A 57,093-nucleotide genomic window follows, 5' to 3' on the forward strand; every position below is an offset into this window, starting at 1 on the left:
GCGGTCGGCTGCCTGCCGGACGACGAAGCCCGCGTAGCTGTGTCCGACCAGCTTCACGTCCCGCAGGTCCTCGGCCTCGAGCACGCTCCGAACGTCCTCCGCGTGCATGGCGAGGCCCGTGTCGGGGCTCCGCAGGTACGCGCGCTCCCCGAGACCGGTCAGGGTCGGCGTGTACACCGTGTGTCCGGCCGTGCGGAGGCGGTGCGCGACGTCACGCCAGCACCAGCCGCCGTGCCAGGCTCCGTGGACCAGGACGTAGGTGGCCATCGCGTTCTCTCCGTTCGTGAGGGGCGCGCGGTGCGCGGTGCGCGGTGTTCGGTTCAAGGCACCCGATGCGGAGGCCCGGTCCGGGACGCTCGGTGCGGGTGCTTCGGGCCGCCTCGGAGGCCTTGATGGACAGTCGACACGATCATTCTCGTGAAGGGCCGGCCGCGCTCGTGACGGGGGCGGCACCGAGCGGCTCAGGACGGGCCCGGGGACGTCACGGCCGCGGACCCGCGACGGACGACGAGGACCGCCGTGAAGCCGACGGCCAGACCGACGGCGGTCTGCGCACCGAACGGTTCGCCGAACATGAGCGCGCCCCACAGCGCCGTGACCGGAGCCATCAGGAACATGAGCGTGTTCACCTGGGTCACGCCTGCCCGCTCCAGGGCCAGCCAGTAGAGCCCGTAGCCGCCGAAGGTGGCCAGCACCACGAGCCAGAGGGTGGCGATCCAGAACGACGGCGCGGCAGGCGGCGACGCCGCACCGGCACCCACGGCGAACGCGGTGAAGACGACGGCGCTGGTGGTGCAGTGGATCGTCAGCGACACGAGGGGAGGGACCCGTGTGCACGAGCGGCGTTCGAGGAAGGTCGCCGCGACGAGCGAGACCATCCCGAGGAAGGGCACGGCGTAGGCCCACCAGACCACGCCGCTGGTCGCCATGGCGTCCGCACTGGTGACGACTCCGACGCCGGCCACGCCGAGGCACAGCCCGAGCCACTGCCTGCGGGAGGCGTACTGCCGCAGCAGCGGACCGGCGAGGGCACCGACCACCAGGGGCTGCGTTCCGTCGATCAGGGCCACGGTGCCGCTGGAGACCCCCAGCTGGATCGCGTAGTACACGGTGAGCAGATAGCCGCTCTGCGAGAGGGCCCCGACGGCGATCTGACGTGCCGCGTCCCGCGGGGTGAGACCTCGCCAGGCCGCTCCGCAGCGGGTGGCCGTGACACCGACGAGGAGTACCGCCAGCGGAAGGAACCGCCACATCAGGACGGTCACCCCGGCGGCGCTCTCCGCCCCGAGCTTGGCCCCGATGAATCCGGAGCTCCAGCACAGTACGAACGCCACCGAGAGCGGGAAGTTCACTCGCATCCTCCAGCTATACCGATCGGTATACCTCTTACCCGGCACTATACAGATCGGTATACTTCAGTGCCATGGGCCAAGCAGCGAAGCCTCAGCGCGTCACCATGACGCCCGCCGCCCGGCGGGTGCTGGAGGCCGCCTCCCGGCTGTTCTACGAGCACGGGATCCACGCCGTGGGCGTGGAACTGATCGCCACCGAGGCGGGCGTGACGAAGAAGACGCTCTACGACCGGTTCGGGTCGAAGGAGCAGATCGTCGTGGAGTACCTCGCCGACCGCGACGCGCGGTGGCGTGCCCACCTCGCGGAGCACCTCGACCGTCACACGGATCCCGCCGAGCGCTGCCTGGCGACCTTCGACGCCTCCCGGACATGGATGCGGCAGAACGGCGCCAAGGGCTGCAGCATGATCAACGCACACGCGGAGATCAGCGACCCGGCGCATCCCGCGTACACCGTCATCAAGGAGCAGAAGGCCTGGATGCTGGCCCTTTTCACCGGCCTCGCACGGGAGATCGCGCCCCGCGGTGCCGCGTCGCTCGGGCGCACACTGATGCTGCTGCACGAAGGAGCCCTGGTCAGTCACGGCCTGGGCGTCTTCCCGGACCCGCTCAAGGCCGCCCGCGAGCAGGCGCGTCCCCTCCTCGCATCGCATGCCGCCATGTGAAGATCCCCGCGGTGACGGCCGGTTGCGACCGCGGAAGATGCCGATGCGCCGAGGCCGGGCGCGCACCCCACGCACCGGCGCCGAGGCCAGGGGCGCGCCCCTCTCCCGGACCCGCGCGCCGGAACACCGGATCCGTGCCGTTCCACCCGAGCCGCCGACTCAGGCCGCACCGCCCGGCGTTCCGCCCAGCGCCCTCTCGAAGAACGTCTCCAGGACGATCGTCGCCTGGGTGCCGCTCACACCCTCGATCGCGTACAACCGCCGCAGCACGTCCTGCAGTTCCTCCGTGGTCGACGTGCGCACCTTGACCAGCACCGACGCGCTGCCCGCGATGACGTGCGCCTCCTGGATCTCGGGCAGCGCCGCGAACGCCGCCGCGGACTCCCCCATCCAGGACTTCGAGTCGACCATGACGAAGGCCAGTACGCCCCGGCCCACGGCGGCCGGATCGACGTCGATCGTGGTCCTGCGGATCACACCGCGCTCGCGCAGCTTGCGGACGCGCTCGTGCGCCGCGGCCGGCGACAGCCCGACCGCCTGCCCCAGCGCCGCGTAGGACTGCGTGGCGTCCTCCTGGAGCAGGCCGAGCAGCTCACGGTCGATGTCATCTACACGTTTCATAGGTGAACCGTAATCCATCTGGTAGAGGTAGTGTCGCGACGATTCAGATTCGGTTCGAGCTTACAGGGGTGGAATCTTGTCCGGTCAGCCTTCGAATTCTGTGTATGAGATTCTGGACGAGCGCTTCTTCACCGGACGCTGCGCCTTCGGCGACGACCGGCTGGAGACGCTGTACGACGACTGCCGGTGGGCCGAAGGGCCGGTGTACCTTCCCGCCTGGCGGCAGTTGATCTGGAGCGACATCCCCAACGACCGGATGCTGCGCTGGGACGAGCAGACGGGGGCCGTCGGCACGTTCCGCTCCCCCGCCGGCCACAGCAACGGCAACACCCTCGACCGCGAAGGCCGGCTGATCAGCTGTGAGCAGGGCAATCGCCGCGTCACCCGCACCGAGCACGACGGCACCGTCACCGCGCTGGCCGAGCGGTTCGAGGGCAAGCGGCTGAACAGCCCCAACGACGCCGTGGTGCACTCCGACGGAACCATCTGGTTCTCCGACCCCGACTTCGGGATCACCTCCGACTACGAAGGGCACCAGGCGGAGAGCGAGATCGGCGCCTGTCACGTCTACCGCATCGACCCTTCCGACGGCCACATCGCCCTGGCCGCCGACGGTTTCGGGGGACCCAACGGCCTGGTCCTCTCCCTCGACGAGCAGCAGCTCTACGTCTCCGACACCCGCGCCGGTCACATCCGGGTCTTCGACGTACGGGACGACGGCTCCCTCTCGGACGGCAAGGTCTTCGCCGAGGCCACCGACGGCGACAGCCGGTTCGACAACATCCGCTTCGACAACCAGGGCCGCCTGTGGGCCGCCGCCATGAACGGCGGAGTGCACTGCTACGACCCCGACGGCACACTGATCGGCCGCCTGCGCGTCCCCGAGGCCGTCTCCAACATCGCCTTCGGCGGCAGGAAGAACAACCGCATGTTCATCACCGCCACGACGTCCTTGTACTCCCTGGTGATGTCGGTGACGGGCGCACCCCGCATACGCCGACGCTGACGCCACGACGCCGGCCGTGCCACAGCTCGTCCACGCCTCCTGGACAGTCACGTCGGCGGCCGGCCCACACCGCCCGTCAACGCTCCGGGTCAGTGTGACTCGGAGCGCCCGTGCGGGAGTCGGTGTCGGGCGGCCATGGCGTGGAAGACCTTCTTCGGTTCCCAGCGGGTGTCGTCGAGCATGCGGACGACACCGTAGGAGGCGATGTCGCGGTCGCGGGGCTTGTCGTAGTTGGCGAACGAGAACCACAGCGCGGTGTCCACGCCCTCGTCCTCGAAGACGTCGAGCAGTTCGGTGAGGTAGCGCACCTGCTCGTCCTCGTCGGGGACCGCTCCCTGCGGTGGCTGCCAGGCCATGCCGCCGAGGTCACCCGCGCCGAGGTAGGCACAGGTGCCGTACTCGGTGACGGCCAGCGGCTTGCCGTGGGCGAGGGACTCGCGCAGGTGGGCCCGGAACGTGTCGGCGTTCTCGGCGGACCGGTAGGCGTCGATGCCCACCAGGTCGAACGGCTCCCAGTCGACGGGCTCCCAGGGGCCCGAGGCGTAGGTGATCCTGCCGCCGAAGTGCGCGCGGACCGTCGCCGCGGCTCGGGCGAGGAAGGCATTGAGTCTTTCGGGCACCGCGTCGAGGGACAGCCACCACTGCATGTCGGCGGTGGCCATGGCGTGCAGACGGTCGAGGTGGGTGTCGCCCGGAAGGAAGCCGTGGGCGAAGGCGCTGAGTTCGCAGCCGGTGACGAAGACGACCTGTGCGCCGTCCTGGCGCAGCGCCTCGGCGCGCCGCGCGCAGTCGGCGAGGAACGCCAGGACGTCCTCGGGGGAAAGGTCCACGGGGAACGGCGAGAACCACACTTCGAGCCCGGCGTCCGCCGCGTGCCGGGCGGCGATGCCCAGCCGCTCGCCGTCCCGGCCGGAGACGCGCACGGCGTCGCAGTACAGCTCACCCGCGATCACCGCCATCTCGCGGCGCACGGCCTCGGAGTCGAAGCTCTTCCGGGTGAGCCGGTCTCCCGGGAACGTCCCGGTGTCGTAGTTGATGCCGCGTGCGCGCACGTCAGGGGCCTTTCACATGGTCGAGTCCGTGTTCCAGCAGGTCGAAGGCCAGCTCGACGTCCTGGGCCAGAGCACGGCCGGTGGCCTCGGGGGACGCGCCGTCCAGCAGTCGCCGGAAGTACGCCTCCTGGAGGGTGAGCAGGGACGCCGCGACCTGGGCCGCCATGAGCGCCGCCGCCGTGTCGCCGTACTCGTCGGCCAGGACCTGCGCCAGCGCCTGGCGCTGCTGGTACAGCAGTCCGTTCGCCGCGTTCTGCAGTGCGGGGCTCTCCTGGACGACGCGCACGCGGGCGATCAGCGCTTCCATGTCCGATTCCGGAATGCGTCCGGCGGCGAGCGCGCGGTGATGAGCGCGCAGCGCCTCCAGGAACGTCTGGCCGGCCGGACGACGGGCGACGATCCCTGCCAGGTCGTCGCCGCCCACGCCCTGCAGGGCGAGCGATTCCTTGGTCGGGAAGTACGCGAAGAGTGTCGCCTTGGCCACGTCCGCGGCCTCGGCGATCTCGTTGACCGTCACGGCGTCGAATCCGCGCTCGATGAACAGCCGCATGGCCACCGCGGCGATGCGTTGTCTGGTCTGTTCCTTCTTGCGCTCACGAAGCCCTGTCACACGACGACAATAACCATACCCGGTTCAAAAACAAACTCGGTCTGGATTCCCCGACGCACCGCGGTGTGCCTCGCTCCCGTCGGATCGCGGGCGAGGAGGAGCCAGGGTGTTCCCGCCCGACCCGGCCGGCAGGGCGCCTCGGCCGACGCGGCACCGGTTCTCGCCCCCGCCGCACGGATGGTGGAAGGCGGTGATGGTGCCGGTCCACTCACCTTCGGGATGGTCCATCGCGCAGCCGCCGCCGTAATGCAGCCAGGCGGACTTGTACCCCGGCGCGGCTCTGGTCACCTTGATGCGCGACCGAGTCGGCCTGTTCGGCGTGTGGTGTCGAGGTCAGCGAGAAGGGGCCCGCGGGGCGAGGGCGAGGAGGCGCTCGGCGTGGCGCGCCCCGCTCTCCGCCGCGATCTCGTCGAGCGTCTGCGCGTCGCGTACGGGGGCGAACCGTACGTCCGCTCCGTCGACGGTGTAGCCGTGCACGGCGGGTCGGGGCAGGCTGTTGTAGGCCCAGGGGGTGGAGAAGTAGTACGCGCCCGTGTCGTACAGGACGACGAGGTCGTCCTCGTCCAGGGCGGGCAGTTCGCGGTTCTCCGCCACGACGTCCCCGGCGAAGCAGCAGGGCCCCGCGACGTCCTGGGCCACCGGCTCCCCGGTCCTCGGCCGCCCCTGCGCGTCGAAGGCGCCGACCCGCAGCGGCCAGGAGCCGGGCATCAGGACGGTCCGGGTCGCGGTCTGCGCGCCCGCATGGGTCACGGCGATACGGCGGCCCCCCGACTGCTTGGTGTACTCGACGCGGGCGGCGATGAACCCGTTCTTGGCCAGCAGCGACCGGCCGAACTCGGTGACCAGCGCGTACCGTCCCCCGAACAGGCCGGGCACCGCGGACCTCAGGGCGCGCGTGTAGTCGTCGAACGTCGGACGCACCTCGTCGTCGGCGAAGTTGACCGGCAGGCCGCCGCCGATGTCCAGGCTGGTGATCTGCTGCCGGCCGAGCGTCGCGTTGATGTCCTCCGCCAGACGGTACGCCTCGCCGATCCCCTCGGCGATCAACTCCAGCGAGCAGCCCTGCGAGCCGACGTGCGCGTGCAGCCGGGTCAGCCAGGGATGCCGGGCGAAGGCCCGGACCACGCTGTCGCGCCCTCCCGCGTCGCGCAGGGCGACCCCGAACTTGGAGGTGGCCGTCGCGGTGCTCATCGCGCCGATGGCGCCGCCGCCGACCTGGGGGTTGACGCGCAGACCGACGACGGACACGGTTCCGGCGGGTCGCAGCGCGTCGATGCGGTCGAGTTCGTCGAGGTTGTCGGCGTTGAGGGAGACGCCCAGGGCGAGCGCCTCGGCGATCTCCTCGCGGGTCTTGGCGGGCGAGTCGAGGACGATGCGGTCCGGCGCGAATCCGGCGTCCCGGGCCAGCCGCAGCTCTCCGGGGCTCGCCACTTCGCAGCCCATGCCCTGGTCCGCGAGCAGCCGCAGAACCGGTACGAGGGAGGAGGCCTTGGCGGCGAAGGTGTGCAACACCTCGGGCACGGTCTCGAAGGCGCTGTGCAGGGCGGCCACCGACGCCCGGATGCCGTCCGTGTCGAGGAAGCCGGCGACGGGCTGGGCCGCGCCGATGAGTCCTCGCTCGACCGCGTGGCGCAGGACGGTGCCGGCCCGCTCGGCGGAGCGTGGGGCGGCGGTGGGCTGTGCGGACGGGTGGTCCGGACGGACGTCGCTGTTCAGAGTCACGGAGGGGGCCTTCGTCACGGTGGAGGGGGGTGACAAGAGCGTGGCCCCCGGGGCCCGTCGCGGTCTTCGTGGTCCCGTACAAAGGATCGCGGATTGTTCGTCCGCCGCTCCGAAAACGGCGGCGCAGCCCAACCCCCTAGACCTCAGGGCCCCCTTCGGTCGCGGCGAGGCGCAGCGCGAGCGTGACGACGAGCCGTGTGTCGGGGTCGTCGAGGTCGATGCCGAAGCGCTCGCGGACCCGGCGCATCCGGTAGCGCAAGGTGTTGGGGTGCAGGACGAGATGATGGGCCGCTCGGGACATGTCGCCCGCCGCGTCGAGATAGGCGCGCAGCGAGCGCACCAGTTCGCCTCCGGCGGCGAGATCCGCCGCCACCATGTCGTGGACGGGGCCCCCGTGGCGTTCCCACAGGGGACGTATCGCGTCGAGGACCCGCAGGACGGCCACCGTGTGCCCGACGTCGCCCGGCCCCGCGTGCCGCACCGGCGAGCGCGGCCCCGCTCCCCCGTCCGCGGCCGTGGCAGGGCCGGCAGGCACGGCGCGGGCCTCGCGTTCGCGCAGGGCCCGGACGATCAGGAGGGCTTCCTCGTAGGACTCGGCGGCACCCGCCGGCGTGTCCGCCGGTGTTCCTGCACCGACCCGGACGACGGGGGCGTCCGGCATGGCGGCCGCCAGTGAGTCGAGTTCGCGGGCGAGGCCCAGGGCGTCGCGCGGGTCGCCGTCCGGGAGCGGCAGCAGGACGGTCAGGCGGTGGTCCTCGCGCCAGACGCGTGCCGTGGCGCGGTGCGCGACGGCCTGCAACGCGAGGGCCTGGAGGCTGCGTTCCGCGGCGGGGCCGACCGCGCGGTCCCGTTCGGCGACCACGACGGCACAGGGCACGTCCGGCGCGAGTTCCAGCGACCACATGTGGGAGCGGCGGTCGCCCTCGCCGAGCAGCAGGCCGCGCAGGGCGTGTTCCTGGCGCCGCCGGCCGGCGCTGCCCCGCAGCCGGTGCTGGAGCAGGTACGGCACGGCGACCTCCGAGGCACGGCGCAGCGTGTCCGGCGCGTCCGGCGACAGCTGTCCCCCGTCGGCCGCCGCCCACATCGAGCCGAGGACCTCACCGCCGCTGCGGATGGCGACGACCAGGCGTTCGGGGTCGGTGCCGTCGGCCGGGCGGTGGATGACGTCGCGCGAGGTCCACAGGGCGTGCAGCAGTCCGCTGCGGCGCAGTTCGGCGACGCGCCAGTCCGGGACCCTGCCGCCCAGGATCGTCGACTGCCGCAGTCCGTCCGCGTCGGCGCTGGTCGCCGAGTGCGCGACGACCCTGAACTGGGTGTCCTCCACCGTGATCGAGGCACGGCAGTAGCGGGCGACGACCGAGGCGAGCACGGCGAGGCCGCCACCCGCGGCGGCCTGGGCCAGGCGGTCCCCGCTGCCCACCGCGCCGAACGCCAGCGCGGACCGGACCAGTTCGAGGGTGTCGCCCCACTCGGCCCACTCGGCCCGGGTGAGCAGCGCGACCCCGGTCTCCCGCGCGGCGCCGAGGACCGTGGCGGGCAGGGCGTCCTCGCCTCCGCTGCGCAGGACGACCGCGACGGCGCCGCGACGGGCGGCCTCCCGTACGGCGTCCGGGGCGGAGCCGGTGCCCGGCCGCAGGCCTGTCGCGAGCACGATGTGGCCGCCGTGCGGGCGCGGCGCGTCCTCCTCGCCGATGACGACGCAGTGCACCGCCGTGTCCGGGCCGGACGGCGCGAGGACGAGGTGGAGGATGCCGTCCTCGTCGTGGGCGAGGACCTGCCGCAGGGTGACGTCGGGCGGCGTACCGCCGCCCGGTGCTGCTCCGGTCATGGCCGACGGGCGCGGCGGCTGGTACCTGCGTGCATGGGTCAAGGATACGAGCAGGCGCGATGGGGGAATCAGTCCGGCAGCACGAGGTGACAGCTCTCGCCCGGTTCGACGGAGACCGCGCGGTCCGGGAGCCGGATGTCGATGGGCGAACGGCCGGACGACGGGACCGCGATCTCCAGCCGCCCGCTCTCCAGGCGCAGCCGCACGCCCCAGTGCCCGTGGTAGCGCAGGGAGATCCCGTAGGAGGACAGTTCCGGCAACGGCACCGGGTCGAGCCAGAGCGCGCCGGCCCGGGTCTCCAGTCCGGTCAGCCCGCGCTGGATCAGGTCGAGCGTGCCCGCCATGGCGCCCAGGTGGATTCCCTCTCCCGTGGTGCCGCCCTGGACGTCGGCGATGTCTCCGCGCAAGGCCTCCTGACAGAACCACCATGCCTCCGCGCGCCGGGCGCGGGCCAGGATCCAGCCGTGCACCAGACCGCTGAGAGTGGATCCGTGGCTGGTGCGGCGCAGGTAGTACTCGACCGTGCGCAGCCAGGTCGCCTCGTCCAGGTGATGGCCCAAGCGGCCGAAGAGCGACTGGAGTTCGGAGGGTGAGAAGAGGTAGCCGAGCATCAGCACATCGGCCTGTTTGGACGCCTGGTAGCGGTTGACGCTGTCGCCCTCCGCCTCCAGGATCCGGTCCAGCCGCCGGATGTCGTCGTACTTCTCGCGGTAGCCCTCCCAGTCGAGTTCGGCGAGATCGCCGTAGCCCTCGAACTGGCTGATGACGTCGTCGTGGAAGGGCACGTGCAGCGTGCGGGACACCTCCTCCCACTGCTCCAGCTCGGCGCCGTCCAGCCCGGTGCGCTCGGCGAGTTCACGGCGGCGCGGCTCGGGCAGGGCGCGCAGCAGTTCGAGGGTCTTGGCCAGTACCCAGGCGGCGGTGACGTTGGTGTAGGCGTTGTCGTCGAGGCCCGGCCGCTCGGCGTCCGGATAGGCGTCGTGGTACTCGTCGGGGCCCACCACGCCCTTGATGCGGTACCGGCCCAAGTGGTCGTCGTAGGTGGCCGAGTCGGTCCAGAAGCGGGCGATCTGCAGCAGCATCTCGGCGCCCTTGGTGTGCAGGAACTCGGCGTCCCCGCTGGCCTCGTGGTACTGCAGTACGTTGTAGGCCACCGCCGAGCCGACGTGCCACTGGAGTCGTGAGTTGTCCGGCAGCCAGCGGCCCGAGTGCGGGTTCAGATGCAGTTGCTGTGTCTCCTCCCGCCCGTCGCTGCCGCTCTGCCACGGGTAGAGGGCGCCGCGCCTGCCGATGGCGCGGGCGGCGGCACAGGCGCGGTCGAGCCGCCGGTGGCGGTAGCGCAGCAGGGCTCTGGAGACCTCGGGGAAGTGGAGGTTGAGATAGGGCAGGACGAACAGCTCGTCCCAGAAGACATGGCCGCGGTACGCCTCGCCGTGCAGGCCTCTGGCGGGCACCCCGACGTCCAGGTCGGCGGTGTGCGGGGAGAGGGTCTGCAGCACGTGGAAGAGGTGCAGGCGCAGGATGCTGCCCGCCTCTCCGGGGACGTCGAGTTCGCCACGGCGCCACATCTGGTTCCAGGCGATCCGGTGCGGCTCCAGGAGTTCGTCGAACCCGGGGGCGTCACGGACCCGGTCGACGGCGGCGTCCCACGGGTCGCTGATCGCGGGATCACGAGAGGTGTGCACGGCGACGGTCTTGTCGACTCCGACGGTGCGGCCGGGTGTGAGGTACAGACGCACCCGCTGGACCGCGCGCGGGAAGTCGTGGTGCTGCGTCACCGGGACGTCCGCGGTGAGCCGGGACGCCATGCCGATCCTGATGTCCGAGGTCCGGGTCCGGCAGCGCAGCCAGACCGTGTCGGGACCGGCGGTGTCGGTGTGTACGTGCGTCAGGTGGCGGCCGTCGAGGTCCGCGTAGCGCGGCACTCCCGCGTTGGTGACACCTCCGTCGAGCGCGGCCTCGACCTCCAGTTCCCCGGCGAACTCCTCGGCCGTGAACTCGGTTCGCAGGGCGACCAGATGCGGGTCGGCCATGTGCACGAGACGCTGCTGCCGCACGTACAGGACACGGCCGTCGCCGAGGCCGTAGCGGGTGCGGCGTTCCAGCAGGCCGGTGGAGAGGCGCAGGATCAGACGGTGGTCCAGCACCGGTGCGGTCTCCGGTGTCAGCCAGTGCTGTCCGGGCAGCCGGAAGCGGAGCGGCAGCCAGTTCGGGAGGTTGACGATGTCCTCGTTCTCGACCCGGCGGCCCGCGACGTCCGAGGTGAGCCGGTTGTAGCAGCCGGCGGCATAGGTGCCCGGGTAGTGCACGCCGTCCGCGGCGCACTCGGGCAGTGCGCCGCGGGTCGCGAGGTAGCCGTTGCCCAGTGTGCAGAGCGCTTCCCTGAGACACTCCTCGGCGGGGTCGAACCCTTCGTACTCCCACGTCCAGCCGGTCATCGCGGCGCTGCCCCGTGGGACGCGACCTCCGTGGCACGGCGCGGCGCGGAACCGATCACGTCGTGGGACCGCACGGCCATGTCTGCTCCCCTCGTGGACCGGCCCTTCGTGGACCGACCCTTCAAACGATCACACCAGCTGCGGCACGACGGCCACCGGGCAGTACGCGTGATGGAGCAGGGTGTGGCTCACCCGGCCGAGCTGGAGACCGAAGTGGCCCGCCCTCCGGCGCGCGCCGACGATCACCAGATCGGCGGCGGCCGAACGCCGCACGAGGATCCGGCGGGCCGGCCCTTCGGCGGTCACGCCACGCACCCGTACGCCGGGGTGGTCGGCCGCGGCGTCGTGCAGCAGGGCGTGGAGCAGGGCCGCGGCCCGCTCCTCGTAGACGCGCCCGGGAGCTTCGTCCGGCTCGGGCCGTCCGGTGACCTCGTGCGCGGGGCGGCGCCAGGCCCGCACGACGTCGAGGACGCACCCGCGGGTCTCGGCCTCGCGGAAGGCGAACCGCACGGCCTCGCCACCGCTGACGGGATCCCCGGCACCGAGCAGGATCCGCTCGTGGCTGCCGGCCAGACCGGCGCTGTCGCCGCGGACCACGATCACCGGGCAGTGGGCACGGGCCGCGACGGCCAGCCCGACCGAACCGAGCATCAGTCCTGGCAGCCCGCCCCGGCCACGCGACCCCGTGACCAGCGCGGAGGCGTTGTTGCCCTCGCGCAGGAGGGTTTCCACGGCGTCCTCGGGGATCACATCGGTGAACACCTTCACGTCCGGGTCGCGTCGCGCGGCCCGCTCCGCCGCGGACGCCACGATGTGCTCGGTCAGCACGCGCTCGGAAGGACGGTCCAGGCCACTCGACGAAACGGCTCCCTCGTAGCGCTCCCAGAGCGAGGCGTGCACCAGTCGCAACGACAGCCCGTGACGGGCGGCTTCGTCCACCGCCCAGTCGACCGCCTGGAGGCTCGAGTCCGAACCGTCGACGCCCACGACCAGGGGAAGCGTCGTCATCGTCCCCACCGCCTTTCGTCGGACCGCCACGCCGGCAGTACGGGGCTTCAACCTCACCGTGCCAGCCACGGCCGTCCGGTACGAGGGGCACGTCGGCTCTCCTCGGGGACGTTCGGCCCAGGCGGGGAGCCCTGATGCCCGCCGGCCCTGGTGGCCGGGCCGATCCCGTGGTGTCCTGTAGGTGACGGGGAGGACCCGACCGAGACGCGGGGAAGCGGCCGACAGCCGTGCACCGCGCAATCAGGATCCGCGAGAAGCGGATGGCGTCCTTCCCGTCCTGTCATGACGTCGCCTTCACGGCGGCGCCCTCCCGAGACACGGCCGCGCGGAGCCCCACCGGGGCCGAACGCCCCCGTGCCAGGTCCGAGCGGCCCGTGGCGGGCGGCTCCGTCGGCGCCCACGCTGGAATCGAGGACTCCACGGCAAGGACGGCCGCGGGACCGCCGCATCGGACCGGAACAGGTTCGCTCCTGGTCGGCACACCGGGCGCGCGGGACCGAAGAGTCGTCGGCCCTGCTGTCGACCGCACTTCGACCTTCCGAGGAGGAGATCATGCACGGCAGCCCGCACATCGTGAGCGACGTGATGACACCCACCGTCGTCGCGGTAGGCCGCGACGCGCCGTTCAAGGACATCGTCACGCTGATGGAGCAGTGGAAGGTCAGCGCCCTGCCCGTCCTGGAGGGCGAGGGGCGCGTGGTCGGAGTGGTCTCCGAGGCCGACCTGCTGCCCAAGGAGGAGTTCCGGGACAGCGACCCGGAGCGGTTCACGCGGCAACGCCGGCTGGCGGACCTGGCAAAGGCGAGCGGGCTCACGGCCTGGGACCTGATGAGCACCCCGGCCGTGACCGTGCACGCCGACGCGGCCCTGGCGGAGGCCGCGCGCATCATGGCGCAGCGCAAGATCAAGCGACTTCCCGTCGTCAACGACGTCGGCCTCCTCGAAGGGATCGTCAGTCGCGCGGACCTGCTCAAGGTGTTCCTGCGCGAGGACGAGGAACTCGCCGAGGAAGTGCGCCACGAGGTCGTCGACCGGCTGTTCCCGCTGTCCGCCGACCACATACAGGTGGAGGCCTCGGACGGCGTGGTCACCCTCGCCGGCTGGGTGGAGAGCACCGGGCTGGTCCCCGTGGCGGAACGCCTGGCCCGCGCCGTGGAGGGTGTCGTCGACGTCCGCTGCCACCTCGCCCACGCGTCCGCTCGGGCCGAGGAGTGGTCCGAGCAGCGGTGACGGGGGCCTCGCGGTCCGCGGGGAACCGGTCGAGGTCGGGCCCTGTCGAGCTGTCGAGTTCGGTCCCGGTCGGCCTGTCGAGTTCGTGGCTCGGCCTGCGGGCGGAGCCGCGCCATCGTACGCGTACGGACGCCGGCGTACACGTACGTACGGACGCCGTCGTGCACGTACGGGCGGGACGACACCTGCGTGAGCGACACCTTCTCCGCGTAAGGACGGAGCGACACGGAGCGACACCGCGGGGGAACGGTGCCGCTCCTGACTCCACTGTCCTCCCGTCCGGGCCGCGGCGCACGTGCCGATGGTCCCGGGCCCGGGACCGGTCGGCTTCGGTCCCGGGCCCGGGCGTTCGGCTCGGTTCGGGGCGCACGGCCGACGCGTCGGTTCGGGGCGCACGGCCGACGCGTGCTGCCCACCCGGCGTACGACCCCGGCGGGCGTTCTCGGTCAGACCGTGATCCGTCGGCCGGTCACGGTGTGGACGTCGATGCGCACCCACAGCTCACGCCGGCCACCGGCCCACGGCTCGCTGCGTGCCAGGCCGGTGAGCCGACGCGCCTCCTCCTCGTCCGTCACGGCCCGCCCGTGCCCACGCACGAGAACGCTCCAGCCCTCGCTGAAGGCGTCGTCGATGCGATCGACCTCGAAGGCCACCTCGGAGCCCGCGGCAAGAGCCGGCGTGGCGCCGGGAGAGGTGCGGAAGACGATCGCGTCGTCGACGACGCCGTAGTTGACGGGTACGACGGCGGGGCCCGTGGCCGTGAGGACCGCCACCCTCCCCACGCCGTGGTCCGACAGCAGGGTCCGGCACTCGGACGGACTCAGTTCGGTGAGGTCGGGGCTCCGTCCGGCCTGCCCCGGGCCGGGCGGCCGGTCGCTGTCGCCTCCGGTGAGGTGGGACATCGTGGTGCGCAGTGCTTCGGCGAGCCTGAGCAGGGTGCCCGCGCCAGGTGCGGCTGCCGGCTTCTCCTCCAGGTAGCGCAGATAGTTGGGCGCGACGCCGGCACGCGCGGCCGCCTCCTCGCACGTCAGGCCGAGTTCCGCCCGGCGTGCGACCAGCCGTCGGCCGAGATCGCCGAGCGGTGGCGCCTCCACCGTGTTCGCCCGTACCTGTCCGGTCATGACTCGCCACCTCCTCTCGTCATGCCTCGCGCCACGGGCGCGCGTCGTCGGCGACGGCGCCGCCCGGCGCGTCTTCCGGAACCGGGATCGTCCCGCGGCTCCAGCCTCTCCGAAAAGGAGGGAGACCGCTTGGGCCGTCCGGCCCACACCGGCGGCCCGAGGGACCATGGCGGGGGACCGACGACAGGCAGGCCACAAAACCGTCCGCCGCCCACGGCACTGCGCGGTCGCGAGGAGGTTTCCGTGAGCCACGTGGAGGCTCACGTGACGCCCCGGCTCCGGGAGGGAGCCACGTCCGAGGGCACGCTCGCGCGGGCTGCGGACGGGCGTGGACCGAGCTGCGCCGTGACCGCCGCTCCCCCGGCCGGAGTCGACAGGTCAACCTCCTTCGCCCACAGTCGAGTTGGGCAGGTTCGAGCAATCGGCCGCGACGATCACGGCATCCTCTCGTCGCGGTCCGGAGGACGATCCCCCATCCGGGCGCCGTGCCACCCGCGCCCGGCATGGCTCCGGGACCTGCGACGCCGCACGGCGGAAGCTGATGCCTCCCGCCTGCAGGAGAGGCCCGTGACCGACCACATCCCGCAAGGACCCCGACCGCCGGCCACCACGGACACGGGCGCCGACGCCGGCAGTCAGGCCGGGGTCATCGGCATCGGGCTCGCGGCCGTGCTGACGTTCGCTCTCGCGCAGGGTTCGTGGCAGTGGTTCGCGACATTCATCGGGGTGACGCTCCTCTCGGTGATCTTCGCCTTTCAGCGTCGGCCGCCGTGGACGTCCGACCTGCGGTCCGCGTACATGCGCGGTCTGATCGCGTACGCGCTGGTCGTCGGCCTGTGCGTGGCGATCGCACTGGCCCCCATGATGCAGCGCTGGGCCTGGGTGTTCCCGATGCCGGGCACCCGCATCGACTGCACCTGGCTGGGCAGGTACGAGGCCGTCCGGTCCCGGGCCACACTGGCCGGCCTGACCGGTCTCGACCGCACCGCCGCGGCGTACGCGGCGCAGTCCAAGAGCCGTGAGGCCGTCGCCGGCTGCCTGGCGGCGACGACGACCCTGTGGCTGCCGCTGTACGGGGCCGCGGCGGCCGTGCTGGTGGGTGTCAGCGCGTGGTTCCGCGACCGGGCGCGTGCGCGGATGGAATCCCGGCCGGATCCCTCCCCCGCGGAGCCGCTGCATGCGGGAACCCGGCAGGACGGCACGAGGTAGCCGCCGGGTCCCCACGGGGTAGGAGCAGGGCGTGCTGACCATCGGATCCGTAGTGCTGGGTGTGTCGAACGTGCCGCGTGCGGCGGCGTTCTGGACGGAGGCGCTGGGCTACGTCCCGCGCGAGGAGATGGAGGACGACTGGGTGGTCCTCGTGCCGGCCGAAGGGACCGGCGCCCGGCTCTCGCTGGGGCTCAGCGAGACACCCGTGCAGGAGCATCCCCGGATCCATCTGGACCTGTACGCGGGAGACGCCGCCGATCAGGCCGCGGAGGTCGAACGCTTGGTCGCTCTCGGCGCCCGGCGGGTCGACTGGGACCGCTATCCTCCGGACGCCGACTTCGTGGTCCTGGCCGATCCCGACGGGAACCGCTTCTGCGTCATCGACACACACCACGGCTGACCGCAGGGAGGCCGCGAGCAACATCCCGTGCGCGAGGGGACGTTGTCACCCGTGACGCGGATCCTCGAGACAGAACTCGGCATGACACCGGCCGCCCGCATCGAGTCGGCCCGCGTCGAGACGGCGCGCAACCGGCTCGCAACCAGCGACGACACCCTCGAACGCGGGGCGTCCGCCCGTGGGTTCCACACGATCGACACCCTGATCCGCTCGTTCCGGCGGAGGCTCGACACGACGCCCAGGGAGTACCGCTGCCGATTCCGGCACGCCGGTCGCCGCGGCTGAGACGCGCGCCCTCCCGGTCCCCCTGAGCAAGCGCTTGATGTGCTCGCTGCGCGTGACGCGAAGTGCGCAGCACACGGACCGGAGAGCAAATTCGACCAATGGGTGTAGAAGGGTTGTATGAGACGAAAGCATGCTGGGTGGCCTGCAATACGAGATCGTCTCGCACGGCCATGGCGTGAGGGCTGGCTGACCAACCGCAGCGTCGCAGGTCAGGTGTTCGCACTGGAATGCGTGATCATCGCGCTGCTCGTGGTGGGAGGAGCGGTGGCGCTGGTCCTGCAGACCCGCGCCGCGAACCTGCACCGCGCGGAAGACCGGTCCATGGCCAGTGCCGTCGCAGTCGCCCAGCTGCCGGACACTGCGAAGGGTCTGCTGTCACCGGACCCGACATCGGCTCTCCAGCCCGCGGCCGAGCGCATGAGGAAGTCCGTGGGAGTCGACTTCATCGCCGTGCTGAACAGGGACGGGATCAGGTACACGGACGCCGTCCCCGGCCTCATCGGTCAGCGGGCGGTGGGCGACTTCGGCCGAGCGCTCCAGGGCCAGTCCTACACGGAGCACTTCAACGGAGCACCCCAGGACGCAGTGCGTGCGGTCGTACCCGTGCGGGGGCCGGACGGCAAGGTGGTGGGGCTCGTCACCGCAGGTGTGGAGGTCACGACCGTCTCGGCGACGTTGAACAGCGAACTGCCGCTCCTGCTGGCAGGGGTGGCGGGGGCTTTCGTCCTGGCCACGGCCGCGGCGGGCGGGGTGGGCAGGCGGCTGAGCCGGCAGACGGGCGGCCTCGGGCCGGTCGAGGTGACGCGCATGTACGAGCACCACGACGCGGTGCTGCACACGGTGCGCGAGGGCGTGCTCGTCACCGACCGCGATCGGCGCCTGGTCCTCGCGAATGACGAGGCCAGACGGCTCCTGGCCCTCCCCGAAGGGTTGGAGGGCCGCCACATCGACGAACTGGATCTCGAACACAGCATCCGGAACCTGCTGGCCTCGGACCTCGAAGCCGTGGACGAGGTGCATCCGGCGGGCGGCCGGCTGCTGAGCGTCAATCATCGTCACACCAGCCGTGACGGCGGGCCCCCCGGAGCCGTCACCACGTTCCGGGACGCCACCGAACTGCGCGCCCTGGCCGGCAGGGTCGAGGCCACGTCCCAGCGACTGGAGATGATCTACGACGCCAGTGCCCGGATCGGGAACACCCTCGACGTGACGCGTACCGCCGAGGAGCTGGCCGAGGTCGCCGTGCCACGGTTCGCGGACGTGGTCAGCGTCGACCTGCTCGACCCGGTCGTCGCAGGTGAGGAACCCCCTGCGGGCATCCCCCGTATCCTGCGCCGCGCCGCCTTCCGTGGCGCGGCGCAGGAGCGGGCCGTGCACCCGGTCGGTTCCGCGGTGCCGGTGGACCCCACCGCACTCCAGGCACAGGGACTGCGCGACGGCAAGGCCGTCCTCGTGCCCGATCTGACCGCCGCCTCGGAGTGGCGCGGCATGAACCCCGTCTTCGCCGAACGCGTGCTGGGAGACGGGCTCGGGTCGCTGATCGCCGTGCCCATGCGAGCACGCGGCACCGTGCTGGGCATCGCCAGCTTCTGGCGGCGCGGGGAGTTCCACCACGACGACGTGAGCTCCGCCGAGGAACTGGTCGCGCGGGCGGCGGTGTGCGTCGACAACGCCCGCCGTTACACCCGCGAGCACGCCCTGGCCGTCGCGTTGCAGCACAGTCTGCTGCCCGCCGAACTCCCCGAGCAGAACGCCGTGCACGCCGCGTACCGCTATCTGCCCGCCGAGGCGGGCGTGGGCGGAGACTGGTTCGACGTCATCGCGCTGCCCGGCGCACGCGTCGCCCTCGTCGTCGGCGATGTGGTCGGCCATGGTCTCCAGGCCGCCGCCACCATGGGACGGCTGCGCACCGCCGTCCACAACTTCGCCGCGCTGGACCTGCCTCCCGACGAGCTGATCACGTACCTGGACGAGCTCGTCACCCGTCTCGACCAGGACGGTCCGGCGGCCTCCGAGACCGCGCCCGTCACCGGCGCCACCATGCTGTACGCCGTCTACGACCCCGCCGCGGGCCGTTGCCACATGGCGTGCGCGGGGCATCCGCCGCCGGCCCGGGTCCATCCCGACGGCACGGTGGACCTGATACCCGTCCCTCCCAACCTCCCCCTCGGACTGGGCCATTCGCCCTTCGAGACGTACACCGCCGACCTGGCCGGCGGGACCCGGCTGGTCCTCTACACCGACGGCCTCGTCGAGAGCCGGGACCAGTCCATCGACACCGGGCTGGACCGGCTCACCGCGGTCCTCGCCGCCGCCGGCCGCAGCTGTGAGCAGACATGCACCGATGTGCTCGACGCTCTCCTGCCCTCGCCCCAGCACGACGACATCGCACTGCTGGTGGCCGAGACCCGCAGGCTGGCACCGGACCGTGTCGCGCAGTGGGACATCACCGACGACCCCGCGGCCGTCGCGCCCGCCCGCGCCGTCTGCGTGCGGCAGATGACCGCGTGGGGCATCGGCGACGACCTGTTCGCCGCGGAACTCATCCTCAGCGAACTGATCACCAACGCCATCCGCTACGGTGACCCGCCGATCACCGTGCGCCTCCTGTACGACCGTTACCTGACCTGCGAAGTCTCCGACACCAGCCACAACGCACCGCACCTGCGCCATGCGGCCACGCTCGACGAGGGCGGCCGGGGCCTGTTCCTCATCGCCCAGCTCGCCGACCGCTGGGGAACCCGCTACACACCCGACGGCAAGACCGTCTGGGCGGAACAGTTGCTCGGCGCGGACCGCCACCCCTCACCGTGAGGCGCGGCAGCGGCCGGGGCGAGGGCTCCCGCACGGGTCGGTGCGCGGCCGGCCGCCCGGCGAGACGGCCCCGGCGATCGCCGCGAGGGCCGGCGTCAACCCGACCAGCGGCCGAGGCGCGTGGAGAAGACTCCCGCGGCCACGGCCGGCAGCCCGAAGGCGAGGTGGCTGATCAGGAACAGTCCGGCGAAGGCCATGGCCCGCTCCTCCGGTGCCGCCTGCGCGGCCACCGTGCGCATGGCTCCGAGCGGTGAGCGACGGCCCGAGTGAGAGGTAGAACCCGCCCACGGCCCAGAGCGCGACGAGACTGGGCGTCGTGAGCACGATGTGCGGCCGCATCCTGGGCGGCAACGACACCCTCGGCATCAGTGACCCCAGTGCGCCCGGGCGCCTTTCGGCGCCTTCGGGCATGAACAGCGTGCCTGCGAGGGTGATCGAGAACGCGACGACGAGCACGAGGTAGACCTGCCCGTGGCCCTCCGTGACGGATCACTGCCGCACGGAGGCGGCCGTACGGCTCCCGGACACCGTCAGGCCGCAGCGCGGGCCGCCTCGACCAGTGCGTCGGCCGCGAGCAGTCCGAGCCTGTGGGAGGCGAGGGGGCTGTCGCCGGTGAGGAGCTTGCGGTCCTGGTGGGTCCGGCCGGTCATGTCGTCGTTCAGGACGTTCAGCCCTTGCTTGCTCAACAGATCGGCGACCAGCCACCGCAGACGACCGGGAAGGTAGCCGATCTCGAGGTTCGGGCCCTCGTCGAGAGCGTCGGGGAAGACGCAGACGGAATAGCCCTTGAACGGCGATTCGTCCTTGCCCGACGCGGCCGCCAGCAGGGCGGCCGGCCCGTGGCACAGCGTGACGACGAACTTGTCGTTGTCCAGGGCCCAGTTGAGCGTCTCCCCCACCGCCTCACTGCCCGGCAGACCGACCACGGCGCCGTGTCCGCCGGGGATGAAGACGGCGATGTAGTCCGAGTCGTCACCGAGGTCGTCGGTGACCACGTCGGACAGCTTCTTGGGCTGCTTGAGCTTCTCCTTGACGGCTTCGTACGTACGGACGACCGCTTCGTCCTCCCGGGGCATGGCCCACAGTTCGAGCTTCACCGGGTATCCGGCGATCGTGGCGACGTCGACGTCGAAGCCGGCCTCCATCATGTGGTGCAACGGAAGGAGCATCTCGACGGGGTGATTTCCGGTGGAGAACATCTTTCCGTTCTCCAGCAGGACATATCTCTCCTCCGCCCCGATCATGAGCACCTTCCACTTTCCCTGGGTGTAGGCACCCTTGTGCTGCACTCCGTCGAAATCCGTCGTGGACGAGGTGTACTGGCTGAGCGAATACGGTGAAGGGAAGAACGCGTTGTCCTCGGCCGCATCCGGAGTGGGTTCCCTGCTCAGATCTTCTGCAGACATGGCGACCTGCTTCCATCGCCGCCTGAACGTCTCGAAAGCCTTGCGCGCGGGGAACGGCCGGGCGAGCACGAGCAGGCCGGCGGTTCGAGGGTTCCCGGCCAGCCTATCGCCAACGGATGCGGGCGGCAGGTCGGCTCGGCACGATCCGTACGTCGCGCGGGAAACGTGCCGATTGACGGTCCGTCAGGCGTACATGGGCGGTCGGCCGCCCATGACCTCCGCGAAAAGCAGTCCGACATTCCCAGGGATCCGCACGCGCAGACCGTCCAGCCGGCTCGTCACGTCCCGCGCGATCGCTGCCCCGCCGCCCCGCCGCCCCGCCACCTACGGCGGAGGCATGCACTGCGTCGCCCTTCATGGACACCGTCTCCCGTCCATGCTCGAAGCACCGAAGCCGCGAAACGTGTGCGCCGGTCGCTCGTCCGCTCATCCGCCGCGGTCGATTTCCCGTCGCCGACCAGTCTTCGCCGCACGCCCGTGCGGCACAACCGCAGGGCTCGCGAGTGCGCGAGGGTGCTCACCGCGGAGCGCGCCGATGCGCACACCGCACCCGGGCGACGCGGGCGCCTACGGCCCTTCGGTCACCCTTCAGCCCGCCGAGGGGATCCGATGAACGCGCCCACCTTCTCGTTGATTTCGTGCGCGGCCCGGTGTTGCAGGCCGTGATGACCGGCGCCGGACAGGACGCTCAGCTCGGCGTGGAGCAGGAGTCGTGCGACGGCGGTCGCCACTCGGGACGTGTCGTGCGCCCGGCTGTCGCCCGCGAGCAGGAGCAGCACGGGCGCACGCAGGTCTCGTACGGCCTCGGCGTCGGGGCGTGGGCCGGTGACCGGACGGGCCTTCGCGAACCCGGCCGCCGCCTCCTGGAGCGCCAGCCACGCCGGATCGAAGTGTGCACCACGGCTCTCCCAGTCAAGGAAGGAGCGGACGCGCGCGGGGGTCGGCGCGAGCAGCATCGGCAGCGCGTGCAGCAGGTACCCGGGCCGGTATCCGGTGAAGCAGCTCGTCGGGTCGAGGAGCGCGAGGCGTTCGACGCGGGAGGAGGCGAGGGCGTGGTGCAGTGCGATCCAGGCGCCGTAGGAATGGCCCGCCAGGGTGGTCCGTTCGAGTCCGAGCTCCTCGATCAGCGTGTCCAGCCAGCGGTTGAGGTCGGCGACGCTGCCGATCCGACGGCCCTGCGCCACGGTGCTTCGGCCCACGTCGCCGATCAGATCGACGGCCAGAACACGGTGCGTGCGGGCCCACACGGGGGCGTTGGCGAACCAGGAGGCCGCGCTGTCCCCGCCGCCCGGCAGCAGGAGCAGCGGCGGGGCTCCTTGCGGGCCGAGACAGTTGACTCGGGTGGTGCCGTAGGGAGTCGGGACGTCCAGGCGCTCGACGCCGGGGCCCCATCGGGCCAGGAGCCCGTCGTACGCGTCGAAGAACGTCTCGGACATCAGGTCTCCCCCGTCGTACGCGGTTCCCTCGTTCGGCGTTATTCTCGCTCAGCGAGATAATAAGGGAGGACACGGGTATGGGCGAGGGTGGGACCGGGATGGGAATCGTGCACCTGCTGCGCGAAGTCACCGTCGAACTGGCTCTGCTCCAGGGTGATTTCGCGCGAACCAATGGCCTCCACACGACGGACGTACGCGCTCTGATCTGTCTGCTGGACGCGGAACGTGCGGGCGCCCCTCTCACACCGGGTGAGCTCGGTGCGCGGCTCGGCCTCCACTCGGCCGGCACCACCTCGGCGATCGACCGTCTGGAACGCGCCGGTCACGTGGAACGCGTGCGGGACGCCCACGACCGGCGTCGGGTGCGCCTCCAGGTCAGCGAGCAGGCCGTCGCCCTGGGCGAGCGGCACTTCGGTCCGCTGATCGCACAGACCCTGGACCTGCTCGGCACCTTCGACGACGGCGAAGTCGCCGCGGTCGGCCGGTTCCTGACCGGGGTGCGCGACGCGGCGAAGAGCCGGCACGCGTAGGACGCGTTCCGTCGAGCGGCTTCCCCGACGGACGCGGGCCTCTACAGGGCTGCTCGACTCGTCACAGGGTCCGCCGAATTGGGTTGTGTCGATCGGCCGCTCGGGGGCATTCGGACTTCACTCGTTCTTCACACACTCGAATCGGAGATCCCCATGCTCGCGATAGGTGCGGCGGTCCTGTTCTTCATCTCGTTCCTCATCAATGCCGCAGACATCTCCACGAACGACACGTTCACGTCGACGAACATCATGCTCATCGGGCTCACGGTGCTCGCGCTGCACCTGGCCGGCGTCGGCACCGGCTGGTCCTCCCGCCGCCGACGCTGACCGGCGTCGCCGCCCCGCCCGCCGGTTCGTGCCGGACCGGGCGGCGTCGGCGTCCCGTTTCCTCCGACGAGTGCCGGCCAGGAGAGGCAATGACCAACACCGCCATGACCAACACGGACGAACGCACGGACACGCCCTCTCCCGAGCCGGGCGCGCACACCGCCCCGGACGACTTCGAGGAGCGCGCCGCACGGATACGACGGCGCCTGGAGCGGCTGATCGGCATCGCCGCGACCGAGGGCAACGCGCTGCGCCCCTTGCGCAACGGCGACGAGATCTTCGCGGCCATGCTCGACCGCATCCGTTCCGCCGAGCACACGCTGGACATGATGACCTTCGTGTACTGGAAGGGCGACATCGCCCGGGAGTTCGCGATGGCCCTCGCGGAACGGGCCGAGGCGGGCCTGCGGGTACGCCTGCTGCTGGACGGCTTCGGCAGCAGGCTCATCGACGAGGACCTGCTGGAGGCCATGCGGCGGGCCGGAGTGCAGGTCTCCTGGTTCCGCAAGCCCTTGTACCTCTCGCCGCTGAAGCAGAACCACCGCTGCCACCGCAAGGTCCTCGTCGTCGACGAGCAGGTGGCCTTCACCGGCGGCGTCGGGATCGCCGAGGAGTGGTGTGGTGACGCCCGCAACGAGAACGAGTGGCGTGACACCCATGTCGAGGTGCGGGGCCCCGCGGTGGACGGTCTCGCCGCCGCGTTCGCGCAGAACTGGGCCGAATGCCACGACGAACTCTTCGACGAGCGCGACCGGTTCGTCGAGCACCGTCCGCACGGTGACGCCGTGGTGCAGGTGGTGCGCGGCTCGGCCAGTTTCGGCTGGCAGGACATGCAGACCCTGATCCGCGTGATGCTCCAGTCCGCGGAGGAGCGCTTCCGGCTGACCACCGCCTACTTCTCACCGGACGCCTACTTCGTCGAACTGCTCTGCGCCGCCGCACGACGCGGGGTGGAGGTGGAGATCGTGCTGCCCGGGCCCCACACCGACAAGCGGGTGTGCCAGTTGGCCGGTCAGAACTTCTACACCGACCTCACCGACAGCGGGGTGAAGCTCTACCACTACCAGCCGACGATGATGCACACCAAGGTCATCACCGTCGACCGCACCGCGGCGCTGATCGGATCGACCAACTTCAACCGCCGCTCCTTCGATCACGACGAAGAGGTCATGCTCGCCGTCCTGGACCGGGAGTTCACGGCGACCCTCGACGCACAGTTCGAAGAGGACCGGGAGGCCAGTGAGCTGATCCGCGCCGACCGGTGGAAACGGCGCTCGCTCGTGCAGCGGGCCCGTGAGGCGGCCGTCGTACCCATCCGCCGCTTCCTGTGATCCACCACCCCGGTGGACCGGCGCTCGGCCGGGCCACCGGGCACGACCTCGATGCCGACCCGCCGCACGTCCGGCCACCGGCACGGCCTTCGGGCCGACCCGCCACACGCCCGTCCACCGGCGCGGCCTCCAAGCCGACCCGCCGCACGCACGCCGAGGCCGACCCGGGTCGCACCGGTCGGCCCTGCGCGACATTAGTGTCGTCGGCATGACCGACAACACCCTGCGCTCGGTCGCCGTCGAGCGCACCAGCACCGGCCACTACACGGCGACGAACGCCCGCGGCGGCACGATCAGCTTCGGCACCGGCTCCGACGGGCAGAGCGACACCGAATTCACCCCGGTCGAGCTGCTGCTCGCCGCGCTCGGAGGCTGCACGGCGGCGGATGTCGATGTCGCCACCAGCCGCCACGCGGAACCCGACCGGTTCGACATCACCGTGACCGGCCACAAGATCACTGACGAGCTGGGCAACCGGATGACCGACCTGCGCGTCACCTTCTCGGTCGCGTTCCCCGACGGCGAGCCCGGCGACCGGGCGCGCGCCATCCTGCCCCGCGCCGTGAAGACCTCCCACGAACGGCTCTGCACGGTCAGCCGCACGATCGAGACGGGCACACCGGTCACCACGACAGTGACGGACGTCTGACCGTCTGACCTGCCCCCGACCGGGCCTCCCCCGCGTCGGACGGCCGAAAGCGGTGCGGTTCCGCGAGGAGCCGCATCCGCTCCCGGTGAAAGTCCGGAAGTTCCTTGGCCAGGGATGCCCAAAGGAAGGCCCGCCCGTGGTCCGGGAGGGTTCGGTCACAAGGGAGTTGGCTCGTCGTGAGGGGAGAGCCGGGGAGGGAGCCCCGCGCCGTGAACGACGCGCGGGCCGGCCGGGAACCGCACCTGACCACCGGCGCGGAACGAGACCTCGCCGTGGAGCACTGGCTGCTGTCCGCGGCGGAGGACGTGCGGCTCGCTCGCGCGCAGTGGCAGGAGTCGGGCGTCGCCCTGCTGCGGTGCAGCACGCTCTTCGGTGCCGTCCGCGTCGCGGGCGAGGTGGTGCACTCCGCCGCCGGCACGAGCGACCCCGTCGAGGTGTCCGCCTTCCTGGCGCGGGTGTTGGAGGGCGGACCCGTGGTGTTCGACAGAACCTCCCAGCTCTACTCCGTGCTGGTCGGACCCAGCGTCGGCCGGCTCCGCGAGTGGGCGACGCTCCGTCACGACGATGCGGAGTACCTCGGGCGTGGTCGCTGCCTCGCCGTGCCTCCGGTGACCGCGAAGCGCCCGGACGGTTCTCGTGTCTACTGGTCCGTCCCCATGTCCAGCCCGGGCGAGCTCGCCCCCGCGGACGTCGTGTCCCGCCTCCTGGCCACCGGCTGGTGCCCCGGGAGCGGCCCGGCCTCGAATGACCGGCGATCACCGGCAGGCGGCGGAGCGCTGACGAGCCGCCCAGGTCACCCGCCGGCCGGTGCCCCGTCCGCGGCGTCCGGGGGCGGCGCCGCTGCGCAGCCGGGCCCGCCCGTTTCGTCACCGTCCAGTACCGCGTCGACGGCGGCTCACCGCGGAACCGCTTCCTCAGCCGTGACAGCGCGGACGACCGCTGGGAACTGCCGGTGTCCGTACCGTCGGGGGCCACGGTCACCTACGCGTTCGTCTACCGGCCGACGACGCAGACGAGCCAGATCACCACACCCCCCTACACCTGGCACGCCTCCTGATCGAACCCGCTTCCCACGGGTGCCGCGTGCCATCGGCACGCGGCACCCCGGTGGCCTCGACGATGCCGCGGCCGTCAGGTCACCACCAACTGACCACCGCGTTCTGGTACTCCGGCGAGGCGACGAAGCCGGTCTCCGCGTCCTGATGGTTCAGTCCCGCCTTCAGACGACCCGTCCACCCGTCCCAGCCGGCCTGCTCCGGCTCACGGCGCAGATGGTTCCGGTACAGGCCGCGGGCGTACGCGCGGCAGTACTCGTCGCTCAGCACGAAGGCACGGGCGACCTCGTAGCGGGACATGCCGCCCTTCATCATGTCCTTCCAGTACTGGTAGCCGCCCGCGTCCGGCGGACGACGCAGCAGGCGCCGGTACAGCGAATCGATGAAGGCGTCGTCCGCCGGGTACTTGCCGCGGTACTCGGCGCTGTCCAGGAAGGCGACGATCGCGGACTGCCGGCCCAGACCGCCGGCCAGCTGCGTACGCCAGTGGTCGAGGCCGGCCGGCTCCGGCGCCCGGTCGAGGAGGGTGAAGTACAGGTCGGTGGCGATGCGGCCGGAGTTCTCCAGCGAGTACAGGAACCCGCGGGCCACTTGCTCCGGGCTGCTGTTGGAGAACAGCTTGCGCACCCAGAAGTCCAGGCCTCCGTCGTCGAACCGGCGGCCGAGTACGTCCCGGTACAGGGAGGCGGCCCAGATGTGGCGACGGTAGATCTGCCGCACACCCTCGCGGTCGTCCGCGGCGGGGGTGCTCGGCACCGGGTAGAAGGGGTTCATCGTGGAGTTCGGCACCGAGGTGTGGTTCAGGCCGAGCGAGTGACCGAACTCGTGGACGGCGACGTTGAACAGGTCGAAGCCGCCGGGACGGACGCCGTCCTGCCACTGCTCGTCCTCGTCGAAGTGCGCGTCCCCCGCGAGACTTCCGCCGTTGGGCGGCGGGAAGAACGCGTGGGCCAGAATGTTGCCGGGACCGTCGAACGGGGAGCCGTCGCCGTGACTGCCCCGGGCGAAGCGGATCTCGATGTCGGGCGCGCCGGTGGTCTCCTGGAACACGAGGGGGACGACGGCCGCCCAGCGCTCCCAGGCGGCACGGATGAGTGCCCGCTGCCGGTCCTGGTCGAAGTCCGGGCTCAGGTTGTTGATCCGGTAGGTGATCACCGCGTGGTCCCACACCGTGCCGAAGGCGACGAACTCGGCGACGCTCGTGAGGGACTTCCCGCTGCGGGGATCCTCGACGCCCTGCCGGTCGGGGAAGCCGCACCGGGGCTGCTCGAAGACCGTGCGGGTGGCCTCGTCGACGTCTCCGGTGGTCGGAAGCAGCGCCATCGCCTGGGAGGCCCGTACCGCGGCACGCCCGCTGTCACTCTGCAACGGGACGTCCTCGGGCAGGTAGCCGAAGGCACGCAGGTAGTTCTCGGCGAGTTCGGCGTCACTCGCGGACGCGGCTACGAGTGAGCTGTTCGGGTCTGGTCCACTCCGTGCGGTCACAGCACTCCTCGGGACGGTCCGGGCAAAGGCCCGGAAGCCGGCGGACAGCGAGGCCGGCCGGTGTTGGGGAGGCTCGAGCGGTGAGGCCGGTGCTCGTCAGCCCGTGGGTGCTGGGATGTTCCGCCCGGCCGGGGACGCCGTCCATGGCGGCCGTGAGCAAGGCGCCCCTCCGCTTGGGGCCGACGCGGCTGGTGAGCCGGGCGGGCACGGCGACCTGCGGAAAAGGGAGTTGGGGCGACGAGGCCGAGTGTGTCCTGGATACGCAGTCTGGCGGCGCGCGTTCACCTGACGGTGACGCAGGCGTGCAGGCCACAGCCTCTGACACGGCCTCCCCCAGCGGTCCGAGGCGCACGCCTGCCGGCGCATCCAGGGGTGTGTCCACGGCCGGACGGGCGACCGAGGGACGGCTCCGACCGCGCCGCCGGCCCACCGAACCGTCACACAGCGGCGCGCGAAGACTACTATCAGTTGCCACAACGGTCGTGGAAGGAAGTCGCGATGAACCTCGGAGATCTGCCGACGGACCACAGATTCGTCATCGAACTGGGCCGGTTCCCAGTGGAGACGGTGCAGCACGTGACGGGTGCGGACTTCGACCAGGACGTCGTGGCGGGCAGGTGCGCGACACCGGCGGGGCTCGGCGTGGCGCGCGAGCAGCCCGGTCCGCCCCACGGCGAAGTGACCGTCGTCCGGGGTTCGGACAAGAGCCCGGCGTTCACCGACTGGGTCGACAAGACCCTCGTCGACCAGTCTCTCGGATCGGCGCGGCAGGACGTCACGCTCGTCGAGCTGGACGCCGACAGGAACCCCGTCCGACGCATCAAATTGTCCAACGCCTGGGCTGCGCAGTGGACCACTCCGTCGTTCCAGTCGGGTGGCGGCCCGGCGATGGAACAGGTGACGATCGCGTTCGAGCAGGCCAGCGTGGAGTAGCGCCGGCCGGTCACTGCGACTCGACACTCACGCCGACCGGTCGGTCACGGACCCGACGGCCGGCCGTCGGTACGGACCCGGACTCCCCCGCTTGCTCCGGTGTCTCCCTCGTCCCCGCGGGGGGCCGCCCTCTGCATCACGTCGGAGGGCGCGGGCCTCCGGACGTGCGGTCGGCCACCTCGGCGGCCAGCGCCTCGGCCGCGTCGAGCGTCGCGGAGAGCGTGTCCGTGTCCGTGCCCAGGGCGGCGAACAGCCTGTGGGCACGCTCCGTGAAGTCCGCGGGGGCGGCCGGGAGTTCGCCCGCGGCCCGGACCGCGCCCTTCTCGTTGAGCACCCAGCGGCCCGCGTGCGCGTGCAGGGCGTGCACGAGCACTCCGACCGCGCGGAAGAGACATCCCGCGACGTGGAAGACGTCGCCGCGGGCCGCTCCCTTGCGGGCGTTCTCCAGGATGAACGGCGCCTCCCATACCGCGGGGGCGATCAGCGCCGCGCGCAGCGCCTCCGGGTAGCGGCTGGTCTCGCCCTGCAGGGCGCGCAGTTCGCCGGCGGGGTCCACGAGGACGCGGCCGAGGGCCAACTCGCCGACGTAGGCGTGGGAGTAGAAGCCCAGCGGATGACCGGGCTGAGTGCCCACCTCGACCTGCCCCTGCCGACACAGGTCCCAGATCTTGTGCACCCGGTCCAGGTCACGGTAGATCCAGTCGACACGGTGGCCGTCCACGGTCAGCCATGCTCCGCCGTCCACCCACGGCCCCCAGCCGCCCGGCTCGGTCACGTCGACCGCCTCGCCGGTCAGCTCGGACGCGAGGCGGCGCAGGGCCCCGGTGTCCAGGGGCGGCCGGTAGTAGAGGCCGAGGTCGTAGTCGGAGTCGGGGTGGTGCGTCCCCCTCGCCCGGCTGCCACCCAGGGCCACGCCGACGACACCTCCGACGCCGGCCAGCCGGTCGGCGATCTCCTGCAGACGTTCCACACCCCGGAGTGTGCCGAATCGCGGCACCGGCTGCGACCGGATTCCCGGCGCCCTCCTCCGCACGCGTCCGCGCAGGGACACGCGGATCCGTGGACGGACCCGTCCTGCGGCGCCGGGTGCCGCAGGACCCCTGCGCGTCACTGGCGACTCGATGGGCGAGAGGCACTCGGCTACGGGTGTGGCCGCCGCGTCACCGGACCGTCGGGCTGGGCGCCGGGGAGCGCGTGTTGACGTTCAGGTCGGGCCGGGGGGTGAGGACGACGACGGGCGAGCCGGGCGGCGGCGGGGGCGGCGTGACCTGGCTGGCGGGCAGCTTCGGCGGCGAGGACTGCTGGAAGTTGACCTGGTCGAAGTTGACCATGCCGGTCTTCTCGAGCACGGTGATGTGGTCGAGGACCGTGTCGTTGGCCAGGTCGGCGAGCTCGCGCACCAGGCTGTTCTGCGTACTGGCACGGATCTTGGCGATGGCCGGGAAGATCTGACCGTGGGTGACACGCATGATGTTGGCGGCCGTGGTGTCGAACTGCTTGCCCGACTGGGCCGCCGAGGTCTGCACGAACTGTTGCTGCTGAGGCGTCGCCTGGTTGGGCAGAGTGATGTTCAGTTCGGGTGCGATCTTGCGGCACAGGGCGTCGAGTCCCGCATGGCCCACGATGAGATGCTTGCCCGCTTCCCTCATCTCCGGTGTCGAGCCCTTCTTCAGGGCGATCTCCCCGAGGGGGTACTCCCAGAGGCCGGCCGAGCGCACCTTGACGACGAAGTCGCGGTCGGCCTCGGTGAGCGGGCCGTAGCGGGTGTTGGCGATGACCCGGGTCTGCGAGGTCGTCGTGTTCTGCACCCCCAGCATGGCGGGATAGGCAAGTGCCGAGACGGTAAGACCCAGCGCACCGACGATGAACACGGTTCCGGCTTTGCGGGGCAAGGGCACGGGGCCTCCAGGCGTGAGCGACTCGTATGCCAGGAGATACGGACGCATCGGCCGCCCTGATCATCACGTCGGGTAAAACTTGCACCCGTCATGGGGTGACGTGCGTCACACGACGCCATGTCTTTCGGTGTACATGCCCTGGCAGGGGCTCGCGCACCGCCCCGAGACCGGACGGTCGGCGTGCCGCACGGGCGGTCACGGGTCCGCAGGGCGGTTTCCCGGAGCCCGTTCCGGGGGAGGCTGACGCGATCCCGGTATCCGTACGACTGCCTCGGTCCCCACGGCGCCCGCGGAGCGCAGCTCGACGGTTCCCCCGGACCGTCGCACGGTCTGCGAGACGATCGCGAGTCCGAGGCCACTGCCCGGCAGGCCTCGTGCGGTCGGCGACCGCCAGAAGCGGTCGAAGACGTGCGGGAGTTCGTCAGCGGGGATACCCGCTCCCTCGTCCCGCACCGTGAGCCGGCCGGACCCGAGCGAGACACTGACCTTTCCTCCCTCCGGTGAGAACTTGACGGCGTTGTCGAGCAGGTTCACCACGGCGCGTTCCAGGGAGGCCGGTTCGGCCAGGACGTACCAGTCGTCCATGGCGCTCTCGAACTCCAGATGCTTGCCGCGGGGCCTGGCCCGCTCCAGGGCTCGCTCCGCGACGTGGTGGAGCGCCACCACCTCCAGCGGTCCGTTCCCCCGGGCGGAATCGGGGCGGGAGAGCTCCTGCAGATCGCCGACGAGGCCGGCCAGCTCACCGATCTGGGATCCGATGGACGTGAGCAGGTCCAGCCTGGCCTCCGCCGGTATCCGACGCCCCGTCCTCTCGCTGCGGATGAGCAGCTCTATGTTCGTGCGCAGCGACGTCAGCGGGGTGCGCAACTCGTGGCCGGCGTCGGCGATCAACTGCTGCTGACGCGTGCGGGACGTGGCCAGGGCCTCCGTCATCGAGTTGAACGCCTCCGACAGGCGGGCGATCTCGTCGTCTCCTTCTGCGAGGATACGCACCGTCAGATCGTCGGTGTGCGCGATGTGTTCGGCGGTCGCGGTGAGTGCCTTGACGGGGCGCAGCCCGGTGCGGGCGACACCGGCGCCCGCCGTGGCCGCGCCGACGATGCCCACGCCGGCCACGCCCAGCAGGATCAGGGCGAGCTTGCCCAAGGGTTCGTTCACCGTGTCCAGGGGCTGGGCGATGGACACGGCGAAGTCCCCCGTCGCGCGGGGTATGTCGGGACGCGAGGTCGCGACGCGCATCGGCTCCCCCTTCTCCGACACGGCGTCGTGGAGCACCGGCCCTCGCAGGCCGCGGACCACGGCCAGGTCCTCGTCGGTGACTTCGATCGGTGTGCTGCCGGGCGCGGCGCAGACGGAACCGTCCGCGGTGATCACCTGCACCGTGTACGACGTCGGCGTCTGGTCGCTTGTGCCTGCGGACGGCTGCTCGACTCCGCAGGTGCCGAGCAGGGCTTGAACGTACCGGGGCGATGCCTGGACGCTGCGCAGGTTCGAGTCGAGCTGGTCGGTGAGCTGCTGACGGGTGACGAGCCAGGCGGAGACGGCCGCCGTGCTGACGGCCACGGCGACCGCGGCGGCGGCGAGCAGGCCGAGTCGGGCGCGCAGCGAGAAGTACCCATGCCGCCTGGTCAACGACGTCCCCCCAGCAGTCGTGTCACCCGGAGCGGCCGGAACAGGCCGCTGTCCGGAGCCGGCCGGCGCGTCGGCGCGGCAGGCCGCGACAGGGGTCCGGGAAACCCGCCCCGGCCCCCCCTGTGCGCCGGGCCGGAAGTATGCATCGGGAAGATGAGAGCCGTCTGAACGGAACGGGTGCACCGCGACGCGGCGCCCTGACGCCCTGTTCGGTCGGGTTGCACGGGGGCGCCGGACGTATTTCGGTGGTCACTCCCCCGAGCGCTCCCTACGCTGAGGCCATGGCTCACGCGAAGACGTCGTACGTCTGCCTTCCGTGCCGGGCGTCGTACAAGCAGCCCTACGACCGGGAGCGGCCGCGGCTCTGCCCGCGCTGTGCCGGGCCGTTGATCCACGCCGGGTCGGCGTTCGCCGCTCCCCGGCGGCGTGACACCGCCGCGTGGCGCACGCTCTCCGTCCTGCTGAACGCGGGCGTCGGCTTCCACAAGAGCTGCTGCGGCGGCCCCGGTTACCGGCCCCGGACACTCCGCGAGGTCCGCGCGCGGCTGACGTATGCCGAACGCACCGGCGAGCCCGCTTCCAGGGCACTCGTGCGGTACGAACTGCCGTGACCGTCGGCCCCCGGGCATCAGCAGGGGGAATCGACGGACGTGCGCACCGAAGCCGGAACCGGCAGGGGCAGTGGGCAGGGGGCGTCAAACTCCGTTGAGATGCGCCCCTTCCTCGGGGAGAGTCAGCGGTCATGGAGTACTTCTGCTATCACCGCGACCGGCCGGGCTCCCTGGCGCTCCGCGACGAGCTGCTCGAAGCGCACTGGTCCTACATGGACCAGTACGCGAAGGAGATGATCGCCCGCGGTCCGACACTCGCCGACGACGGTGACACGCCCACCGGCAGCGTGCACATCCTCGACCTGCCGGACTCCGCCGCCGCCCGCGCGTTCGCCCTGGACGAGCCCAACTACCAGGCCGGCGCCTACCGGGACGTACTGCTGCGCAGATGGCGCAACATGCTGGGGCGCACCATGTGGGAGTTTCCCGGCGGCCCCACCGAGGGGAACCGGTACCTGGTCATCGGCCTCGGCCTCGCCCCTGGGCAGGTCGCCGACCTGACCGTCCCGGACGACCGGGACGAACTGATCGCGTACGGGCCGCTGCTGGCTGACGACGGGACCACCTGGCTCGGTACGGCGGCGCTGGTCCGCGCGCCGGACCCGGGTACGGCACGCGCAGTCCTGACCCCGGACCGGTACGCCGACATCGAGGTCCACAACTGGGTCTTCGGCGGACGGCCGACCACCGAGGACTGACGGCCTGTCAGGTGTGTCCCTCCGGACCTGCCCTGTGGGCAGGGTGGTTGCGCGCATCGCGGCTCAGGGGATCAGCCATGAGGGCGTCCCCTGGGCCCGCGTCCGACGCACGGCGGACGGTCCCGTGCCGAGAAAGCGGCGTCGCCGAAGCTCCGCACGAAAGTGCTTCTCCGGCGGCTCGGCCATTCTGACGCGACATCACGAGTGGTGAAAGGCACCGTTGTTGAAGACACGGCCGGGGTGAAGAATTCGGCCCTCTTGACATGTTTCGAGGCGTTTCCGCATGCGGTGCGAGCCCTTGTCATGGACGAACGCGGCCGCGTATAACGTTGGAAAATCCGGCGTGAAGCCGTCCGGGCGCGCCGGGATCCCGCTTGCGGACGCGCATGCGGCTCGTGAACCGGGCCGCTGCCCGGATGCGGAGGGAGCATCGTGCGGGTGAGCCTCAAGGACGTCGCGCTGCACGCGGGCGTCTCCATCAAGACGGTCTCCAACGTGGTCAACGAGCATCCGCACGTAACCCCCGCCATGCGGACACGCGTGCAGAGATCCATCGACGAACTCGGCTACCGCCCCAACCTCACCGCCCGGCACCTGCGCAAGGGCCGCACGGGGATCATGGCCCTCGCCCTGCCCGAACTGGGCAACCCCTACTTCGCGGAGTTGGCCACCGAGATCATCGACGCGGCGGCCGAACACGAGTACACGGTGCTGCTGGACCACACCCGCGGCCGGCGTGACCAGGAGATCCTGGTCAGTCAGGGCTTTCGCACCCGGGTCATCGACGGACTCGTCCTCAGTCCCATCGAGCTGGAGGCGGAGGATCTCAGCGAGCGGGCCGAGGCGGTCCCCCTGGTGCTGCTCGGGGAGCGGGAGTACGGACTGCCGTACGACCACATCGCGATCGACAACGTGGCCGCCGCCCGTCAGGCGATGCGGCACCTGATCTCGCTCGGCCGGCGCGACATCGCCTTCCTCGGGGCACGCCGCGGACGCAGTCAGCCGGCCCACCTCAGACTGCGGGGCTGGCGCGAGGAGTTGGACGCCGCAGGGCTCGTCGCCGACCCCCGGCTGGTGGGCGCCACGGACGGCTGGGGGCACGCCGACGGCGCCGCGGCCATGGCCCGCATCCTGGACACCGGTCTCCAGCCGGACGCGGTGTTCGCCTACAACGACCTCATCGCGCTCGGCGCCATGCGGGTCCTGTCCGAGCGGGGGCTGCGCGTTCCGGAGGACGTCGCCGTCGTCGGTTTCGACAACGTGGTCGAGGGTCGGTACGGGGCGATCACCCTGACCTCCGTCTCGCCCGACAAGGCGGCCATCGCCAGAATGGCCGTGGAAGCCGTACTGGCCCGGCTGAGCGGAGAGCAGCACGAGGCACGGCGGATCCACGCCGGGTACTCGCTGGTGTGCCGCGAAAGCACCCTCGGCCGCCGCTGAGCCAGTGCCCTGCCGACGCACCCGGACCTGCGCGGCGCGCCTTCCGACGATGCAAGCGGGCCGGTCGCCGCCCTGAGCACCCGCACCCGGCGGGCGCCCCGGGATCACCCACACTCCGGCCAATTGCCCGGTGGGAAAGCCGAGTTCTGCCCATCGGGCCGCACAGGGCGTCTGATCTGCCCGTTCTGCGGACCGGGCGGACACCCGCCCTTCCGCGGCGGAAACGCTGTGGCGCACCGACCCTTTACACGCATCTTCCAACGATGTAAAACCCTGGTGCAGACCAGGCCGCGCCTCAGCCGGCCCGCCCCACCACGCACCAGGCATCTCACCGAGGCCCCGACTCACGGGTGATCACCCTCACCCGCTCGACCGCCACTCCTGTCATGCAACCGTCATCAAGTTCAGCCGGAACGGGGTTCCCCATGACGCACCGCTCCCGCACCAGCCGCCGGATCCGCACCCGCCCCGTACTCGCCCTGTGTACGGCCGCACTCGTCCTCTCCGCAGCCGCATGCGCCAAGTCCGAGGACGACAACTCCTCGAAGAACGACGGCGCTTCCGCCTCGGCCGACGACGGCGGACAACAGGTCGCCTCTCCCGCGGCGGACTCGCAGACCTGCACCGCCGCCGACTACGGCGGGAAGAAGCTGGACCTCAAGAACGCCACCGTCGGCTTCTCCCAGTCGGAGAAGGAAGCGAACCCCTTCCGTATCGCCGAGACGCGGTCCATCAAGGACGAGGCCAAGAAGCGGGGCGTCAAGCTGCTGACGGCCAACGCCCAGTCGCAGTTCTCCAAGCAGATCAGCGACGTCCAGGACCTGCTGGCCAAGGGCGCCGACCTCCTGGTCATCGCCCCGCTCAACTCCGACGGCTGGGAGCCGGTGTTCAAGGCCGCCGCGGCCAAGAAGGTCCCCATCGTCACCATCGACCGCAAGATCAACGCCGCGGCCTGCAAGGACTACGTGTCCTTCATCGCCTCCGACTTCGTCGAGCAGGGCAAGCGTGCCGCCGACCAGATGATCAAGGCGACGGGCGGCAAGGGCGAGGTCGCCATCCTGCTCGGCGCGGCCGGCAACAACGTCACCACCGAGCGCACCAAGGGCTTCAAGGACCGCATCGCCGAGAAGGCACCCGGCCTGAAGGTCGTCTTCGAGCAGACCGGCGACTTCACCCGCGAGAAGGGCCAGCAGGTCACCGAGCAGCTCATCCAGTCCAAGCCCGGCATCAAGGGAATCTACGCCGAGAACGACGAGATGGGTCTCGGCGCGGTGGGTGCGCTGAAGGGCGCGGGCAAGAAGGCCGGGCAGATCAAGATCGTCACCGTCGACGGCACCCGCAACGCCGTCCGGGCGATCAAGGACGGATGGATCCAGGGCGTCATCGAGTCCAACCCGCGCTTCGGTCCGCTGGCCTTCAAGACCCTGGACGAGTTCACCCAGGGCAAGCCGGTCGCCCAGGACGTCATCATCCAGGACAAGGCCTACGACACCGCGAACGCGGCGCAGAACATCGGCCTGGCGTACTGACGACGGCGGGAGGGCCGCGACACCGCGACCTCCCTCCGCCCCCGCCGAACTGCCCGCACCACCGGGACCACGTGGACGACCGAGCACAAGGCCCCAAGCACCCAGCACCCAGCACCCAGCACCCAGCACCCAGCACCCAGCACCAACGGCACGACACCGCACCGTGGTTCGCACCGGTCGGCCGCGGGCGTTCACCAGCCCGCGGCCGGTCTCCTCCCCCACCCACGGAAGGCCCCCCATGCCCCTCGACAGACGCCGGTTCATCGGTCTGGCCTCGCTCACCGTCCTCGCCGCCACCGGACCCGCGGCGGTCGCGGCGGCCTCCGGCCGCCCCTCGCCGTCGGCCCTGACACCGGCATCCGGCGGCCTCCATCATCCCAACGCCGCTCCCCTGCACCCCTCGGCACTGCTCCGGCTGCCGGTGACCGCCGTGCGGCCGCACGGCTGGCTGGCGGGTCAGCTGCGGCTCCAGCTGGACGGCCTGTGCGGCCGGTACGACGAGATCTCCCACTTCCTCGACCGGTCGGCGTCAGGGTGGACGCACCCCGACCGTGACGGCTGGGAGGAAGTGCCCTACTGGCTGCGCGGGTTCGTCGACCTCGCGATCGTGACCGGTGACGCCGCCGCCCTCGCCCGGGCCCGCCGCTGGATCGAGGCGATCGTCGCCACCGCCCGCTCCGACGGCTTCTTCGGCCCCGAGCCGCTGCGGACCTCACTGGACGGCGGCCCCGACTTCTGGCCGTTCCTGCCCCTCCTCCAAGCGCTGCGCTCCTGGCAGGAGTACACGGGCGACGACCGCATCGTCCCCTTCCTCACGGCCTTTCTGCGGTACATGCACGCACAGGGGACCTCCGCCTTCGACCGCAGCTGGGTGTCGTACCGCTGGGGCGACGGCATCGACACGGCGGTGTGGCTCCACAACCGCACAGGGGACGCGTTCCTGCTCGACCTGATCGACACCATGCACGAACGCGGAGCCGACTGGACCGGCCCGCTGCCCAGCGGCCACAACGTCAACATCGCCCAGGGATTCCGCGAACCCGCGCAGTACGCGGCCCGCTCCGGGTCCGCCGACGACGTCCGCGCCGCCTACCGCACATACGACTCGGTCATGGGGCTCTACGGACAGTTCCCCGGCGGCGGATTCGCCGGCGACGAGAACGTCCGCCCCGGATTCACCGACCCCCGCCAGGGTTTCGAGACCTGCGGGATCGTCGAGTTGATGGCCAGTCACGAACTGCTCACCCGGCTCACCGGAGACCCCGTGTGGGCCGACCGCTGCGAGGACCTGGCGTTCAACGCGCTGCCGGCCGCGCTCGACCCGCAGGGCCGGGCCGTCCACTACGTCACCAGCGCCAACTGCGTCGACCTCGACAACCGGCCCAAGACGCACGCCCAGTTCCAGAACGGCTTCGCGATGCAGTCGTACCGTCCTGGCGTCGACCAGTACCGGTGCTGTCCGCACAACTACGGCATGGGCTGGCCCTGGTTCACCCAGGAACTGTGGACCGCCACGCCCGACCGCGGCCTGTGCGCCACTCTCTACGCGCCGTGCGAGGTCACCGCCGAGGTCGCCGACTCCGTGCGGGTCCGGGTGCGCGAGGAGACCGACTATCCGTTCGCTGACACCATCACGCTCACCGTGTCCCTCCCCGCAGCCACCGCCTTCCCGCTCCTGCTCCGTGTCCCCGGCTGGTGCCCGAACCCGAGTGTGACCGTCAACGGGCAGTCGACGGGCTCCGTTTCGCCCGGTCCGGCGTTCGTGCGACTGAACCGCACCTGGCGCGACGGCGACGTGGTGCGGCTGCGCCTGCCCCAGCGCATCACGGCGCGCACCTGGGAGCGCAACGGGCGGTCCGTCAGCATCGACCGCGGACCTTTGACGTACGCCCTGCGCATCGGCGAGGACCACGTCCGCACCGGCGGCAGCGACGCCTTCCCCGAGTACGACGTGCACGCCACCACCCCCTGGAACTACGGGCTGGCCACCACTTCCGCCGACCCCACGGCGGGCCTCACGTTCGCCTCCTCCGGCGGTGCCCTCCCGGACAATCCGTTCACCCAGGCCTCAGTGCCTCACCGGATCACGGCCCCCGCACGCCGCATCCCCGAATGGCGCGCGGACGACCAACGCGTGGTCGAACCCCTCCAGCCGAGTCCGGCGCTGAGCACCGCGCCCGTGGAGACGGTGACCTTGATCCCGCTCGGTGCGGCGCGCCTGCGGATCTCCGCCTTTCCGCTCGCCTCACCGTCCGGGACCCGGTGGGCCACGGGCGGCGCCTTCTTCCGGCTGCTCAACCGCCGCAGCGGCAAGGTGCTCGGGGTCGACGGCATGTCTCACGAAGACAGCGCACAGGTCGTCCAGTTCACCGACAACGCCACCACCGACCACCTGTGGCAGCTGGTCGCCGACGGTGGCTGGTATCTCGTCCGCAACGCCAACTCCGGCAAGGTCCTCGGCGTGGACCGGATGTCCCACGCCGAGGACGCACGGGTCGTGCAGTTCGCGGACAACGGCACCGCCGACCACCAATGGCAGCTCGTGGACGCGGGCGACGGCTGGTACCGCCTGCGCAACCGCGAGAGCGACAAGGTCCTCGGCGTCCTCGGCGGCTCCACCGCGGACAGCGCGCCCGCCGTCCAGCGCTCCGACGACGGCGCCGAAGACCACCTCTGGCGGCTGCTGCCGGACGGACCGATCCGGATCGAGAACCGCAACTCCGGCAAGGTGCTGGCCGTCAGCGGCATGTCCCACGAGGACAGCGCACAGGTTGTGCAGTTCGCGGACAACGGCACCACCGACCACCTGTGGACCTTCCTGCCGGACGACGCGGGCTGGTACCGCATCCGCAACGAGAACTCGGGCAAGGTCCTCGGCGTCGACGGCATGCCCCGCGAAGACAGCGCACACGTCGTCCAGTTCACCGACAACGGCACCGCCGACCACCAGTGGCGCCCGGAACACGACGGCGACGGGTTCTTCCGTATCCGCAACCGCAACAGCGGCAAGGTCCTCGGCGTCCACCTGATGTCCCGCGAAGACAGCGCACAGGTCGTCCAGTTCACGGACAACGGCACCACCGACCACCAGTGGCGCCTGCTGTAACGCGCCCGGGCCCGACAGGACCGGGGCTCCTCCCCACACCCGCAAGGAGCACTCATGGCTTCCTCACCGCAGCCACGACGCAGACGGACACTGCGCGCCACCGCTGCCGCCTTCGTGTCCCTGGTCCTGCTGTGTGCCGCGGCGCTGACCGCCGCGGCCGGCACGGCCGAGGCGGCAGCGACGGCCTGGACACCGAAACCGGCGCCCATGACGACACCGTGGACCGGCCAGGTGCCGACGGACAACCCGTTGCCGGAGTATCCGCGCCCCCAGCTGACCCGCCCGGACTGGGCGAACCTCAACGGCATCTGGGACTTCGCGGTGACCTCCGCGGACGCCGGGCAGCCCACCGGCTGGCCGGACCAGATCCGGGTGCCGTTCGTCGCGGAGTCCGCGCTCTCCGGCATCCAGCGCAAGATCACCCAGAACGACAAGCTGTGGTACCGGCGCACCTTCACCGTCCCCGCCGGCTGGAACGGACGCCGTGTCCAGCTCAACTTCGGTGCCAGTGACTGGCGCACCACGGTATGGGTCAACGGCCGGCAGGCCGGTGCCCAGCACAACGGCGGCTACGACGCGTTCTCGTACGACATCACCGATCTGCTCACCAGCGGGACGAACACCGTCGTCGTCTCCGTATGGGACCCGACCCAGACCGGCGACCAGGCGGTCGGCAAGCAACGCATCAACGACGTGACCCCGCACGCGGGCGGCGGCATCTTCTACACCGCCGCCTCCGGCATCTGGCAGACGGTCTGGCTGGAACCCACGGCCACCGCGCACATCACGCGCCTGGACATGGTTCCCGACCTGACGAACAACACCCTGAAGGTCACGGTGCGCGGTGACGGGGCCGGCGGGCAGACCGCACGAGTCACCGTCTCCACGGGCGGCACCACGGTCGGCACCGCGACCGGGCCCGTCGGCAGCCAGTTCACCGTCTCCGTGCCGAACCCGCACCTGTGGTCTCCCGACGACCCGTTCCTGTACGACGTCAAGGCCGACCTGCTGTCCGGCTCGTCGGTCGTGGACACGGCGGGCAGCTACACAGGCATGCGCTCCATCGGCGTGGCCAAGGTCGGCAATGTGCTGCGGCCCGTCCTCAACGGAAAGTTCGTCTTCCAGACCGGCACCCTGGACCAGGGGTACTGGCCCGACGGCATCTACACCGCGCCCACCGACGCGGCGTTGAAGTACGACCTCCAGAAGCACAAGGACCTGGGCTTCAACATGGTCCGCAAACACATCAAGGTCGAACCGCAGCGATGGTTCTACTGGGCCGACAAGCTCGGTCTGCTGGTGTGGCAGGACATGCCCGCGATGGATCTGCGCACCCCGAGCAGCGCCGCCCGCACCCAGTGGGAGAGCGAGTTCCACCGCATCATCGACCAGCACCGCAGCTCACCGTCCCTGGTGATGTGGGTCGACCAGAACGAGGGCTGGGGCCAGTACGACCAGGCCCGCATCGCGAACGACGTGAAGGCCTACGACCCGTCCCGGCTGGTCGACAACATGAGCGGGATCAACTGCTGCGGCGCCGTCGACGGAGGGAACGGCGACGTCGTCGACCACCATGTCTACGTGGGCCCCGGCGTCACCTCGCCGACCGCGACCCGTGCCGCCGTCCTCGGCGAGTACGGCGGGCTCGGCTACAAGGTGTCCGGCCACGAGTGGTACCCGGGTGGCGGGTTCAGCTACGAGGACCAGGCGAGCACGGCGAGACTCGACGACCGGCTGACCGGGCTGCTGGAAGCGATCCGGCTCCAGCAGATGCCCGCGGGCCTGTCCGCCTCCGTCTACACCGAGATCACCGACGTCGAGAACGAGGCCAACGGCCTGATGACGTACGACCGCCAGGTGGTGAAGGTCGACGAGGCGCGCGTCAGGGCCGCCAATCAGGCACTGGTCGACGCCTCCAGGAACCCGGCCCCACCCGTGACCCTGCCCACCGGGGTCTACAAGTCCCTGCGTGTCACCACGCCCGGCTACACCAACCGCTACGTGCGGCACAAGGACGGCCTCGGCTACACGGAGGTCGTCGACTCCGGCAGCGCCGATCTCCTGAAGAACGACGCCACCTGGAAGATCGTCCCAGGTCTCGCCGACTCCTCCTGCTACTCCTTCGAGTCGCGCAACTACCCGGGCGAGTACCTGCGGCACCGCGAATTCCGGGTCCGGAAGGACCCCGGCGACGGATCCGCGCTGTTCAAGTCCGACGCCACCTGGTGCGCGGTGCAGGGGAGCGGAGGCGTGCGGCTGATGGCGTCCGACTTCCCCGGCCAGTACCTGAGGCACATCGGCGCCGAACTGTGGCTGGCCACACCCGGCGGCGCGCACGCCTGGGACAACCCTGGGTCCTTCACCGAGGACACCACATGGTCCGTGGAGAACCCCTGGGCCCCGTGACCGGGTCCGCACCCCGCTCGGCGTCACCTGATCGGCCGAGCGGGGGCGGTGCCGCCCGGCGACACCACGCTGCCCGGCACCACTGGCCCACCTGATGACCACCACGTCGAGCACCCTGGCCCGGTCACGGCCACGGGTGCCCGACGCACGGCGCGCGGCTACCGTCGAAGGGCACGCTGCGCGGCCGAACGCACCGCGCGGCCGTTCCGCGGAAGGAGCGTGGCCGCTGTGGCCCGGAACCGCCGTCTGATCCTGAGCTCACCCTCCGAGGTCTGGAGCCTGTTGTGCGACGGCTACCGCTACGGCGAGTGGGTGACCGGAACCCAGCAGGTCCTGGACGCGGATCCGCACTGGCCCGAGGTGGGCGCCCGGCTGCGCGTCCGCGTCGGTGTCGGACCGCTGACCCTCGACGACACCTGCGTGGTCCGCATCTGCGAACCGGAACGCCGGCTGGAGCTCGAGGCGAAGGCCGAGCCCTTCGGCGCGGCCCGCATCGCCATGCGCCTCGTCCCGTGGGGAGAGAGCACGCTCTTCGTCCTGGACTGGCACCCCCTGCGGGGGCCCGGAACCCGGATGCACGGGCTGCCCGTGGACTACGTCATCGCTGTCCGCAACGGCATGATGCTGACGAAACTGGCCCGGATCGCGGTATGCGAGCACACCGAGAGCGGCTCCGCCACCTTGCAGGACACCCCGAGCGGTTGAGGCGCACCCGGCCCACGGAGCGCCGTACGGCAGGATGAGCACCATGAGCGTAGTCAAGATCAATGTGCTGGCCGTCCCCGCCGACCAGCGGGAGACGCTGGAGAAGCGCTTCGCCTCCCGCGCCCACGCCGTGGAGAACTCCGACGGTTTCGAGTGGTTCGAGCTCCTCCGCCCCGTCGAGGGCACCGACAACTACCTCGTCTACACGCGCTGGCGTGACGAGGAGTCCTTCCAGGCCTGGATGGAGGGCCCCATGAAGGCGGCCCACCAGGGCGGCGGCGCGGACAGCGGTGAACGTCACAGGCCCGCGGCCAGCGGTTCCACCCTGTGGTCCTTCGACGTCGTGCAGCAGGCGGCCCCGCCGAACGCGTAGGCGCACCACGCAACGCCCCGCTCCGGGGCGTTGCGTGCACCGGAGTTCCAGGGGGTTTCGTTCGGATCGGCTCGGATCGGGCCGCGGCGTCCGGTGCGCTGCAGCGCAAGGCGGAGGACCACCCGCGTACCGGGCGTAGCCGGGTGGTCCGACAACGCGGCGCGGCGCCGTGCCGGGCGCCGCGGACCCGAGCCGACCCGAACGAAACCCCCTAGCCCGGCAGTTCGGTCCGCTCCCACCACTCGTACACGGGCAGCGTGCCCGCCGACGTCTCCCGCTCACGCTTCGTCGCCCTGAAGTGCTCGTACCCCCCGAGGAACGGCACCTTGATGTCGAGCCCCGGCGCGGGCGCGGAGACGATCCGCTCGGGAAGATCGTCTGGGCCGCCTTCGAGGACTGCCTTGGTCGCATCGGTCATGACGCCATCCTCGCCGCCGTCAGCAGGACGCGCCCGGCGAGCCGTCCCCGCGGTGGATGGCGCGCCCACCTGATTCCCCACCCAGGACCGATCACTTGACTTCGAGCGCTCTCGAAGTCATAGCGTCCAGGACATGGCGCACCTGCCCGGGATGCCGGAGCCCGCGATCCAGAGCTCAATGGATGAGGGATCCGGACGCAGGGCGCCCCGGAACGAAGATCGGCACTGCAGGAAAGGCTGGAACCCCGCATGAAACAGCGCAGGCTGCGAGACCTCCAGGTGTCAGCCATCGGTCTCGGCTGCATGGGAATGTCCGCCTTCTACGGCACCACCGACGAGGAGGAGGGCATCAAGACCATCCACCACGCCCTCGACCTCGGCGTGGACTTCCTCGACACGGCCCAGGTGTACGGGCCGCTCACCAATGAGACGCTCGTCGGCCGGGCGATCAAGGGGCGCCGCGACCAGTACGTCGTCGCCACGAAGTTCAACTACCGCATGGACAACGCCTCGCCCGGCGACATGAGCACAGTGGGACCGCAGGACGGCTCCGCCGAACACGTGCGCAGCTCGATCCACGGCTCCCTCGAACGGCTCGGCACCGACTACATCGACCTCTACTACCAGCACCGCGTGGACCCCAAGGTGCCCATCGAGGAGACCGTCGGCGCCCTCGCGGAACTGGTCGCGGAGGGCAAGGTGCGCCACATCGGCCTCAGCGAGGCGGGACCGGACACCATCCGGCGTGCGCACGCCGTGCACCCCATCACGGCCGTGCAGACGGAGTACTCGATGTGGAGCCGGGACCCGGAGGCGGAGGTCCTGCCCACGTGCCGGGAACTCGGTATCGGTTTCGTCCCGTACTCGCCGTTGGGCCGTGGTTTCCTCGCCGGCCGGTTCTCCTCCCCCGCGGACCTCGACGAGGGCGACTTCCGCCGCTCGGGCCCGCGCTTCACGGGCGAGAACCTGGAGGCCAACCTCAGGCTCGCGGAGAAGGTGAAGGAGATCGCGACGGAGAAGGGCGTCACGCCGGCTCAGCTCGCGATCGCCTGGGTCCTGGCGCAGGGCGACGATCTGGTGCCGATCCCCGGCACCAAGCGACGCACCTACCTCGAACAGAACGCCGCCGCGGTCGACATCGAGCTGACCAAGGAAGATTTGGCCCGCATCGACGCCGAACTCCCGGAACCGGCCGGCGAGCGCTACGACGAGGCCGGGATGAAGTCCATCAACCTCTGAGCCCGTTACCCGAGCTCGTGCGCGTTCTGTCGGTGGGTCGCCGTCGGTCCGGTGGGTGGGCGCCGTCCGTCCGGTGGGTGGGTCGGGTCCGTGCCGGTGATCCGCCCGTTGCAGCCCTTGTGCGGGGCGGTGCTGGTAGGACCTCGGTGGGCGGGTGGCGCCGTCCGCAACGGGCATGTGATGCACCGGCACGGCCCCTTCCGTGAGAGGGCGAGTGCGGGCAGTGGTGGGTTGCGGCGGCAGGCGGGGCCCACTCACCGGACAAGCGCTCGCCTCGGTCAGCACTGACTGGCATGCGTATGGCTGTGCGACACCTCGGGCGGCGACGCCGCCGGGCGACCCCGGTGATCGCGCAGCCAGTCCTGCACGGCGAGGACGAACGCGCACACGATGGGCGCGATGCCGCACCCCACGGCAACCGCGACGGCGGTACGGAAGGAGCCGTGCCGTGCGTCCAGCACCAGGTAGAACAGACCGGGCAGGACGGCGGTTCCCACGGCGCCACCGAGGCGCTGTGCCGTCTGCAGCGCACCGCCGGCGGCTCCCGCCATCCGGACCGGTACGTCGCGCAGCGTCATCGTGATGTTGGGCGAGATGACGCAGCCACTGCCGATGCCCCCGGCGAACAGCGCCGGCGCGGCGTACCAGACGGCGTTCTCCCCCGGCACCCGCCACAGCACGAGGACGGCGCAGCCGAGGCCGAGGATCGCGCCCGCGAGTCCGCACACGGTCAGCAGCCGGCCCAGGCGTTCCACGAGCCGGCCCGCCACGAACGCGGCGGTGGCCGAACCGATGGCGAAGGGGGTCACCGCGAGGCCCGACCGCAGCGGCGAGTAGTGCTGTCCGTTCTGGAAGAACAGGGCGAACACCAGCCACACACCGCTGAACCCGACGAAGTAGAGGGCGCCGATGGCCGCGCCGGTGGCGTAGCCACGTGTGCAGGTCACCAGCGCGGGATCGAGGAGAGGCTGTCCCTTCCTCGCCGCGACGCGCCGCTCCCAGCGTACGAACGCCACGAGGAAGGCGGGCCCGACCACGAAGAGCCACCACAGCCGCCGGACGCCGCCCGCCTCGGCCAGCACGAGCGGCAGCATCAGGCTCAGCACCCCGCAGCCGAGGAGCACGACACCCACCAGGTCGAGCGGTTCACGCCGCCCGCACTCGACGCGGGGCAGCAGCCGCAATCCGAGCAGGAGGGCGAGCGCGCCGACCGGCACGTTCACGTAGAAGATCCACCGCCAGCCCTGGGGTCCGTCGGCGAGCATGAGGATCAGGCCGCCCACGACGGGGCCCACGGCGCTGGAGATCCCGACGGTGGCACCGAACATGCCGAAGGCCCGTCCGCGCTCCCCGCCCCGGAACATCTGCTGGATGAGCGCGGAGTTCTGCGGGGCGAGGCAGCCCGCCGCGACGCCCTGTGCGAGCCGCGCCAGGACGAGGAGTGTGATCGTCGGAGCCGCGCCCGCGGCGGCGCTGCACAGCACGAACCCGGCGAGCGCCAGCAGGAAGATGCGCCGTCGGCCCATGGCGTCTCCGATGCGCCCGGCGGGCACGAGGACCAGCGCGAAGGTGAGGGCGTAGCCGGAGACGACCCATTGGATGGCCGGCGCGGAGGCGTGCAGGTCCCGCTGCATGGAGGGGAGCGCCACCGCGACGATCGTCACGTCGAGCAGGCTCATGAACCCGGCGACGAGGGTGACCCACAGGGCTCGCCAGCGCCGGGGGTCGGTTCCCTCCGCCGCCCCCGTCGGCCGGCCCCCACTCCCCTGTGCCCGTACGGCAGGTCCCACGGGGGCTCCTCTCCGCCGCTGTCGGCCGGGCACCGGCTCCCGTCCTCCGGTACCCGTCGACGCCCCGGGCGGACCCGGGGTGTCACGCGCCCTCACCATCCTTCGAGGACCACGCGCAATCAGCAACACGGCCGGACCGGGTCGGATGCCCCGTTCGTGCAGCGGTGCCGGTCAGGCCCGGATGACGTGCCAGGGTCGGGTGGCGTGCTCGGCCGGGGTCCCGTCGAGCACGCGCGCGGTGCGTGCGGCGGGGTCGAGGAGCACGGTGGCGAGGCTGGCCCAGCGACGCCCGGTGCGACCGTCCATGTCGGGAACGCAGGTCACGGGTGGCTCCCCCGGCCCGGTGACCAGCTGCTCGACGAGCCCGCCGCCGTAGCCGTCACCCTCACCGGCGCCCTCTCCGTGCGTACGGCCCGTCCCGCCCTGTACCAGCCGTCGGCGCAGAAAGGCGTAACGCTCGGAGGAGTCGGGCTGGTAGAGCCAGGACTTCTCGTGCTCGGCCGGGACCGGAGTGAGGAAGTGATTGGTGCGCAGGTGGGTTCCCTCGGCGACCGGGGGCACCTCGGAGACTCCGGCCGGGCTGATGTCGAGCAGCAGGGCCTGTCGCGTGTCGAACAGCATGAAGGACCCGGACGAGGCGATCGGGGCGTCCCGCAGCAGCCGGCGGGCGTGGTCCACGCTGTCCGCCTCTTCGAGGACGAACGCGGCCAGGACGTGCACGGGCAGTCCGCCGACGCGGTCGTCCCGGTGTCCGAGGATGTTGAAGTGCAGGGCGAGTCCGGCGCTGTTGACGCCGATCTTGGCGAGGATGCCGTGTTCGGTGATGCCGACGTAGCGGTGGGTGCCGCCGGCGCAGTCGAGTGTGTGCCAGTACGGGCTGAGTTCGACGTGCCAGTCCCACGTCTGCACTCCGAGGTGCGTGTGGCCGCCGTGCTCCGTGGGCAGTCGCCGCACCACGGTGGAGCACTCCCCCGGGGGGACCGCGCGGGAGCGGGCGAGGATCTCGGTGCGGGCGTTCAACGCCGCGGCCTGCCAGGTTTCGATGCCCGCTCCGTCGGCGAGGCCCTCGATCTGTGCGCGCAGGGCCGGGCGGAAGTCGCCGACGGCGTCGAGTGCGCGGTGGGCGTCGTCGCGGACGGTGCCGGGCCCGATGCCGCCGAGGGCGAAGAGCCGGTCGTAGACGTCGATCGCGCCGTGCAGGTCAGGGCCGAGCTGCCGTCCCCTGGCGTGGCCGCGGTCGTACGGATCGGCGGCGGACGCTCACGTGCGGTCGACGGTCGGGGCGGGAGAACGGTACGGGGGAGGTCATCGCGGGAGGGTCTCCTGAGTGACGTGCATGAGTTGAGCCCTCTTCTCGGGCAGGTGAACGTCCGGAAGATCGATCTCCGGCAGGGTGACCGCCGGGCCGGCCTCGAAGCCCTGCCGCCGGAAGCGGGCCAGTGCCTTCTCGTGGCGCACATCGGGATCGATGACGATGCGCCGCCGGTCGAGCCCCAGCAGCACGTACGCCGCGAACGAGCCCATCAGCGCGGACGACCAGCCCGGTCTCCTGCCGCGCCCCCCGGCGGGCGCCATGAGGACATGGACACCGATGTCGCCCGGCTGGACCTCGTAGCACTCGCCGACCCGGTCCGCGGACGGCTCGTACGTCTGCAGCAGCGCGACCGGGGCACCGTCGAGTTCGACGAGGAATGCGTGATGGGTGTCGAGGCCGTCCATCTGGGCGTAGACCTCCGCCACCTGGTCACGCGTGAGCCCGTCCATCCCCCAGAACGCGGCTCGTTCGTCACTCACCCATTCATGGAGGACCGCGGCGTCACCCTCGGGGGCCAGCGGACGGATGCGCACCGTACCGAAGCCGTCGAGGGCCTGTTCGTGCACGGGGCGGGTCGGGCGGGACATGGGTCTCCTCTTGCCGGTTCACGGGGGCTCGGGCCGAACGGCACGGACACGGACACGGACGAGACAAGGCATCGATCCGGCCGCACCCTCACCACTCGGATGATTATTAGGTTAGCCTTGCCTTAGTTGATCGTGGAAAGAATGTACGCGAGAGGTGGAGGGGTCATGGCACAGGGGCGGGGCTGGGAGGGCGCGGTGCTGAGGCTGATGCGCGCCAAGGACTTCATCCTCACGGTCACGGACACCGAGGACGTCACCGAGGACTACCGGCGCCTGCACCTCACCGACGGCGGACTGCTCGCGGCCACCGGCGTCCACCCGACGATGTGGGTCCGGCTGTGGTTCGAGAACGCGGGCAAGCCCCATCAGAGGGCCTACACGCTGGTCGACCCGGACCCCGAAGCCGGCACGTTCTCCATGGAGTTCGCCCTGCACGACGGGGTGGCGAGCGACTGGGCCCGGGGCGCGAAGGCCGGGGACACCATCGAGGCGACCGTCCAGGGCACCGGTTTCGAGCAGCCTTCACCCGCGCCCTCGCACGTGGTCGCGATCGGCGACCCGGCCTCGCTGCCGGCCATCAACTCCCTGCTCACCGTGATCGGTTCGGTGCCCGCCACCATCTGGTTCGAGGGCGGCAGCGACGCGTTGCCGTGCCGGACGGACCCCGGGCGGCACGACGTCCGCCGGGTGCCCCGCCAGGACGCCGGTGCCCATCTGGTCGAGCGGGTGAAGGGCGAACTGCGCGACGTCCTCGCGGGCGCCGAGCATCCGTACGTCTGGATCGCCTGCGACACCCGGACGACCCGCGCGTTGTCCTCGTACGTCCGCAAGGAGCTGGGCGTCCCCAAGGACCGGCTGCACGCGCTGGGCTACTGGCGGGCGAACTGACGTCGCACTCACGGGCGTCGGAGTGGGCGCTCGTCCCGGCGCCTCGGCGCGGGGCACCGGGCGAGCGCCCGCCCCGGCTCGCCGCGCCGTCGCCCCACCCGCCCCTGCGGGGGTCTCGCGTCGCACGGGCCTCGCAGGACTCTGGCCGGATTAGCAGTCTGTCGGGTGTTCGAACGCGGAGATACTCAGGGCTGGGCAAATCCGCCCCAATTCCTACGTCCGGAGGACGCTGATGCCCCAGACCAGTGTTCAGACCGCCGCCGTGCTCAACGCCTGGCTGTCCGGCGCCGAGAGCGCGTACGGCGAACTCAACCCGGCCGGTCCGCTGTACGTCGGCGGCGCCGCCGCGGAGGCCGCGCTCACCGACCCGAGCGACTCCCTCTACGGCTTCTGTTCCAGCCCGAGCGGGTCGCGCGGCAGCTGGTGCTGCTGACCGCCTTCCCGCGGTCGCGCGTTGAGAGCCCTCGGCGGAGAGCCTTCCCGCCGGAGAGCTTCTCCCCGACGCGCTTCCTGACCGGTACGACCGCGGAGTCCGCCTCGCCCAGAGGCGTCCCCGCGAAGTGAGGTCCGAGAGCAGCAGCGTGGGGAACCGCGCGCCCGTCCGCGACGCCCACAGACAGGTCCGGTCCGGTCGAGTGGTTCCCCACGTCCCTCAAGGCGCCTGGCTGGCGCGGACGTTCGGCGGAAGGGAGACGGTGGACCGTGAGCGGATCGGCGCCGGGGAGCAGGGACGAAGCGGACTGGTTCGTGGAACCCGTACGGAGCATCGCCCGCCCCTGGCGGGATGAGCTGGCCCGGCGGCTGGCCGCCGTGGACGCCCTGGACCGCGAGGAGCGGGAGACGGTGCTGGAAGCAGGTCACACCGCCCTGCTCAGGTCCTTGCACGCCAAACTGTCGCGGCTGTTCCTGATCGAACTGCACGCGCTGCGCCTGACGACGGGCGGCGGGAGCGTCGGCCGGGGCGCACCGGGCACCGGCGCGGACACGGAAACGTGGGCCGTGTTCATCGAGCAGGCCTGCGAGGAGGGCTATCTCGACCGGCTGGCCGACCGGTACCCGTGCGCGGGCCGGCGGATCGCGTCGGTGGCGCGGTCGTCGGTGGCGGCGACGGCCGGTCTGGCCGAACGCGTCGCCGCGGACCGCGCGTCGCTGCGGCCGCTGCTGGGGACACCGGCGGGGAAGGTGCGGTCCGTCACGTTCGGGGAGGGTGACACCCACCGGGGCGGTCTGACGGTGAGCCGGATCGACTTCTCCGGTGGCAGCGTCATGTACAAGCCCCGGCCGTCCGGGACCGATGTGGCCCTGGGCGCGCTGCTGGACGAGCTGTTCGCGGACTTCCCCGACGCTCCGCCGGAGCACGAGCGCATCCGGGTGCCGCGGACGCTCGCGCGCGAGGGCTACGGCTGGGCGGAGTTCGTCCGCCACCGCTACTGCGCGGACGACACGGAACTCGCCGCGTTCTACCGCAACATCGGCCACTGGCTCGCCGTCCTCCGCTTCACCGGTGGCACCGACATGCACGCCGAGAACATGATCGCGGCGGGCCCGGTGCCGGTGATCGTGGACGCGGAGACGCTCTTCGACGCACCCGCGCCCTTCCCGCCCGACGGCCGCGGCGACGCGGTGGACGTCGCCGCGGCGGCCATCCGCCGTACCGTACTGCGCACCGGCCTGCTGCCCGTACGCGGCACCGGCTTCGCGCTCGGTGGTGTGGACATCTCCGGCGTCGGTTCCCTGCCCGGCCAGCAGCCGCTCATCCCGAACCCGGTGATCGCGGACGGCGGCACCGCCGCCGCCCGCTTCCATGTGGACCTGGTGGCCATGCCCGGCGCGGGCAACCATCCGAGTCCCACCCCGGTCCTGAGCACGTACTGGGACCGGGTCCTGGCCGGATTCCGGGAGATGACCGCGTACCTGCGCGGGCCCGGGATCGCCCCGCACCGGCTGCTCCGCCGCTTCGAGGGCACCCACGCGCGGCGCATCCTGCGGCCGACGCAGGCGTACGTCGACATCGGCCGGATGCTCTGGCACCCGGCGTCGTTGCACGACGAGGCGGCGGCCGTCGAACGTGCCCGGGACATCCTGCGCCGCAACGCCGAGGTGCTGCCCGGTGCGCCGACCGACCGCGCCACGATCGACGGCGAGGTCGCGGACCTCCTCGCCGGTGACGTGCCGATGTTCGACTTCGTCGTGGACGCGGCCGCCGTGGGGGCCACGGTCGAGGACTGGCGCACCGCCGACCTGCCGCTGGAGGAGGCGGTGATCCAGGACGCCCTGGTGGGCGCGTACCTCAACGAGCGTTCACTGCCGCCGCGCGTGCGGGCCGCCGCCGACGCCCCGCACGCACGGGACCGGGAGCCGCGGCGGCGCGCCCTGGCCACCCTGATGGTGCGTCGGCTGTGCGACGGAGCGGTACGGGGCCGGGACGGCACGGTCACCTGGATCAGCCCCGTCTTCACCCCGGCCGGCTGGTCCATCAGGGTGCTGCCCGCCGACCTCTACACCGGTCAGGGCGGGGTCGCTCTGACGCTCGCGGAGTACCTGACCGAGGCGAAGGCGGGGCGGGCCGACGAAGTGCCGGGTGTCGCCGAGACGTTCGAGGGCGCGCTGCGCGTGCTGGTGACCACCGAGGACCGTACGCCGACGCCGTCGCCCGGCGCCTTCAGCGGGGCCGCGTCGCAGGTGTGGACGTGGCTGGCGCTGCACCGCGTGCTCGGTGAGGACCGGCTGCTGGAGCGGGCCGCCGGGAGAGCACTGCTGCTCGCGGAGGGCCGGCTGGTCGAGGACGACGTCGAGGTGGACCTCCTCAACGGTGCGGCGGGCGGCATCGTTCCGCTGCTCCATCTGGCCGAGGCGACCGGGCAGGACCGCTGGCTCGACGCCGCCGCCCGCATCGGGCACCGGCTGAACGGGCTGGCCACGGTCGACGCGAGCGGTGCCCGGTGGGCCACCCGGCTCAACCCCGAGGGCATCGGCGGCTTCGCCCACGGAGCGACCGGCATCGGCTGGGCACTGGCCCGCCTCTCCCTCAGCGACGCCGGGTCCGCGGCCGACCGGCGGGACTGGGCCGGTCTCGCCGAGCGGGCCTTCGCCTACCAGGAGTCGCTCTACCGGCCCGAGCACGGCAACTGGCTCGACGTCCGGATCGGCGCCGAGGAGGACTTCTTCACCAGTTGGTGCCACGGCAGCACGGGAATCGGCATCGGCATGCTCGACCTCCACCGACGCGCGGGCGATCCCGCCCACCTCGACATGGCCCGCCGTGCCGCGCGCGCCTCGGCGGCGGAGGGCTTCGGCTGGAGCCACACGCTGTGCCACGGCGACCTCGGCCTCTGGGAGTTCCTCACCTCCCTGGACTTCGGCGACCCCGCCGACCGCGACGGCGGGATACTCAGCGGTCTCGAACAGCGCGGACCGGTGGGCGGCCTGGCCCGCGAGGCCTTCTCCCCCAGCCTCATGTCCGGTCTCTCGGGGGTCCTGCACACGCTTCTGCGCATGCGTCCCGAGGCCGCCCTGCCCGATCCGCTCCTCCTCGACTGACTCCGAAGCGGGTGTCCGGCAGGGCCGGATCAGCCCCGGGACCGTCCCTGCCCGCGGCGGCCCTGCCGTTGCCGAGGGCCGCCACGGCCGCCGCCCGAGCGACGGCGCGACGGAGCCGAGGACACGTCCTCGCTGTTGAATCCGGGCCCCGTCGGGGCGCTGAATCCGCCCGGAACCGCGGGCGCGCCCACCGAGGCGTCCGCCGCGGGTGCCTGCGCGGGCGGCGCGGCCGGAGTACGGGTGCGGGGCACGGCGCGGCCGACGATGCGGGTGTGCGTCATCAGGGGTGCGCAGGCCGCGCAGACCTCCATGAGGGTCCACACCTGGGCGACGGCAGGGTCGTGGCGCAGGACCAGGAGCACGCCCCCGGCGCAGTGCACCGGGCTGTCCTCGTGGGAGGCGCATTGCGTCTGGCGGCAGGCGCAGGAGGCGTCCGGGTGCACGGTGGCCGCCCGGCCGTGCGCGGCGACGTGGGCTTCGGCGAAGCGACGCAGTGCGGCGAGGTCACGGGACCGCGGCGGCATCGCGCACGGTGAGGAGCAGGTGACGGAGGCGGTGCGGTCGCTGTGGCCGGAGACCCTGACGGTCCATGTCCGCCCTTGGCGTCGCGGGGCAGGGGTTTCTGGGGGTGGGAAGTCCAAGACCGGCAGTCCTTCAGCAGTGGGTGTTCGCGATGGTGCGCATAGTGTTTGTACCCCGAGGTGCCGGTCCCCGATCCATCAGGGGGCCGCGCGCGTCCTCGAATCGATGGACGGGGCCGTGCGCGGGTTCCGGAACGGGCTCCCCCACGGCACCGCGCCGGTGAACGCGCCCCCCGGCCGGAGGCACGGTCAGCGTTCGCGACGTCTGCCGGTGATGCGGTCCCAGCGGGACCGAGAGGCGCCGAAGCCGCTCTCGTGCACCCACAGGTGGGTGCACGACGGGCACTGGAGATGGAGCAGGCTGCCGCGGCTGGACAGCAGATAGCGCCAGTGGACCGAGCACGTGCGCTGCTGCTCGCACGACGCGCAGCCGCGGCTGTCGTCGCAGTTCGGGCACCTCACCCAGGCGCGACGCCCGCGGTCCGCCTGCGGGTCAAGCGGCAGCACGACCGCCCCCGCGCTCGGGGAGCACCCCGGCCGCGACGAGCCCGTCGTACAGGCGCTGCTGTTCGTCGTCGAGACCGGAGTACAGCAGGTCGTAGGCGGCCTCCTCGCCGCGCAGCGCCTCCATCGGGTCCCAGTCGGGGCCGAGGGCGGCGAGGACCTGCGCCTGCCGGAGGACTTCCTGCGAGGTGAGATCGACGGTGAAGTCGACCAGTGCGGGGGCGTCGTTCCGCCCGGCACCGGACCGCTCGGCGCCGACCGCCTCGCTGGGGTCGTGGGGGTGTGGGGGGTCATGTGGGGCCATGGAACAGAACCTAGGAATGCCCTTCTCTCCGCGACAAGAGGAGGTGGGCGAAATCACAGCAGGTCAGCGGCCGTCGAGCGGCCATTCCGGCCCGGTCCGCCGGACGCTCCGGCGAGCACCCGGGCCAGGGCTGCGGCAGGGAAAGGAGGGCCGCGGCGGCCGCGGCGCGCGGCCTTCCGCAGCCCTCCCTCTCGGGCTACTGCCGGCGCGCCCGCTCAGCCGCCCAGCGCCGCCGAGACCACGCCCTTCGCCTCCTCCTGCACCTGTCCGAGGTGCTGCGTGCCGAGGAACGACTCGGCATAGATCTTGTAGACGTCCTCGGTCCCCGAGGGACGGGCCGCGAACCAGGCGTTGGCGGTGGTCACCTTGATACCGCCGATGGGCGCGCCGTTGCCCGGGGCTTCGGTGAGGACCGCGGTGACCGCTTCTCCGGCCAGGGTGTCCGTGGTGATCTGCGCGGGTGACAGCTTCGCGAGGAGGGCCTTCTCCTCTCGGTTCGCCGGGGCGTCGATGCGCTCGTACGCCGGCTCACCGAATCGCGCCGTCAGCGCGGCGTAGTGCTCCGACGGCGTCTTCCCGGTCACCGCGGTGATCTCGGACGCGAGCAGCGCCAGGATGATGCCGTCCTTGTCGGTGGTCCACACGGAGCCGTCGCGGCGCAGGAAGGAGGCGCCGGCCGACTCCTCACCGCCGAAACCGAGGGAACCGCCGACCAGACCGTCCACGAACCACTTGAAGCCCACGGGCACCTCGACCAGCCGACGGCCCAGGTCGCCGGCGACCCGGTCGATCATGCCGGACGACACCAGCGTCTTGCCGATGCCGGTCCCGGCGGGCCACTGCTCCCGGTGGGCGTACAGGTAGGCGATGGCGGCGGCGAGGTAGTGGTTGGGGTTCATGAGCCCGGCGTCCGGGGTGACGATGCCGTGGCGGTCGGCGTCCGCGTCGTTGCCCGTGGCGATCTGGAAACGGTCGCGCCGCTCGATCAGCGAGGCCATGGCGTAGGGCGACGAGCAGTCCATCCGGATCTTGCCGTCCCAGTCCAGCGTCATGAACCGCCAGGTCGGGTCGGTGAGCGGGTTGACCACGGTCAGATCGAGTCCGTGCTGGTCGGCGATGCGTCCCCAGTACGCGACCGAGGCCCCGCCGAGCGGGTCGGCGCCGATACGCACGCCGGCCGCGCGGACGGCGTCCAGGTCCAGCACGTGCGGCAGGTCGGTCACATAGGTGCCGAGGAAGTCGTAGCGGCCGGTGCCGGGGGCGGCCAGCGCCCTGGCGTAGGGAATGCGGCGTACGCCCTTGAGGCCGTCGGCGATGAGTTCGTTGGCGCGGTCCTGGATCCAGGAGGTCGCCTCGGAGCCCGCCGGACCGCCGTTCGGCGGGTTGTACTTGAAGCCTCCGTCGGCGGGCGGGTTGTGGGAGGGGGTGACCACGACCCCGTCCGCGAGGCCGGAGGACCGACCGCGGTTGTGGGTGAGGATGGCGTGCGAGACCGCGGGAGTGGGCGTGTAGCCGTCGGCGTCGTCGATGAGGACCGACACGTCGTTGGCCGCGAACACCTCCAGGGCGGTGACCTTCGCGGGCTCCGACAGCGCGTGGGTGTCGGCGCCCAGGAACAGCGGGCCGTCGATGCCCTGGCTCTCGCGGTACTCGCAGATGGCCTGGCTCGTCGCGGCGATGTGGTCCTCGTTGAACGCGGTCGCCAGGGACGATCCGCGGTGTCCGGAGGTTCCGAAGGCGACCCGCTGGCCTGGCTCCGCCGGGTCGGGGTGGAGCGCGTAGTACGCGGTGACCAACCGGGCGACGTCGACGAGGTCCTCGGGGCCGGCCGGACGGCCCGCTCGCTCGTGCTGCATGTGCCCGCACCTCCACATCGGTGGTTCTTCGTTTGTGGTCTCATCTTTCCCCACCGGGCTGCGCGGTCGCACCGGGCCGTGACGACGGGACGCACAGTGCCAGAACGGCGGCTGGACCACTGCCGGATCGTCGACACCCGGCGCCCTCAGCCGTCCTGCTCCTTGGGCGGCGGTCCGGGGGGAGCCTCCCCGGCGGTCAGGTGTTCCAGGACTTCCACCAGCTCCTTGCAGGCCTGCTCCACCGAGCGCCTGGTGTTGCGCTGTTCGGTGATCACGGCCGACAGGAGCAGCGCGGTCAGGGCCGCGGAGCCGTTGAACACCTGGAGTTTGACCATCACTTCGATGTCGCTCAGACGGTCGAACGCACCGGTCCGCCCCGTCGCCGCGACGGTGGCCATGACGGAGGCGAAGAGGGCGCACAGCACACTGCCACCGTGCTGGAAACGCAGTGCCGCCCAGATCAGCAGCGGATAGAGGAGGAACAGCATGCTGACGGGGCTGAGGGCGGCGAACGGGACGACACCGAGGGCGATGAGTATCAGGACCGCGGCCTCCTTCCAGCGTGCGGGCCGCAGCGGCGGGCGGAGGCGGGACAGCATCAGCAGGACCGGGGTGACGATCAGGACACCCATCGCGTCGCCCACCCACCAGGTCAGCCACACCGGCCAGAACGAGTCCGCGGCGAGCCTGCCGACGAGGACGAGGATGCCGGCCCCGGTCGTGGCGCTGATCAGCATCCCGGCGAAGGCCCCGAGGAACACGAGCGCCAGGCCGTCGCGCAGACGGCTGAGTTCGGTACGGAAGCCCACCTTGCGCAACAGGAGGCAGGAACAGAGCGGGGCGACGGTGTTGCCCGCGGCGGTGACGATCACGTCGGGCCGGAACGAGGTGACGGACAGGATGATGAGCAGGGCACCGAGCGCGACGCCGGGCCACACCCGGACGCCGAGGATGAGCAGGGCTGCCACCGCGACGCCGGTGGGCGGCCAGATGGGCGTGAACACCGCGCCGTCGAGGACGAGGTGCCGCAGGAGTCCCAGTCGGCCCGCACCGTAGTAGCAGGCGGCGACCGCAAGCATCTGAAGACCGGCGCCGACCGGTCGAGACAGCTGCTCGGTACCCACCACAGCAGTCATCAGACACCGACGCGGACCCGTCGG

The 57,093-nt window shown here is 71.5% G+C and carries 50 protein-coding genes and 1 pseudogene (1 of these 51 cut by a window edge); 25 read left to right on the forward strand and 26 right to left on the reverse strand.

What is annotated here, in order from left to right; genetic code table 11:
- Positions 1 to 267, reverse strand: partial view of an alpha/beta fold hydrolase gene (locus tag ACZ4IF_RS27575; protein WP_467567495.1) — the 5' portion only. It extends 414 nt beyond the left edge of the window; only the first 267 of its 681 coding nucleotides appear in the window; its start codon is at positions 265 to 267; its stop codon lies beyond the left edge, outside the window.
- A 194-nt stretch (positions 268 to 461) separates the two neighbouring features.
- Entirely contained in the window at positions 462 to 1,352 is an 891-nt protein-coding gene (locus ACZ4IF_RS27580; protein ID WP_467567767.1) for a DMT family transporter, read from the reverse strand.
- A gap of 71 nt (positions 1,353 to 1,423) precedes the next feature.
- On the opposite strand from ACZ4IF_RS27580, the gene ACZ4IF_RS27585 reads away from it, so the two are divergent.
- A complete protein-coding gene (locus tag ACZ4IF_RS27585; RefSeq protein ID WP_467567497.1) occupies positions 1,424 to 2,017 on the forward strand; it encodes a TetR/AcrR family transcriptional regulator in 594 nt (197 codons plus the stop codon).
- Between the two features lie 159 nt (positions 2,018 to 2,176).
- Here ACZ4IF_RS27585 and ACZ4IF_RS27590 read toward each other — a convergent pair whose 3' ends face one another.
- The gene (locus tag ACZ4IF_RS27590; RefSeq protein WP_467567499.1) at positions 2,177 to 2,638 is read right to left on the reverse strand and encodes an Lrp/AsnC family transcriptional regulator; all 462 of its coding nucleotides are present in this window, start codon (positions 2,636 to 2,638) and stop codon (positions 2,177 to 2,179) included.
- Between the two features lie 100 nt (positions 2,639 to 2,738).
- Here ACZ4IF_RS27590 and ACZ4IF_RS27595 point away from each other — a divergent pair, with 100 nt between their 5' ends.
- Positions 2,739 to 3,644, forward strand: a complete 906-nt coding sequence (locus ACZ4IF_RS27595; RefSeq protein WP_467567501.1) for an SMP-30/gluconolactonase/LRE family protein — start codon at positions 2,739 to 2,741, stop codon at positions 3,642 to 3,644.
- A gap of 89 nt (positions 3,645 to 3,733) precedes the next feature.
- Here the strand turns inward: ACZ4IF_RS27595 and ACZ4IF_RS27600 are convergent, their stop codons facing one another.
- The 6 genes from ACZ4IF_RS27600 to ACZ4IF_RS27625 all read right to left on the reverse strand — a co-directional run bounded on the left by ACZ4IF_RS27600 (position 3,734) and on the right by ACZ4IF_RS27625 (position 12,302).
- Positions 3,734 to 4,696, reverse strand: a complete 963-nt coding sequence (locus tag ACZ4IF_RS27600; protein ID WP_467567503.1) for a hypothetical protein — start codon at positions 4,694 to 4,696, stop codon at positions 3,734 to 3,736.
- Between the two features lies 1 nt (position 4,697).
- Positions 4,698 to 5,306: a TetR family transcriptional regulator gene (locus tag ACZ4IF_RS27605; RefSeq protein WP_467567505.1), complete on the reverse strand. Its 609-nt coding sequence runs from the start codon at positions 5,304 to 5,306 to the stop codon at positions 4,698 to 4,700.
- Positions 5,307 to 5,639: 333 nt separating this feature from the next.
- On the reverse strand, positions 5,640 to 7,022 hold the full coding sequence (locus tag ACZ4IF_RS27610; protein ID WP_467567769.1) for a type III PLP-dependent enzyme domain-containing protein: 1,383 nt from the start codon (positions 7,020 to 7,022) through the stop codon (positions 5,640 to 5,642).
- Positions 7,023 to 7,164: 142 nt separating this feature from the next.
- Positions 7,165 to 8,856 carry a PucR family transcriptional regulator gene (locus tag ACZ4IF_RS27615; protein ID WP_467567507.1) on the reverse strand — a complete coding sequence of 564 codons (1,692 nt, stop codon included), beginning with the start codon at positions 8,854 to 8,856 and terminating at the stop codon, positions 7,165 to 7,167.
- 68 nt (positions 8,857 to 8,924) lie between these two features.
- The gene (locus tag ACZ4IF_RS27620; RefSeq protein WP_467567509.1) at positions 8,925 to 11,294 is read right to left on the reverse strand and encodes a glycoside hydrolase family 65 protein; all 2,370 of its coding nucleotides are present in this window, start codon (positions 11,292 to 11,294) and stop codon (positions 8,925 to 8,927) included.
- A gap of 129 nt (positions 11,295 to 11,423) precedes the next feature.
- Entirely contained in the window at positions 11,424 to 12,302 is an 879-nt protein-coding gene (locus ACZ4IF_RS27625; RefSeq protein WP_467567511.1) for a universal stress protein, read from the reverse strand.
- A gap of 552 nt (positions 12,303 to 12,854) precedes the next feature.
- On the opposite strand from ACZ4IF_RS27625, the gene ACZ4IF_RS27630 reads away from it, so the two are divergent.
- Positions 12,855 to 13,532: a CBS domain-containing protein gene (locus ACZ4IF_RS27630; protein WP_467567513.1), complete on the forward strand. Its 678-nt coding sequence runs from the start codon at positions 12,855 to 12,857 to the stop codon at positions 13,530 to 13,532.
- 446 nt (positions 13,533 to 13,978) lie between these two features.
- Here ACZ4IF_RS27630 and ACZ4IF_RS27635 read toward each other — a convergent pair whose 3' ends face one another.
- A complete protein-coding gene (locus ACZ4IF_RS27635) occupies positions 13,979 to 14,653 on the reverse strand; it encodes a helix-turn-helix domain-containing protein (RefSeq protein ID WP_467567515.1) in 675 nt (224 codons plus the stop codon).
- Positions 14,654 to 15,220: 567 nt separating this feature from the next.
- Here ACZ4IF_RS27635 and ACZ4IF_RS27640 point away from each other — a divergent pair.
- From ACZ4IF_RS27640 to ACZ4IF_RS27655, 4 genes and pseudogenes are all read left to right on the forward strand, one after another.
- On the forward strand, positions 15,221 to 15,862 hold the full coding sequence (locus tag ACZ4IF_RS27640; RefSeq protein WP_467567517.1) for a hypothetical protein: 642 nt from the start codon (positions 15,221 to 15,223) through the stop codon (positions 15,860 to 15,862).
- 31 nt (positions 15,863 to 15,893) lie between these two features.
- Entirely contained in the window at positions 15,894 to 16,262 is a 369-nt protein-coding gene (locus ACZ4IF_RS27645) for a VOC family protein (protein WP_359495469.1), read from the forward strand.
- Between the two features lie 51 nt (positions 16,263 to 16,313).
- Positions 16,314 to 16,547: pseudogene (locus tag ACZ4IF_RS27650) on the forward strand (helix-turn-helix domain-containing protein); the annotation flags it as partial.
- 213 nt (positions 16,548 to 16,760) lie between these two features.
- Positions 16,761 to 19,361, forward strand: coding sequence for a SpoIIE family protein phosphatase (locus ACZ4IF_RS27655; protein ID WP_467567520.1), 2,601 nt, complete (start codon positions 16,761 to 16,763; stop codon positions 19,359 to 19,361).
- A gap of 95 nt (positions 19,362 to 19,456) precedes the next feature.
- Here the strand turns inward: ACZ4IF_RS27655 and ACZ4IF_RS27660 are convergent, their stop codons facing one another.
- The 3 genes from ACZ4IF_RS27660 to ACZ4IF_RS27670 form a co-directional block, all read right to left on the reverse strand.
- Positions 19,457 to 19,600, reverse strand: coding sequence for a hypothetical protein (locus ACZ4IF_RS27660; RefSeq protein ID WP_467567522.1), 144 nt, complete (start codon positions 19,598 to 19,600; stop codon positions 19,457 to 19,459).
- Positions 19,601 to 19,891: 291 nt separating this feature from the next.
- On the reverse strand, positions 19,892 to 20,767 hold the full coding sequence (gene hchA, locus ACZ4IF_RS27665; protein WP_467567524.1) for a glyoxalase III HchA: 876 nt from the start codon (positions 20,765 to 20,767) through the stop codon (positions 19,892 to 19,894).
- A 581-nt stretch (positions 20,768 to 21,348) separates the two neighbouring features.
- The gene (locus tag ACZ4IF_RS27670) at positions 21,349 to 22,203 is read right to left on the reverse strand and encodes an alpha/beta fold hydrolase (protein ID WP_467567526.1); all 855 of its coding nucleotides are present in this window, start codon (positions 22,201 to 22,203) and stop codon (positions 21,349 to 21,351) included.
- A gap of 98 nt (positions 22,204 to 22,301) precedes the next feature.
- On the opposite strand from ACZ4IF_RS27670, the gene ACZ4IF_RS27675 reads away from it, so the two are divergent.
- From ACZ4IF_RS27675 to ACZ4IF_RS27695, 5 genes are all read left to right on the forward strand, one after another.
- Positions 22,302 to 22,733 carry a MarR family winged helix-turn-helix transcriptional regulator gene (locus ACZ4IF_RS27675; protein ID WP_467567528.1) on the forward strand — a complete coding sequence of 144 codons (432 nt, stop codon included), beginning with the start codon at positions 22,302 to 22,304 and terminating at the stop codon, positions 22,731 to 22,733.
- A 153-nt stretch (positions 22,734 to 22,886) separates the two neighbouring features.
- Entirely contained in the window at positions 22,887 to 23,060 is a 174-nt protein-coding gene (locus ACZ4IF_RS27680; RefSeq protein WP_199791355.1) for a hypothetical protein, read from the forward strand.
- A gap of 104 nt (positions 23,061 to 23,164) precedes the next feature.
- A complete protein-coding gene (locus ACZ4IF_RS27685) occupies positions 23,165 to 24,391 on the forward strand; it encodes a phospholipase D-like domain-containing protein (RefSeq protein WP_467567771.1) in 1,227 nt (408 codons plus the stop codon).
- 208 nt (positions 24,392 to 24,599) lie between these two features.
- On the forward strand, positions 24,600 to 25,040 hold the full coding sequence (locus ACZ4IF_RS27690; protein ID WP_467567530.1) for an OsmC family protein: 441 nt from the start codon (positions 24,600 to 24,602) through the stop codon (positions 25,038 to 25,040).
- Positions 25,041 to 25,794: 754 nt separating this feature from the next.
- On the forward strand, positions 25,795 to 26,097 hold the full coding sequence (locus tag ACZ4IF_RS27695) for a hypothetical protein (RefSeq protein WP_467567773.1): 303 nt from the start codon (positions 25,795 to 25,797) through the stop codon (positions 26,095 to 26,097).
- 79 nt (positions 26,098 to 26,176) lie between these two features.
- Here the strand turns inward: ACZ4IF_RS27695 and ACZ4IF_RS27700 are convergent, their stop codons facing one another.
- Positions 26,177 to 27,580 (reverse strand): matrixin family metalloprotease, encoded by a 1,404-nt coding sequence (locus ACZ4IF_RS27700; protein WP_467567532.1) that lies wholly within the window; start codon positions 27,578 to 27,580, stop codon positions 26,177 to 26,179.
- Between the two features lie 498 nt (positions 27,581 to 28,078).
- On the opposite strand from ACZ4IF_RS27700, the gene ACZ4IF_RS27705 reads away from it, so the two are divergent.
- On the forward strand, positions 28,079 to 28,513 hold the full coding sequence (locus tag ACZ4IF_RS27705; RefSeq protein ID WP_467567534.1) for a phage tail protein: 435 nt from the start codon (positions 28,079 to 28,081) through the stop codon (positions 28,511 to 28,513).
- Between the two features lie 136 nt (positions 28,514 to 28,649).
- On the opposite strand, the gene ACZ4IF_RS27710 is transcribed toward ACZ4IF_RS27705, so the two are convergent.
- From ACZ4IF_RS27710 to ACZ4IF_RS27720, 3 genes are all read right to left on the reverse strand, one after another.
- A complete protein-coding gene (locus tag ACZ4IF_RS27710) occupies positions 28,650 to 29,483 on the reverse strand; it encodes a nucleotidyltransferase domain-containing protein (protein ID WP_467567536.1) in 834 nt (277 codons plus the stop codon).
- 190 nt (positions 29,484 to 29,673) lie between these two features.
- Positions 29,674 to 30,411, reverse strand: coding sequence for a DUF4142 domain-containing protein (locus tag ACZ4IF_RS27715; protein WP_359495434.1), 738 nt, complete (start codon positions 30,409 to 30,411; stop codon positions 29,674 to 29,676).
- Between the two features lie 195 nt (positions 30,412 to 30,606).
- On the reverse strand, positions 30,607 to 32,043 hold the full coding sequence (locus tag ACZ4IF_RS27720) for a sensor histidine kinase (protein WP_467567539.1): 1,437 nt from the start codon (positions 32,041 to 32,043) through the stop codon (positions 30,607 to 30,609).
- 281 nt (positions 32,044 to 32,324) lie between these two features.
- Between ACZ4IF_RS27720 and ACZ4IF_RS27725 the strand changes: the two genes are divergently transcribed.
- The 8 genes from ACZ4IF_RS27725 to ACZ4IF_RS27760 all read left to right on the forward strand — a co-directional run bounded on the left by ACZ4IF_RS27725 (position 32,325) and on the right by ACZ4IF_RS27760 (position 42,911).
- Positions 32,325 to 32,654 (forward strand): deoxyxylulose-5-phosphate synthase, encoded by a 330-nt coding sequence (locus ACZ4IF_RS27725; RefSeq protein ID WP_467567541.1) that lies wholly within the window; start codon positions 32,325 to 32,327, stop codon positions 32,652 to 32,654.
- A gap of 131 nt (positions 32,655 to 32,785) precedes the next feature.
- Positions 32,786 to 33,352, forward strand: a complete 567-nt coding sequence (locus tag ACZ4IF_RS27730) for a YciI family protein (RefSeq protein WP_467567543.1) — start codon at positions 32,786 to 32,788, stop codon at positions 33,350 to 33,352.
- 432 nt (positions 33,353 to 33,784) lie between these two features.
- Complete coding sequence (locus ACZ4IF_RS27735; protein WP_467567545.1) at positions 33,785 to 34,792, forward strand: LacI family DNA-binding transcriptional regulator; 1,008 nt, start codon at positions 33,785 to 33,787, stop codon at positions 34,790 to 34,792.
- Between the two features lie 425 nt (positions 34,793 to 35,217).
- Positions 35,218 to 36,321 (forward strand): ABC transporter substrate-binding protein, encoded by a 1,104-nt coding sequence (locus ACZ4IF_RS27740; RefSeq protein ID WP_467567547.1) that lies wholly within the window; start codon positions 35,218 to 35,220, stop codon positions 36,319 to 36,321.
- Between the two features lie 238 nt (positions 36,322 to 36,559).
- On the forward strand, positions 36,560 to 39,427 hold the full coding sequence (locus ACZ4IF_RS27745; protein ID WP_467567549.1) for an RICIN domain-containing protein: 2,868 nt from the start codon (positions 36,560 to 36,562) through the stop codon (positions 39,425 to 39,427).
- Between the two features lie 54 nt (positions 39,428 to 39,481).
- Positions 39,482 to 41,833, forward strand: coding sequence for an AbfB domain-containing protein (locus ACZ4IF_RS27750; protein ID WP_467567551.1), 2,352 nt, complete (start codon positions 39,482 to 39,484; stop codon positions 41,831 to 41,833).
- Positions 41,834 to 42,061: 228 nt separating this feature from the next.
- Positions 42,062 to 42,538, forward strand: a complete 477-nt coding sequence (locus ACZ4IF_RS27755) for an SRPBCC family protein (protein ID WP_467567553.1) — start codon at positions 42,062 to 42,064, stop codon at positions 42,536 to 42,538.
- A 43-nt stretch (positions 42,539 to 42,581) separates the two neighbouring features.
- Positions 42,582 to 42,911, forward strand: coding sequence for an antibiotic biosynthesis monooxygenase family protein (locus ACZ4IF_RS27760; RefSeq protein WP_467567555.1), 330 nt, complete (start codon positions 42,582 to 42,584; stop codon positions 42,909 to 42,911).
- Positions 42,912 to 43,122: 211 nt separating this feature from the next.
- Here ACZ4IF_RS27760 and ACZ4IF_RS27765 read toward each other — a convergent pair whose 3' ends face one another.
- Positions 43,123 to 43,329 (reverse strand): DUF5988 family protein, encoded by a 207-nt coding sequence (locus ACZ4IF_RS27765; RefSeq protein ID WP_359495411.1) that lies wholly within the window; start codon positions 43,327 to 43,329, stop codon positions 43,123 to 43,125.
- 249 nt (positions 43,330 to 43,578) lie between these two features.
- On the opposite strand from ACZ4IF_RS27765, the gene ACZ4IF_RS27770 reads away from it, so the two are divergent.
- Positions 43,579 to 44,568, forward strand: coding sequence for an aldo/keto reductase (locus ACZ4IF_RS27770; protein ID WP_467567557.1), 990 nt, complete (start codon positions 43,579 to 43,581; stop codon positions 44,566 to 44,568).
- A 278-nt stretch (positions 44,569 to 44,846) separates the two neighbouring features.
- Here ACZ4IF_RS27770 and ACZ4IF_RS27775 read toward each other — a convergent pair whose 3' ends face one another.
- From ACZ4IF_RS27775 to ACZ4IF_RS27785, 3 genes are all read right to left on the reverse strand, one after another.
- Complete coding sequence (locus ACZ4IF_RS27775; RefSeq protein ID WP_467567559.1) at positions 44,847 to 46,358, reverse strand: MFS transporter; 1,512 nt, start codon at positions 46,356 to 46,358, stop codon at positions 44,847 to 44,849.
- A 171-nt stretch (positions 46,359 to 46,529) separates the two neighbouring features.
- Positions 46,530 to 47,558: a C45 family autoproteolytic acyltransferase/hydolase gene (locus ACZ4IF_RS27780; protein ID WP_467567775.1), complete on the reverse strand. Its 1,029-nt coding sequence runs from the start codon at positions 47,556 to 47,558 to the stop codon at positions 46,530 to 46,532.
- A gap of 105 nt (positions 47,559 to 47,663) precedes the next feature.
- Positions 47,664 to 48,260, reverse strand: a complete 597-nt coding sequence (locus ACZ4IF_RS27785) for a GNAT family N-acetyltransferase (protein ID WP_467567561.1) — start codon at positions 48,258 to 48,260, stop codon at positions 47,664 to 47,666.
- Between the two features lie 165 nt (positions 48,261 to 48,425).
- Here ACZ4IF_RS27785 and ACZ4IF_RS27790 point away from each other — a divergent pair, with 165 nt between their 5' ends.
- The 3 genes from ACZ4IF_RS27790 (at position 48,426) to ACZ4IF_RS27800 (ending at position 52,688) form a co-directional block, all read left to right on the forward strand.
- The gene (locus tag ACZ4IF_RS27790) at positions 48,426 to 49,148 is read left to right on the forward strand and encodes a siderophore-interacting protein (RefSeq protein ID WP_467567563.1); all 723 of its coding nucleotides are present in this window, start codon (positions 48,426 to 48,428) and stop codon (positions 49,146 to 49,148) included.
- Between the two features lie 232 nt (positions 49,149 to 49,380).
- Positions 49,381 to 49,581, forward strand: a complete 201-nt coding sequence (locus ACZ4IF_RS27795) for a DUF6229 family protein (RefSeq protein ID WP_359495390.1) — start codon at positions 49,381 to 49,383, stop codon at positions 49,579 to 49,581.
- 269 nt (positions 49,582 to 49,850) lie between these two features.
- Positions 49,851 to 52,688, forward strand: coding sequence for a type 2 lanthipeptide synthetase LanM family protein (locus ACZ4IF_RS27800; RefSeq protein WP_467567566.1), 2,838 nt, complete (start codon positions 49,851 to 49,853; stop codon positions 52,686 to 52,688).
- A gap of 29 nt (positions 52,689 to 52,717) precedes the next feature.
- On the opposite strand, the gene ACZ4IF_RS27805 is transcribed toward ACZ4IF_RS27800, so the two are convergent.
- The 5 genes from ACZ4IF_RS27805 to ACZ4IF_RS27825 all read right to left on the reverse strand — a co-directional run bounded on the left by ACZ4IF_RS27805 (position 52,718) and on the right by ACZ4IF_RS27825 (position 57,012).
- Positions 52,718 to 53,212: a hypothetical protein gene (locus tag ACZ4IF_RS27805; RefSeq protein WP_467567568.1), complete on the reverse strand. Its 495-nt coding sequence runs from the start codon at positions 53,210 to 53,212 to the stop codon at positions 52,718 to 52,720.
- Between the two features lie 306 nt (positions 53,213 to 53,518).
- Positions 53,519 to 53,776, reverse strand: a complete 258-nt coding sequence (locus tag ACZ4IF_RS27810) for a hypothetical protein (RefSeq protein ID WP_078628912.1) — start codon at positions 53,774 to 53,776, stop codon at positions 53,519 to 53,521.
- Positions 53,763 to 54,077, reverse strand: coding sequence for a DUF6400 family protein (locus tag ACZ4IF_RS27815; RefSeq protein WP_467567570.1), 315 nt, complete (start codon positions 54,075 to 54,077; stop codon positions 53,763 to 53,765). Before ACZ4IF_RS27815 ends, ACZ4IF_RS27810 begins: the two co-directional genes overlap by 14 nt.
- A gap of 215 nt (positions 54,078 to 54,292) precedes the next feature.
- Positions 54,293 to 55,933, reverse strand: a complete 1,641-nt coding sequence (gene pgm / locus ACZ4IF_RS27820) for a phosphoglucomutase (alpha-D-glucose-1,6-bisphosphate-dependent) (protein WP_467567572.1) — start codon at positions 55,931 to 55,933, stop codon at positions 54,293 to 54,295.
- A 146-nt stretch (positions 55,934 to 56,079) separates the two neighbouring features.
- On the reverse strand, positions 56,080 to 57,012 hold the full coding sequence (locus tag ACZ4IF_RS27825) for an MASE1 domain-containing protein (RefSeq protein ID WP_467567574.1): 933 nt from the start codon (positions 57,010 to 57,012) through the stop codon (positions 56,080 to 56,082).
- Positions 57,013 to 57,093: the final 81 nt, after the last annotated feature.

Source organism: Streptomyces sp. NPDC025784, from assembly GCF_055558435.1.

Bases quoted from the DNA above. Each gene is read 5' to 3' on its own strand.
- ACZ4IF_RS27585 (WP_467567497.1), top strand. From the start codon at position 1,424: ATGGGCCAAGCAGCGAAGCCTCAGCGCGTCACCATGACGCCCGCCGCC.
- ACZ4IF_RS27590 (WP_467567499.1), bottom strand. From the start codon at position 2,638: ATGAAACGTGTAGATGACATCGACCGTGAGCTGCTCGGCCTGCTCCAG.
- ACZ4IF_RS27615 (WP_467567507.1), bottom strand. From the start codon at position 8,856: ATGACCGGAGCAGCACCGGGCGGCGGTACGCCGCCCGACGTCACCCTG.
- ACZ4IF_RS27620 (WP_467567509.1), bottom strand. From the start codon at position 11,294: ATGACCGGCTGGACGTGGGAGTACGAAGGGTTCGACCCCGCCGAGGAG.
- ACZ4IF_RS27625 (WP_467567511.1), bottom strand. From the start codon at position 12,302: ATGACGACGCTTCCCCTGGTCGTGGGCGTCGACGGTTCGGACTCGAGC.
- ACZ4IF_RS27630 (WP_467567513.1), top strand. From the start codon at position 12,855: ATGCACGGCAGCCCGCACATCGTGAGCGACGTGATGACACCCACCGTC.
- ACZ4IF_RS27635 (WP_467567515.1), bottom strand. From the start codon at position 14,653: ATGACCGGACAGGTACGGGCGAACACGGTGGAGGCGCCACCGCTCGGC.
- ACZ4IF_RS27660 (WP_467567522.1), bottom strand. From the start codon at position 19,600: ATGCGCACGGTGGCCGCGCAGGCGGCACCGGAGGAGCGGGCCATGGCC.
- hchA (WP_467567524.1), bottom strand. From the start codon at position 20,767: ATGTCTGCAGAAGATCTGAGCAGGGAACCCACTCCGGATGCGGCCGAG.
- ACZ4IF_RS27670 (WP_467567526.1), bottom strand. From the start codon at position 22,203: ATGTCCGAGACGTTCTTCGACGCGTACGACGGGCTCCTGGCCCGATGG.
- ACZ4IF_RS27675 (WP_467567528.1), top strand. From the start codon at position 22,302: ATGGGAATCGTGCACCTGCTGCGCGAAGTCACCGTCGAACTGGCTCTG.
- ACZ4IF_RS27680 (WP_199791355.1), top strand. From the start codon at position 22,887: ATGCTCGCGATAGGTGCGGCGGTCCTGTTCTTCATCTCGTTCCTCATC.
- ACZ4IF_RS27685 (WP_467567771.1), top strand. From the start codon at position 23,165: ATGACCAACACGGACGAACGCACGGACACGCCCTCTCCCGAGCCGGGC.
- ACZ4IF_RS27690 (WP_467567530.1), top strand. From the start codon at position 24,600: ATGACCGACAACACCCTGCGCTCGGTCGCCGTCGAGCGCACCAGCACC.
- ACZ4IF_RS27705 (WP_467567534.1), top strand. From the start codon at position 28,079: ATGAACCTCGGAGATCTGCCGACGGACCACAGATTCGTCATCGAACTG.
- ACZ4IF_RS27725 (WP_467567541.1), top strand. From the start codon at position 32,325: ATGGCTCACGCGAAGACGTCGTACGTCTGCCTTCCGTGCCGGGCGTCG.
- ACZ4IF_RS27730 (WP_467567543.1), top strand. From the start codon at position 32,786: ATGGAGTACTTCTGCTATCACCGCGACCGGCCGGGCTCCCTGGCGCTC.
- ACZ4IF_RS27740 (WP_467567547.1), top strand. From the start codon at position 35,218: ATGACGCACCGCTCCCGCACCAGCCGCCGGATCCGCACCCGCCCCGTA.
- ACZ4IF_RS27745 (WP_467567549.1), top strand. From the start codon at position 36,560: ATGCCCCTCGACAGACGCCGGTTCATCGGTCTGGCCTCGCTCACCGTC.
- ACZ4IF_RS27750 (WP_467567551.1), top strand. From the start codon at position 39,482: ATGGCTTCCTCACCGCAGCCACGACGCAGACGGACACTGCGCGCCACC.
- ACZ4IF_RS27760 (WP_467567555.1), top strand. From the start codon at position 42,582: ATGAGCGTAGTCAAGATCAATGTGCTGGCCGTCCCCGCCGACCAGCGG.
- ACZ4IF_RS27765 (WP_359495411.1), bottom strand. From the start codon at position 43,329: ATGACCGATGCGACCAAGGCAGTCCTCGAAGGCGGCCCAGACGATCTT.
- ACZ4IF_RS27770 (WP_467567557.1), top strand. From the start codon at position 43,579: ATGAAACAGCGCAGGCTGCGAGACCTCCAGGTGTCAGCCATCGGTCTC.
- ACZ4IF_RS27785 (WP_467567561.1), bottom strand. From the start codon at position 48,260: ATGTCCCGCCCGACCCGCCCCGTGCACGAACAGGCCCTCGACGGCTTC.
- ACZ4IF_RS27790 (WP_467567563.1), top strand. From the start codon at position 48,426: ATGGCACAGGGGCGGGGCTGGGAGGGCGCGGTGCTGAGGCTGATGCGC.
- ACZ4IF_RS27795 (WP_359495390.1), top strand. From the start codon at position 49,381: ATGCCCCAGACCAGTGTTCAGACCGCCGCCGTGCTCAACGCCTGGCTG.
- ACZ4IF_RS27805 (WP_467567568.1), bottom strand. From the start codon at position 53,212: ATGCCGCCGCGGTCCCGTGACCTCGCCGCACTGCGTCGCTTCGCCGAA.
- ACZ4IF_RS27815 (WP_467567570.1), bottom strand. From the start codon at position 54,077: ATGGCCCCACATGACCCCCCACACCCCCACGACCCCAGCGAGGCGGTC.
- pgm (WP_467567572.1), bottom strand. From the start codon at position 55,933: ATGCAGCACGAGCGAGCGGGCCGTCCGGCCGGCCCCGAGGACCTCGTC.
- ACZ4IF_RS27825 (WP_467567574.1), bottom strand. From the start codon at position 57,012: ATGCTTGCGGTCGCCGCCTGCTACTACGGTGCGGGCCGACTGGGACTC.